Origin of the sequence: Clostridium sp. ZBS15 (assembly GCF_023845705.1) — a bacterium.
GTDB classification, from domain to species: Bacteria; Bacillota; Clostridia; order Clostridiales; family Clostridiaceae; genus Clostridium; species Clostridium aquiflavi.
Map to the genome: position 1 here is coordinate 49,547 of NZ_JAMQHY010000010.1, position 57,671 is coordinate 107,217.

Here is a 57,671-nt window from a genome sequence, read left to right on the forward strand (position 1 = left end):
TTTTAGTATTCCTAAGTTCAATTGCTCTGTCCAGTTTGCTTATCCATATATCAATACCCCCTTAAAACACATTTTATTATTAAAAACCATTTTCTCTTAAAAACTCCATGGTTACATTGCTTTCATTTTTTATTTCTTCATCTTTGTTATTTACTAATTTTTCAATATATTTTCCAACCACATCACATTCTAAATTTACAACTGACTGAACTTTTTTCTCATATAAAATTGTATTTTCTAAAGTATGCGGTATAACAGATACTTTAAACTTTTCATCATCAACATATGCAACTGTTAGACTTATGCCATCAATGGCTATTGAACCTTTGTATATAATATATTTCAAAATCTCTTTTGATGCAGATATAGTAAACCATGTACCATCGACCTTTTTTTCTATATCGGTTATTTTACCCACTCCATCTATATGACCACTTACTATATGTCCACCAAATCTATCTTCTAATTTCATTGCTCTTTCAAGATTAATTTTATTTCCTGATTTCAAACTTCCCAGTGAACTTTTTTCTAAGGTTTCTCCCATTACATTAGCTTTAAATGAAGATTTAGTCATTTCCAAAACTGTTAAACATACACCATTTGATGCAATACTATCTCCTATTTTAGTATTTTCCAATACCTTATTGGCTCTTATTTCTATTACTCCAAAGCCTCCCCCTAATGTAAGTTTCTCTAAACTACCTACTTCTTCAACAATTCCAGTAAACAATTAATCACATCCTTTTACTTCAATTTATTTATATATCCTTCTATAACTATCTCCTCTGATAATTTTTCATAAGTTAAATTTCTAAGTTTTACAGCATCACTTAATTTAGAAAATCCCTGTCCACCTATACTACTTTTACTTGTTTCACCACCTAATATTTTAGGTGCTATATAAAATCTTACCTTATCAACTATATTTTCTTCTAATGCAGAAAAATTTAATGTTCCTCCACCTTCAATTAATATAGAATCTATTTTTAAATTACCTAAATATCTCATCAATTCTTTTAAATCAACTTTTTTATTTTTATCAATTATTTCTATTACTCTTACACCTTTATTAACTAATTTTTGTTTTTTTAATTTGTCAGCATATTTAGTTGTTGCTACTATGGTTAATCTATCAGAGTTATTTACTATCTTTGAATCTAATGGAATTCTTAAGGTGCTATCAACAATAATTCTTATTGGATTTCTCCCATTTTCTATTCTGCATGTAAGTTCTGGATTATCCTTAATAACAGTATTTACCCCTACCATAATAGCTGACAATTTATTTCTTAATAAATGCCCATCTCTCCTTGCTTCTTTTGATGTAATCCACTTTGACTCTCCTATAGCTGTAGCTATTTTCCCATCTAATGATATTGCACTTTTTAAAATAACAAATGGTAAATTTGATGTTATATATTTAATAAATGATTCATTTAATTTTTTACATTTCTCTTCTTCTATACCAACTATAACTTCTATATCATTCTCTTTTAGTTTTTTTACACTTTTTCCTGATACCATTGGATTTGGATCCAACATTCCTATTACTACTTTTTTTATTTTTTTCTCTATTATTAAATTTACACATGGAGGAGTTTTTCCATAATGTGCACATGGCTCTAATGTTATGTATATCGTACTTCCTTCTAATAACTTAGTAGCGTTGTTAATGGCATTTACTTCTGCATGTGGTCCTCCATACTGCTCATGATATCCTATTCCAATTATCTCATCGTCCTTTACAATTACTGCACCCACTAAAGGGTTTGGATTAACCTTTCCTATTCCTTTTTTAGCCAATTCTAATGCTAACCCCATATACTTCTCATTCACTAAATTCACCTTCTTCTTAATATAAAAATCATAGCAACCACTTATAGGCATGAGTTATTTATTTTCATTTGCCTAAATTAATTATGATTTGAATTTTTATGAAATTTTCCTTTTTTACAATGTTCTAAAGAAAAAAATCCCTGAAGTGTAATACTTCAGGGATTAATAATAATCTTATTTATAATGAATTATGATTTTAACGTATCAAAATAAAGATATATGATTTTAATATTATTTAGATATAATTAAAAATCATATTTTATCTTATAAATTAAAAAACCCTGAACTAAAATATAAGTTCAGGGTAAAAATCAATTTAAATAATACGAATTAAAACCTAATAATCATTAGATCAAATAAGTAATTTCTTCTTTCATCCAGACTTTACTGTCGGCTTCGGAATTTAACCGAATCTGCTATTTCTAGCTCGCGGGCTTTACCGCCGGTAGGGAATTTCACCCTGCCCTGAAGATTAATATTTAATTTATATTTTTATATTATCATATTCTTCTAATTATGTAAAGGTCAACACGTAATCTTTTTTCATATTTTACAATAATCTATTAATTTGATTTTTGAATTTTAAAATTTACATTCATTTCCTTTATCCAGTTAATAGTTTCTTTAGATTCATTCCATGCTTCTAAACTATATTTTATATAATGCATAGCTTCTGCATCACTTCCGAATCTAGATATTCTAGGTAATACTTTAGGAATTTTCTTTTGTTTCAATATATATGGTATTACAAATGAATTTTTCTTGTATGCTTTTCTTATAGCATCTTCTGCTTCTTTTATTTTTCCTGTTTTATAACGTAATAAAGCCTTATTATATGATACTGCTGCTAAATAATCATTATCATATTTTTTAAATAACTTTTCTGCATCATCATATCTTTTTTCAATTAATAACCAACTAGACAATATTCCTCTTACCATTAAGTTGTCTTTTTCATTAAATTCTAATATTTCAAATGCATTATCTATAGCATCATTTTTTTTACCCATTTTCCATAATTGAATAGCCAAAGTATATTTAGCTCCAAAAAATGGTTGAGCTTCTTTTTTATTAAAACATTCTTTAGATGCAGTTTTTAAACTGTCAATACCCAATATGTATTTACCTGAATCAACTGCTTTTTCTAATAACTCTTTCTTATCATTATGAGTTAAACTTACATCTTTAGATAAAATTATATATGCATCTGAGCAATACTCACAAACACTTAAAGCCTCTTTTGCAAGTTTTACCTTCTTATTAAAATTCTTTTCAGACCATGCTTTTCTCATTATTTTTTGAGCTTTTATAAATTCTTCAGTAATTCTAATATTTTCTTCTTTCTCAGCTTCTACTTCTTTTTTATCATTTAAAGAATCGCTCTTATCATTAGAATTTACTATCCATATTTCATCATCTTTTGATATATTTAATAAGTTTCTTATTTCTTTTGATTTCATAGAGCCCGTACTATTACTTACTCCAAATTCTTTATATAAATCAAGAGCTTTAATATATGGCTCCTCTTTAACATCAAATAAATTATTTACTGTTCCAATTGCATGAACAACTCCTGCTGCCCATGAAGAGCTTTTCCCTTTTTTCAATGAATCTTCATGGCTCATTCCTAAGTCATGTAACGCTTTTATACAAACTTTTTCATATTGTTCATTAAGATATTGATTTGAAAAGACTTTTATCTTTCCAAGAATTTCTTCATATTTTTCAACTATTGAGTTAGGTAAATTTTGCATTATTTTTATAACTCCTTTTTTTAAATCTCTCATAAGGTTTCATTATTCACTAATATAATTAAAATATCTTATAATTAAAATATTATTCTTTATTTTTTAATACCTTTATATTATATATTTTAATTATATTATCAGCAAGTGTTATACGTAATAGAACCACTTAATTATATCACATTATATGAGAATATATATTTTAATACTTTTTAGCAATATATATAAACTTTGTTCATATATATCTGTAAACGTATTTTTATAAATTAATTATAATTTATAAAAAACTACTTTCTTTAGGCGGTGATATATTGTTATCAATAGATTTATATTATTTTCATAAAATTTTATCTACTACATATGATAAATTCAATTTAATTCAAAAAGAAAAATGTAATGTAAGCGACAATATTTTTGAAGATTTATATTTAAAAAAATGCTTTAATTCTTTATGGCTAAAAAAATTGAACTTACAAATAAACAATATAAAAACTAAATATAAATTTAACATACTTGAAAAAAATCACAATTTACTCAAAATAAAATTTAACTACCTACAATCCTTCACTTTAAATAATTCACCCAAAGGTATAATATCATATTCATTAGATGAATATATACTTATATCAAATAAAAGTAATCACAAATTAAAAATAATGTTTTTAGTTAATAAAGAGGAAGATCCTAATTTATATGAAGATATACTAAAAAAAGATTTACTACAAATAATGAATATTATTTCATCTAATAAAATAGGTATTTGGAGTTCTAAAATAAAGGTTTTAGATCGTCTATATAAAAAATATCTTGAAAGTAATAATTGTTACAGAACACCTTATACTTCTGATAGAAGTTTTTCTTATGATCCATTAAAAGCTTGTGAATACGCCGAAAAATTTGCTTTGACTCCTAATAAAGATTATACATCCTTTGATGGTATAGGTGGAGATTGTACAAATTTTATTTCTCAATCAATTCATTTTGGTGGGTTAAAGACTTCAAATTCATGGAAACCCTATAGTAATGCTTGGGTTAGAGTTGAAGAGCTACATTCATATATTATAAAAAATAAACTTGGATTTGAAATTAATAAAAATTCTCCTTTAAAGAAGGGTACTATAATACAATTTTATACACCTAAAATAGGTCGATTCTTCCACTCAGGTTTAATAACTCATATTCTTCCAGATGGAGATTACTTATACTGCTGTCATAGCTATAACAAATTAAACTATCCTTTAAGTTTAACCTACCCTATATTATATCCTAGAATAAGAAACTTAGAAATATATTAAAATTTGTTCTTAATTTTGCACTTTGTTTTAAGTATAACTTTATGTATGTACTAGGTTAAATAGACTTCTCAATAATATAGGATACCTTAGAATGATTCAAACTAAGATATCCTATATATTTAAATTATTTAAACTGTTATTTCACTCTTAATTTTTAAAGCTTTTTCATTACTTTCTATAATAGGATTTACATATTCATCAATAAATTCTACTACTTGACTTGGTGCTCTACCAACAAATTTTTTAGCATCTATTATTGATAATATTTCATCCTTAGTAAGTCCAAAAGAATTATCATTTATTATTCTTTCTATTAAATCATTATCTAATCCTTCACCTTTAACTCTTTGAGCTGCTGCCATAGAATGAACTCGTATTTTTTCATGTAATTCTTGTCTATCTTTTCCTCTTTTTACTGCTTCCATCATTATATTTTCAGTAGCCATAAATGGCAGTTCACTAGCTACATGTGATGCTATGACTTTATCATATACTACCATGTTTTCAGCTATGTTCATATAAAGATTTAATACTCCATCTAAAGCCAAGAATCCTTCTGCAACTGATAATCTCTTATTAGCTGAATCATCTAACGTTCTTTCAAACCATTGAGTTCCTGCTGTTATTGCTGGATTTAAAGCATCTACTATTACGTATCTAGCTAGTGCACTAATTCTTTCACTTCTCATAGGATTTCTCTTATAAGCCATTGCTGATGATCCTATTTGATTTTTTTCAAAAGGTTCTTCCATCTCTTTCATACTTTGAAGTAATCTTAAGTCATTACTAAATTTATAAGCACTTTGTGCAATTTCTGATAATGTATTTAAAACTATTGAATCAAGTTTTCTTGGATAAGTTTGACCTGTAACGCCAAAACTCTTATCAAATCCCATTTTTTCTGCTATCATTTTATCTAATTTTTTAACTTTTTCTTCATCACCATCAAATAATTCCATAAAACTAGCTTGAGTTCCAGTTGTTCCTTTTACTCCTCTTAGTTTTAAACTATGTATTACAAAATCTATATTTTCAATGTCCATAACTAAATCTTGCATCCATAAAGTCGCTCTTTTTCCTACTGTAGTTAATTGAGCTGGTTGATAATGTGTAAATCCTAATGTAGGTAAATCTTTATATTCAATGGCAAAATTCTTTAAGTGATTTAATACTGTTACTATCTTATCTTTTATTAATAAAAGTGCATCTCTCATTATTATTACATCTGTGTTATCGCCTACGTAACAAGAAGTAGCTCCAAGATGAATTATACCCTTAGCAGCTGGACATTGTAACCCATATGCGTACACATGACTCATTACATCGTGTCTTACTTCTTTTTCTTTTTTTATAGCTTCTTCATAATTTATATTATTAATATTTGATTTTAATTCATTTACTTGTTCCTCTGTTATATTTAAGCCTAGTTCTCTTTCACCTTCAGCAAGAGCTACCCATAGCTTTCTCCAAGTTGTAAATTTCATATCATCTGAAAAAATAAAACTCATTTCTTTAGATGCATATCTTGAATTTAATGGTGTGCTATATAAATTTCTCATACAAAAACCTCCACACGAATATATTTTATTTTTTTTATTTCAACATTCGTATTATAACATATTTTTTATATTTTCATAGTATTTTATTGAAAAATTTACTTAATGTTATTATTTTTTATTTTAAATCATATATATAAACATAATGTATTCTAAAGTTAGGAGTGAATAAAATGTATAAATTAAATATATTCGATAAAATTTCTTTTATTTTAGTTATTCTAGGTGCCTTTAATTGGGGATTAATAGGTTTACTAAATATTAATTTAGTAACTATATTTTCTTTTGGAATACCTATAATTCAAAGAATAATATATATAATAATTTTTTTATCATCATTAAATTTACTGTCATTGCTATTTAAATGCAATAATAATTTAAATAAAAAAATTAATTAAAATACCTATTATAATATTTTCCCAATAAGTAAATAATATTATTCTTCTATTTGCTTATGGGGAAAATTATATTTTAATTAGAATATTATACATAACAAAAGAGATGTCTCCTAAATTTATATACTTTTTAGGGACATCTCTTTTTAATAAATATTAATCGTCTAAAGATTGAACTAAACTTACTAATTCTTCAACTGCTAGAGCTTCATCATCTCCAGATGCTGAAATTTTTATTGCAGCATCTTTAGTTACAGCTAAAGATAAAACTCCTATTAAGCTCTTAACGTTTGCTTTCTTACCATTATATTCTATGCTAACGTCTGACTTAAATCCTGAAGCTTTCTTAACTAATAATGTTGCTGGTCTAGCATGAAGACCTGATGAACTTTTTACTATAACTTCTTTTGATACCATTATATCCACCTCTTTACAAAAAATTAATTAATAAATATAGCATCCAACCATTTTAGTATATACTGTTTTGTAATTAATTTCAACTTAAAAATAATTAAGATGCCCATTACCAAGCTCTTCTTTATCTTATCTAGGTTGTACTATAAGTTTTATTGCTGTTCTCTCTTCTCCATCTATTTGTATATCCGTAAAAGCTGGTACACAAATAATATCCTTTCCACTTGGTGCCACAAATCCTCTAGCTATTGCTATAGCTTTAACTGCTTGATTTATTGCTCCAGCTCCCACTGCTTGTATTTCCGCTATGTTCTTTTCTTTTATTATTGCCGCTAATGCGCCTGCTACCGAATTAGGATTTGATTTACTTGATACCTTTAATACTTCCATTTTTATTATTCCTCCTAGAATCATTATACAAAAATCGTTTACATTAATATATATTCTATACAATCTATTAAATTCCTTTTATTTAGTATAATATTTTATAAAGAAAAAAGATAAAATGTATAATAATTATACATTTTATCTTTTAATTTTATTTAGCAAAGTCTACTGTTCTAGTTTCTCTTATTACATTAATCTTAATTTGTCCTGGATATTCAAGTTGTTCTTCTACGCTCTTCACTAAATTTCTAGCTAATTCAGCAGTACCAGCATCGTCAACTTTATCTGGTTTAACAATAATTCTTATTTCTCTTCCAGCTTGAATGGCATATGACTTTTCTACACCCTCATAAGAATTTGCGATTTCTTCTAATTTTTCCAATCTCTTAATATATGCTTCTAATGTTTCTCTTCTTGCCCCCGGTCTAGCTGCTGATATAGCATCTGCCGCTTGAACCAATACTGCTTCTAAAGATTGCATTTCCACATCTCCATGATGGGCTGCTACAGCATTTATCACCAATGGTTGCTCATGATATTTCTTAGCAAGGTCTCCTCCAATTAGTGCATGAGGACCTTCTTGCTCCTGATCTACAGCTTTACCGATATCATGTAGTAATCCTGCTCTTTTAGCTAGAGTAACATCTAAACCTAATTCTGAAGCCATTAAACCAGCTAAATATGAAACTTCTATGGAATGTTTTAATACATTTTGACCATAACTAGTTCTATACTTTAATCTGCCAAGTAGTCTTATAAGTTCTGGATGTAATCCATTTATTCCAGTTTCTAGGGTCGCTTGTTCCCCTTCTTCTTTTATATCATTTTCTACATCTTTAACTGCTCTTTCGACCATCTCTTCGATTCTTGCTGGATGTATTCTACCATCCACTATCAACTTTTCAAGTGCTATTCTTGCAACTTCTCTCCTTATTGGATCAAAGCTTGAAAGAATAACTGCTTCTGGAGTATCATCTATTATTAAATCTACTCCTGTTAATGTTTCTAGAGTTCTAATGTTTCTTCCTTCTCTACCTATTATTCTACCCTTCATTTCATCATTTGGTAGCGCAACAACATGCACAGTAGTTTCAGACACATGATCCGCAGCACATCTTTGAATAGCAGTCGTGATTATTTCTCTTGATCTTTTGTCTGCTTCTTCTTTTGCTTTGCTTTCGATTTCTTTTATCATCAATGCAGCATCATGTGAAATTTCTCTTTTAATTTCGTCTAAAAGAATTTTACGAGCTTCTTCACTAGAAAGAGATGAAATTCTTTCCAATTCTTCTCTTCTTTGAGTATATATTTCTTTTACATTGGCTTCTACTTGATCTATATCAAGCATTCTTTGATTAATTTTTTCTTCTCTTTTTTCTAGCGTATCACTCTTTTTATCAAGTGATTCTTCTTTTTGAATAACTCTTCTTTCAAGTCTTTGAATCTCATTTCTTCTTTCACGAGATTCTTTTTCAAAATCATTTCTTAACTTATGAACCTCTTCCTTAGCTTCAAGTATTGTTTCTTTTTGAAGAGCTTCTGCTTCTCTTTTAGCTCTTTCTAAAACATCTTGTGCCTCATTTTCAAGAGATTCAATTTTATCCTTCGATACTTTTTGTATCATTTTATAAAGTAGTATTCCTAATACTAATAATATAATTAAATTTACTATTATTATTAAAATCCAAAATTTCATATAAACACCTCCTAGCTTGTTAAGCTATCTATTTTTGTAAACAAGAAATCATAGTAGGTGTCATATTATTCTCACTGTATTGGGAATATGATAAACCAGTATTCCTTTTTATTCTATATTAAAAATAAAATTATGTCAAGCTTGCTATGATATTGTTATCATGCTCATATTTACTGAGTTACAAGAGTTTTTTTTATTTGTATTTGCTATAAAATTTTAGTAATAACAACATATATAATCATAAAAATATTTTCATATAACAATATTTATATATATCATCCTTTTTATTGTAAAAAAAGCAAAAGAAATAATCCTTTTGCTTTTTATAATTATCTATTTATTTATCTGATTGTTCCTTATTTTCTTTGTTTTTAACTTCAGATGATGTTTCATTTATAACAGCATCCATCAATGGAAGATTATGTTTTTCTCTTATTTGATTTTCTACATCTAATGCAACTTCTGGATTTTCTTTTAAGTATTGTTTAGCATTTTCTCTACCTTGACCTAATCTTGTATCACCATACGAGAACCATGCCCCACTCTTTTGTACTATTTCTTCCTTAACTCCAACATCTAATATGTTTCCTTCTCTTGAAATACCTTCGTTATACATTATGTCAAATTCTGCTTGTTTAAAAGGTGGTGCTACTTTATTCTTTGTTACTTTTATTCTTGTTCTATTACCAACAATACCATCACCTTGTTTTATAGAGTCTATTCTTCTTACATCAAGTCTTACTGATGCATAGAACTTTAATGCTCTTCCTCCTGTTGTTGTTTCAGGTGAACCAAACATTACTCCAACTTTTTCTCTCAATTGGTTAATGAAAATTGCTATGCAATTTGTTTTACTAATTGTACCTGCTAGTTTTCTTAGTGCTTGTGACATTAGTCTTGCTTGAAGTCCAATATGAGAATCTCCCATTTCTCCTTCAATTTCAGCTTTAGGAACCAATGCTGCAACAGAGTCAACTATAATTACATCAATTGCACCTGAACGAACTAATGCTTCTGCTATTTCAAGACCTTGTTCTCCTGTATCTGGCTGAGAAACTATAAGATTTTCTGTATCTACCCCTAAGTTTCTTGCATAAGATGGATCTAATGCATGTTCTGCATCTATAAATCCTACTGCTCCACCTTTTTTCTGTGCTTCTGCAGCTATATGAAGAGCTATTGTTGTTTTACCTGAACTTTCAGGACCATAAATTTCAATAATTCTTCCCTTTGGAACTCCACCAATTCCAAGTGCTATATCTAAATCTAAACATCCAGTAGAAATTGAATCAATATTTAAAACACTGTCTTCACCTAATTTCATAACTGAACCCTTACCAAATTGCTTTTCTATTTGTCCCATTGCATTTTCAATTGCTTTTAATTTATTTACATCTATATTAGCCATAATGTTACCTTCCTCTCATCGAACTTATGTTCTGTATATAATTATAATTTAACTATTATTATTAGTCAACAGTATTGATAAAAATTCCCCCTTTAAAATACATCTTAAAGAAGGAATTTATTATAATTATATCCATATTATATTATTTTAAACTTATTTATTAGTAGATATTGAATCTTTGTTTTTCTTAAAATATTCATATCCTGAAATTATAGTTATTATAACAGCTGCTATTAGCATTATATTTGGAACTGTACTAAAGAATCCTTTCCAAAATTCACTATTAACAACTAAATTAGTTAAATACTTTGAGTCACCTATACTAACTTGTAATAGCAATAATACTATAGCTATTATTTGTATTACTGTTTTTATCTTTCCCCACCAACTTGCTGCTATAACTCTTCCCTCAGAAGCAGCCAATGTTCTTAAGCCTGATACTGCAAATTCACGTGCTATTATTATAACAGCAGCCCAGCTTGGAACTATATGCATTTCAACTAATGTAATTAGTGCAGTTGTCACTAATAGTTTATCAGCTAAAGGATCCATAAATTTTCCAAAGTTAGTAACTTGGTTTCTACTTCTTGCAATATATCCATCAAGCTTATCTGTTAAAGCAGCTAAAACAAATATTATAGTAGCTATAAAACTACCATATGGTATTCCTTTAACAACTATAAATATCAGAAAAATAGGTACCAAAAATATTCTAATTAAAGTCAACTTATTTGCAAGATTCATCTTCAACAACTCCTATTAAATCGTAATCCATATTTTTGATTATTTTTACTTTAACGAATTCACCTATCTCCAATGGCTTAGGAGATTCAAAAAATACATTTCCATCTATATCAGGTGCCATCTCAAAATTTCTACCTTTATAGCATTCACCATCATATTCTTCAATTAGAATATCATATTTTTTGCCAACTTTCAATTTATTTATATTATTAGAAATCTTTTCTTGAGATAACATTAACTTTTCTTCTCTTTCGCTCTTTATCTCTTCATCTATTTGTCCATCCATTCTTGAAGCCGGTGTATCTTCTTCTCTTGAATATTTAAAAACTCCTACTTTATCTAATTTATATTCTTGTAAGAATTCTAAAATTTCTTGAAAGTCTTCTTGTGTTTCTTGTGGAAATCCTACTATGAATGTTGTTCTAATTGTAATATTTGGTATATTCTTTCTAAGTTTTTCTATTTTATCAGTTATGTCTTTCTTGCTTGTTTTTCTTCCCATAAGCTTTAATACATGATCACTTATGTGTTGTATAGGTATATCTAAATATTTTACTACTTTATCATTAGATGCGATTTCTTCTATTAATTCATCATATATGGCTTCCGGATAGCAATATAATACTCTAATCCACTTTATTCCTTCTATTTTAGATAACTCTTTTAATAATACATGAAGATTTTTCTTACCATAAATATCACTACCATATTGTGTTGTATCTTGAGCTATTAATATTAACTCTTTAACACCTTTACTTGCTAAGTCTGTAGCTTCACTAATTATATTTTCCATCCTTCTACTTCTAAATTTTCCCCTTATTTTAGGAATTATACAATATGTGCAAAAATTATTACAACCTTCTGCAATTCTTATATATGCACTTTCCTTTTGTGTTGTAAGAATTCTGTCTCCTTCATTTATGTTTTCATCAGAATAATTTAATAATTGAGAAGCTTCTTTATCTCCTTCAATAAGTTCTGTAATAACTTTATCTATTTTATTATAATCATTAACTCCTAACATTATGTCTATTTCAGGTATAAGATTTTTTAATTCATCACCATATCTTTGTATTAAACATCCTGTTGCTATAAGAAGCTTACACTTGTAATTATTTTTATATTCAGCCATTTCTAAAATAGTATCTATTGATTCTTGTTTAGCTGACTCTATAAACCCACATGTATTTACAATTATAACATCTGCTTCTTTTGCATTATTAGTTATTTCATATTCATTACTCATTTTTCCAAGGATGATTTCAGAATCCACTCTATTTTTATCGCATCCTAAACTCACCATTCCAACTTTGTACTTAGTCAAGTTTTTGTCCTCCTGTATTTTAATGTTTTTAATTATACCAAATTAATTATAATATTTATAGCTATATTATCAACTATAATTAATTATTTAAGTTTTCTTTTTTAATTCTCATCTTTATCATCATATAATTCTTCTTTGGTAATCAATATCTTTCTTGGTCTACTTCCATCTTTTTCAGATATTATACCTCTTTCTTCTAACTGATCCATTATTCTAGAAGCCCTATTAAATCCTATCCTAAGTTTCCTTTGAAGAAAAGAAGTTGATGCTTGCTCGTATTCAATTACCGCATTTATGGCATCATTAAGTAGTTCATCAACATCATCACCATTTTCTGATATTGATGATTGAGCTTCATTATTTATATGCTCTATTATTTCTTCTTCATAATTACTAGTACCTTGACTTGATTTTACAAAGGATATAACTTGTTCTACCTCTTCTTCTGATATAAAGCAACCTTGTACTCTAAGTGGTTTACTTTCACCAACTGGATAATACAACATATCTCCTTTACCAAGAAGTTTTTCTGCACCAGAACTATCAAGTATTGTTCTAGAATCTATTTGAGACGAAACTGCAAATGATATTCTAGATGGTATATTAGCTTTAATTACACCTGTTATTACATCTACTGATGGTCTTTGAGTTGCTATTACTAAATGCATACCTGCTGCTCTAGCCATTTGTGCTAATCTACCTATATAATCTTCTACATCATTAGGACAAACCATCATTAAATCTGCCAATTCATCTACTATGATTACTATATAAGGAAGTTTTTCTTCTATTACTCCTTTATTAAATAATTCATTATATGATTCCATATTTCTAACACCCATTTCAGCAAAAAGCTTATATCTTTTTGTCATTTCATTTACTGCCCAATTAAGTGCTGCTGCTGCCTTTTTAGGATCAGTAACTACTGGAATTAAAAGATGTGGTATTCCATTATAAACATTTAGTTCAACAACCTTAGGATCCACCATAAGCAATTTAACTTCATTTGGACTATATTTATATAATAGACTTATTATTAAAGAATTTATACATACACTTTTTCCTGAACCAGTTGCCCCTGCAATTAATGTATGTGGCATCTTACTTAAGTCTCCTACAACGCATTTCCCTGAAATATCTTTTCCAAGAGCAAAAGCTAATTTTTTACTTGAATTAATAAATTCTTTTGATTCTAAAACTTCTCTTAAAAATACTGCTACTTGATATGAATTAGGAACTTCTATTCCTATAGCTGCCTTTCCTGGAATAGGTGCTTCTATTCTAATTCCTGACGCTGCTAATCCAAGAGCTATATCATCTGATAAATTAACTATTTTACTAACTTTAACCCCAGGGCTTGGTTGTAATTCAAATCTTGTAACTGATGGACCCTTTGTTACTTGAGTCACTTTTGCATCCACCCCAAAATTTGACAATATTTCTTCAAGCTTGCTAGCATTTTCTATCAGTTCTTTTTTATCAGAACCCTTAAGTTTTTTGTTAATCTTTAAAAGTTCTAAACCTGGATAAGAATATGGCATATTCTCTTTATCTTGTTCTTGATAAAGATTTTCTTCTATTTCACTGCTCATATTTTGTTTTTCTTCACTATTTAATTTTATTTTTTTATGAGTGGCTTTCTTCTCTTCTACAATATTTTCAGTAATTTGATTTTCTATATCAGACGAGAATTCACCTTCTACATCATCTTTAATATTATCATTTTTCATAAAATCTAAAATCTTTATTTTTTTATCTACACTTGATAAAAAAGCATCTTTTTCTTTGCTAATTATTGGAACGTCTTCATCTTTTTCAACCACGTTTACAAATGTATTATCTAAAACTTTAACATCTTTTTTAAATTTAGATTTTACATTTCTCTCGCTTTTTATTTTTTTTCCTTTGTCTTTGGCTACAATCACTAAATCATATAAATTGATATCAAATATTAATATAAGTGCAATAGCAGATAAAGTGAAAAATAATATATAAGTCCCTATTGCCCCCATAAACCTATATAAAGGGTAACATATAAAATAAGCTATTAATCCACCATGTAAACTTCCCTTATTATCAATAATAAATCTAATGTTATCTCCAAAACTATCTGTATCATTCATCATTTGAATATTTATAACTGAGCAGGTTAATATTAATATTAATACTAACATTAATATTCCTAAAAATCTTTTCCCAAACTTTACATTACCTCTAGTTTTGATATATTGAAAACCAAAATATATTAGATATATAGGTATTGCATAAGAGCCTACACCTATTAATAAATAAGAAAAATTTTGTGCTAAAGAGGATAGTAATCCTGCTAAAGAAGTGTATATAGCTATGGCAAGTATTACGCCTATTGCCATATATATTATTCCTAATATATCATTATTTATATTGCTTTCTTTTTTAGTTTTTTTATTGCTTCTTTTAGTTCCACTTCTGCTCACATTTAATCACCTCATTGTTAATTATTTCTACATAGATAAAACTTCTCCTTTAATAAGATACCACTAAAAATAAAAAACAGCTATAATTTTTTTCTATAGCTGTTTAAATACTTAATTATTATTCAGTTAATTCTTTTAATTTTGATAAGGCTTCTTTTATTCCGCCAACTTCATCTATAAGTCCACAATCAACTGCTTGCTTACCAATAAGTATTGTTCCCACATCATTTAATAATTCATTTGTTTGTAGCATGAAATTTTCCAATTCTTCTTCTTTAATATGTGATGTCCTTGTAATAAATTCATTTATTCTTTCTTGCATCTTTTTAAAGTATTCAAAAGTTTGTGCTACTCCTATTATAAATCCATTCATTCTAACTGGATGAACTATCATTGTTGCAGATGGAGTGATAAAAGAATAATCTGAAGCTGTTGCAAGAGGTACTCCTATTGAATGACCTCCGCCTGTTACTATTGATACAGTTGGCTTAGATATACTTCTTATCATTTCTGCAATAGCAAGACCTGCCTCTACATCTCCACCAACAGTATTTAATACAATTAGAATACCTTTAACATTATCGTTTTGTTCTAGATCTATCAATTGAGGTATAATATGCTCATATCTTGTTGCTTTAGTCTGAGGTGGTAATACCATATGACCCTCTATTTGACCTATTATAGACAAAACTTGTATACTTTTATTTGGCGTTACAGGGGCTGTATTTCCAAATTCCCTTATAGATTGCATTTTGTTTTCGGCTTCACTGTTGTAATTTTTTTCATTATTATTTTCACCATTGAATATATTGTTCATAAAAACATTCCTCCCATACAATTATTTTGTACGGAAGGAATTATTATATACCTACTTATTTCATCTAAGATAAATTAAAAGTTTTATGAAGTACATTTATAGCTTTTTTAGTATTTTTCGAATGAATTAAACACCAAATTGTCATATTAGAGTCAGCTGTCTGTAATACTTCTATATTGGCTGTAACTAAAGATTTAATTATTTTAGCCATAACACCTGGTCTTCCATTCATTCTAGAGCCTATAACTGCTATAGTGCTGCACTCTTCTATTAAATGATATTTTAAATTAAAATTAGTCAATATATTTTCTACAGTTTCTTTAACTTTAGAATTTATTGTAAATACTTGTCTATCAGGAAATATATTTATTAGATCCAGACTTATTTTATTTGCAGCTAATAAGTCTAATACATCTTGATATTTCATGTTTCCTTCATTTTCAACAAGCTTAATTAAAACTTGAATTCTATCTTTTTGATGTGTTATTCCTGTTATAATTCTTTCATTTTCTTTATCACCAAAGTTATTTATTAACGTTCCTTTGCAATTACTCATTGTATTCTTAATAACTAAAGGAATATTAGCTTTCATTGCTAGTTCTATTGCCCTTGGATGAATAACACTAGCACCTTGATCAGCTAATTGAAAAACTTCATTATAGCTTATTACATCTATTAAACTAGCGTCTTCTACAAGTCTTGGATCAGCTGTCATAATACCATCTACATCAGTGTAAATCTCTATACTTTCTGCTTGAAGGGCAACTCCAAGTATTGATGCTGTTGTATCACTTCCACCTCTTCCTAGTGTTGTAAAATATCCATCTTCACACATTCCTTGGAAACCTGTAACTACAGGAATTCTACCTTGAGATATTAAGTCTAATATTTTCTTTGGATTAGTATCTATACATTTTGCATCAGTGAAATTGTTATTAGTTATAATTCCAGCTTGCCCACCTGTTAATGGAACTGCATCTATTCCTGCAGCATATAAATCATTACTCATTACAACAGAGCTAATAAACTCACCACAACACATAAGTAAATCTTGAGCTAGTTTATTGGATATTTTAAAATCTTCATTTACTAAAGATAATAATGTATCAGTTGCATAAGGCTCACCTTTTCTTCCCATTGCAGAAACAACTACAACTGGATTATATCCTTCTTTTTTTGCTTGTTTTACTTTTTCAATTACTCTTTGTCTTTTTTCTGGTGTTGAAACCGAAGTTCCTCCAAATTTTTGAACAACTATCTTCATGTGTTTAATTATTTATCAAAATAGTTAAATATAAGTCTTTATACTTAATTTATTTTAATAAATATCCTCCCTTCATGATTACAAATATTACATCCTTAATAATATAATATTTGCATACCATTTTAAAGTTTAACTTTTTTTAAAGTTTAATTTTTTTTACTATTTCATCATCTGCATCAAGTATTATTGTTTTAGACCCTATTTTTTTTACACATTCCCAAGGAATTTCTAAAAACTCTTTGCTACCAAACATGCTAAATTTGCTAGTACTTGTATTAATAATTAAAAATTTAAAGTTTCCATCATCATCTATTATTAAATCATTATTTGCCAAATAATCGTATTTTTCACCATCATTTATATTTATCAACTCATATTTCTCTATATCACTTAAATATTTTATATTATTTAATTCTCCCATAATATATATCCTCCTTATTTGCTCATAACATAATATGATTAAAGAAGTATATTTATTACAAAATAAATTTATATGTTAACTTTATCTCTATTTGAAGAATTATTATATGCTTTTGTATCTGCCAATATTATTCTACTTAACTCATTGTGATTTACCTCTTGACCTACATAGCCAGCATTTAATATTCCTGGTTTAAAACATTCATCTAAAACGTTTTGTATGTCATTTTGATTTATAGCATCTATTCTTCTTATAACTTCCTCTTCTGTAAATACCTCATTAGTAAAAAGATAACTTTTAGCATTTGCAAACATTCTTGAACTCGTACTTTCTAGTCCTAAAATATACGTAGCTTTTATTTTCTCTTTACTAATTTCTAATTGATTCTTTGTTATTCCATTATTTGAGAATTCTATTACTTCTTTATTTATAACTTCAAGTGCTTTATGTGCATAATTTTTGCTCAGACCTGTATATATATTTATAGTTCCTATACCTTGAAACGGTTGCAAATAAGAACAAATTGTGTAACATAGTCCTAATTCCTCTCTTACTTTTTGAAAAAGTATAGAAGAAGCTCCTCCACCCAAAACATTGTTTAAAAGTACTAATGGATAACTATTTTTATCTCTATATGGTAACCCCTTTAACCCTAAAGAAATATGTAATTGCTCTATCTCTTTATTCACATATCCTGATTTACAATGTATTATTGGTGTATTATACTCAGGTATGTATTTTTCTTTACTTTTCCAACTACCAAAACAATCTTCTATTAATTTTTTCAATTCATTCTCATCAAATTTTCCACAAACTGATATTACTGAATTGTAAGGAGTATATTTTTCTGATATGAAATTTAAAATTTTTTCTCTAGTAAAAGATTTTATTTTAGGTATAGTTCCAAGTATAGGATATGATAATGGATTCTCTCTAAAAACAGCCCTTGAATGTTCATCATCTAACACATCTTCTGGCGAATCCTGACTCATATTAATTTCTTCTATTACTACACCTTTTTCCTTTTCTATTTCTTCTTCATCAAAATTTGAATTTAATATCATATCTGAAAGTACATCTAAACTTAAATCTAAATGAGTATTTAACGCTTTTATATAATAGCAAGTTGCTTCTTTACTAGTAAATGCATTTATTTGTCCACCTACATTTTCTATTTCTTCTACTATTTGTTTTGCACTTCTTTTTTTAGTTCCTTTAAAAAACATGTGTTCAATAAAATGAGATATTCCATTTACTTCCTCAACCTCATTTCTAGAACCATTTTGTATCATTATTCCAACACTTACTGAATTTAAGTGATCTATCTTTTCTGTTATAACTCTAAGTCCATTATCTAAAGTATACGTATTATACATAATTATTGCTCTCCTTCCATCTATGAATTACTTAAAATCATGCAGGTATAAAAATATTTTTCCCATAATAAATTTTAATATGAAATTTTTTTATTATTATATTTATATACTAACAATTACAATCCATGCTATATGTTAAGGGGAAATTTTAAATGATTATAATAAAAAAATCGCCAAAGCGATTTTAAAGTCATTAATTTATATATATTTATATAAAAAACATATGAAAAAAGAATAAAAAGGCAATTTAATTGCCCTTTATTTTTCTTCTTTGTTTTCTTGATCTAAAAGAACATCTTTTCTTGAAAGATTTATTCTACCTTGTGAATCAATTTCAGTAACTTTTACTAAGATTTCATCTCCTACAGAAACAACATCTTCTACTTTATTAACTCTTTCTTTATCTAATTTAGATATATGAACTAAGCCTTCTTTATTTGGAAGAATTTCAACAAAAGCTCCAAATGTAGTTATTTTAGTTACTTTACCTAAATAAATTTCTCCAGCCTTAACATCTTTAGTTAATCCTTCGATTATCTTTATTGCTTCTTTAACACCTTCGTGATCACTTGAACTTACAAATACAGATCCATCTTCTTTTATATCAATTTTAACGCCTGTATCTTGAATTATCTTATTGATAACTTTACCACCTGCGCCTATTACAGATCTTATCTTGTCTGGATCTATTTGAATTGTTTCTGTCTTTGGAGCATATAAAGAAACATCTTCTCTATGTTCTGATATACATTCATTAATTTTATCTATTATAGTTAATCTAGCTTTTCTAGCATCTCGAATTGCATTTTCTACTACATTAAAACTAAATCCTTTAAGCTTAGTATCAACTTGGATTGATGTAATTCCTTCAGTAGTACCTGCTACCTTAAAGTCCATATCTCCGAAGAAATCTTCTATTCCTTGAATATCAGTTAATACTTGTTCTTCTGATAAGTCTTCTGAAGTAATTAATCCCATAGCAATACCTGCTGCTGGTCTTTTTATTGGAACACCTGCATCTAATAATGCTAATGTTGACCCACAAACTGATGCTTGTGAAGTAGATCCATTTGAACTTAATACTTCTGATACTAATCTAATTGTATATGGGAATTCTTCTTCAGATGGGATTAATGGTTCAAGTGCTCTTTCTGCTAAAGCTCCATGACCTATTTCTCTTCTACCTGGTCCTCTTAAAGGTTTTACTTCTCCTACACTATATCCTGGGAAGTTATAGTGATGCATATATCTCTTTGATTGAGCCTCATCTATTCCATCTAAGATTTGTATATCTCCTACAGCACCTAATGTTGCTACTGTCATTACTTGAGTTAATCCTCTTGTAAATAATCCTGTTCCATGAGTTCTTGGAAGTAATCCAACTTCACAGCCTAAAGGTCTCACCTCATCAAAAGCTCTTCCATCAGGTCTTCTCTTGTCTTTTAATAACATATGTCTTACGACTTTCTTTTGCATGTTATAAAGTACTTCTTTTATATCTCCAAATTTATCTTCATATTTTTCGCCAAATTCTTCTTTAACTTTTTGATTAACAGCATCTATAGCTGCATTTCTTTCATCTTTATCAGTTATATACATGGCTTCTTTTATCATATCTGAAGCAAATTCTTTTATATCTTTTTCTACTTCTTCATCAACAGTAAATAATGTTGGAACATCTTTTTCCTTACCAAATTTACTAACTGCTTCTTCTTGGAAGTTAATTATTTTTTGACATTCATCAAATCCAAATTTAATAGCAGCAATCATAGTATCTTCAGGAATTTCATTTCCACCTGCTTCTATCATCATTACTCTTTCTTTAGTTGCACAAACTGTTAAATGAAGAGTACTTTCTTCACGTTCAGTTGCATTTGGATTAACAATAAAATTATCATCTATAAGTCCGACTTGAACAGCTGCAACTGGGATTGTAAAAGGTATGCTTGATAAGCATAATGCCATTGATGCTGCATTAATAGCTAATATTTCTGGTAAATTATCCTTTTCTACAGAAACAACAGTACAAACTACTTGAACATCATTTCTATATCCTTTTGGGAATAAAGGTCTTAGAGTTCTATCTACAGCTCTACCATTTAATATAGCTTTTTCTGACGGTCTTCCTTCTCTCTTTATAAAACCACCTGGTATTTTACCTACCGCATATAATCTTTCTTCATATTCAACACTTAGAGGGAAAAAATCAATTCCTACTCTTGGCTCACTTGATGCATTAACATTAGTTAAAATAACAGTATCTCCGTAGCTCATGAATGTAGCTGCATTTGATAGCATACCTATTTTCCCGAATTCAACTTTCATTTCTTTTCCAGCAATGTTAGTTGATAAAACGTTATTCATCTTTGAAACCCTCCTTTCAAACTCTCTTTATATTTTTTATAATTTTTTTAAAATAATAGAGCGGAAGATCCGCTCTAAAAATTATCTTCTTAAACCTAATTGTTTTACTATTGTTCTGTATCTTTCGATATCTTGATCAGCTAAATAGTTTAGAAGACCTCTTCTATGTCCAACCATCATTAAAAGACCTCTTCTTGAATGATGATCTTTTTTGTGAACTTTTAAATGTCCTGTTAATGAGTTAATTCTTTCTGTTAATAAAGCGATTTGAACTTCTGGTGAACCAGTGTCTCCTTCACTTCTTCCGTATTGTTTAATAATTTCTAATTTTCTTGCCTTATCCATAAGTGCACCTCCGTGTATTTTATCCCCTTATTTCCAAGTAAAAAGATGGCACCTTCAAACTTAGAAGTAGGTTCAATGTGTATTATATCAAAACTAATGATTATTGTAAATAAATATTATTTAACAACTATTTCTTCTTTCTCTGCAAATAATTTATTGTTTTTAAGTTCATTTACTAAATCATCTACAGAATCAAATTTCTTTTGATCTCTTATTTTTTTTATAAAATTAACTTCCATAATCTTTCCATAAATGTCATCATCAAAATTTAAAATATTAGTTTCTAAAGTAATCTCTTTGCCATTAACTGTTGGATTATTTCCTATGTTAGTGATTCCTCTATATATTTTATTATTGACTCTAACATTAGTATAATATACACCTATTTTAGGTAAAATAATGTCTTTATTATACTTTAAATTAGCCGTCGGAAATCCCATCATTCTTCCAATTTCTCGACCATGTACAATTTCGCCTTTTATAATATATGGTCTATTTAACATGATACTAGCTTCTGAAACATTACCAGCTTCTAATTCTTTTCTAATTCGAGTACTACTTATAACTTCATCTTTATATGTACATGAATCCATAACATGTAATTCGTATTCATATTTTTTTTCAAGTTCTTTTAAAAGTTTAGTATCACCTGAATTTTTATATCCAAATTTATAATTAAAGCCTACTACTATTCCTTTTATATTTAAATTAATACATAGAAATTTTATAAATTCTTCTGGTGTTATTTTCATAAATTCTTCATTAAAATTTGCAAAATATGCTATATCAATACCCTTATCTTCTAACATCTTTATCTTGTCATCATTTTCCATCAAAAGTTTAAGAGTATTACTTGGATTTATAAATTTTCTTGGATGATTTTTGAATGTAAAGACCATACTTTTACCATTATTTTTTTTTGCTATCCTGGTAACTTCATCTATTAATGATAAATGTCCTATATGTAATCCATCAAAACTTCCAAGAGCAACATAATTATCATAAGTTTGTACATCTTCAAAGTTGTTTTCTATAATAATCATCTTTATTACTCCCACTTTAAAATAATAACTTTTGTATCTTAAATCCTTTGCTATCTTTCATGCCAAGTCCTATAAAAGTATTTTCTTTATTATATACTCTATACAAAATATTATTTTCTATAACTTCATCGCTTAATCTTTTATCATATACCTTTACTCCATTGACTAATAATTTTGTAAATGAAGTATTCACTGTCAATTTAGGATAAGATGAAAGTGCCTCTTCCATACTTATTATATAGCTTTCAATATTTTCTGGTGTTAAATCTTCAATATTAATACTATCTTCTTCTTTAAATACAGAAGTTTCAGTTCTTATTAAATTAACCATGGTTGCTCCTACATTTAATTTTTCACCAATGTCATAACATAAGCTTCTTATATATGTACCTTTTGAACATGTAACTTTAAAAGACACATACGGTAAATCATAATCAATCTCACAAATATCATAAATAGTAATACGTCTTGCTTCTCTTTCAACTTCAATTCCTTGTCTTGCAAGTTGATAAAGTCTTACTCCATTTTGTTTCAATGCACAATACATTGGTGGGACTTGATCATATTCCCCCATAAAAGAAAGTATACTTTCTTTTACATCATTTTCTTTTATATGAGAAGTGTCTCTTTCTTTTACAACTTCACCTTCTAAATCATAGGTAGTTGTATTTTTACCTAGCAACAATTTTACCTTATATACTTTTCTAGAATTCATTATATAATCTATAATCTTAGTTGCTTTTCCTAGACAAACTGGTAAAACACCTTCAGCTTCTGGATCAAGAGTTCCTGTATGTCCAACTTTTTTTTCTTTTGCTGTAAATTTTATTTTTCTAACTACATCAAAAGAAGACATTCCTTTATTTTTAAATACATTTAGTACACCATTCATAACTTCATCTCTTCTTTTATTGTTTTTAGTAAATTATTTTTAGCTTCTTCTAAATTTACACCTTTTTGAAGGGCACCTGCTGCTTTAATGTGTCCACCACCACCGTATATTTCTGCTACTTTTCTTACATCAACATTGTTTTTTGATCTTAAACTAGTTTTAATTCCTTTTTCTGATTCTTTTAATAATATAGCAACTTCTATGCCCTTTATTCCAAGACCAAAAGAAATTATATCTGAAGTATCTGTTGTTAATAAATTAAATTTTTCTAGTATATGATATGGTATTTCCATTACTGCTACTTTATTATTTAATGCTAATTCTAAATTTGATAACACATAACCCATTAATTTTATTTTATTAAATTCCCTATTATCAAAAAGACTGCTGTGTACTTTACTATTGTCTAATCCTAACCCTATAAGTTCTGAAGCTATTGTGTGTGTTCTCTTTGTAACATTAGAATGTCTAAAAGACCCCGTATCTGTAACTAAAGATGTATAAATTGCTTTTGCCATCTCTAAATTATTCTCGTCTTTTTTACTAAGATCAATACCTAATTCTTTTATAAGTAAATATGATATTTCTGCTGTGGCTGCTGCTTTAGGATCTACATAATTTATATATCCATATTGTTCATTTGATAAATGATGATCAATATTTATAATTTTTCCATTATAATTATCTAAATTTGCAGAAATTCTCTCTACATTACCACAATCCATTACTATAACTAAATCAGTGTATTGGTCTGGTTCTAGTGTATTTCCATCAACTTCTTCAGATAAAGAAAGGAAAGAGAGGTTATCTTGGATAACATCTCTTGAAATAATATAAGCATCTTTTCCTATAGTTCTAAGTGCTTTAAGAAGTGATAAAGTACTTCCTATAGCATCTCCATCAGGAGATGTATGAAAAGATAATCCAATCTTTTTAGCTTTTAATATCTCTTCCTTTATACTTTGTAAAGACATTATTTATCTTTTACCTTTTGAATTAACTCATCAATATGCATTGCATAATTTATTGAGTCATCTAATTCAAATAATATTTCTGGGTTGTGTCTTACATTTATTCTTTGACCTAGGATTTTTCTTATAAATCCACTAGCACTCTTTAAAGCCGTAAAGTTATCCTTTTTTTCTTCCTCTTTTGTTGAGAATATACTTACATATACCTTAGCATATCTTAAGTCTTTAGTAACCTTAACGTCTGTAACAGAAATCATAGCAGTAAGTCTAGGGTCTTTAATTTCATTTTGAATAATGTTACTTATTTCTCTTTTAAATTCTTCGTTAATTCTGCCGCCTCTATAGTTTGGCATTTACATCACCTCTTTATAGCTCTTTTCTCTTGATTGCCTCCATCATAAAGCATTCAAGGATATCGCCTTCTTTAACGTCATTGAATTTTTCTACTGTCAATCCACATTCATATCCAGTATTAACTTCTTTAACGTCATCTTTAAATCTCTTTAATGATGATAAGCTTGATTCAAAAATAACTATACCATCTCTTATAACTCTTGTTTCAGCATTTCTTTGAAGCTTACCATTTAGTACATAACAACCAGCAATTGTTCCAACATTTGAAATCTTATAAGTTTCTCTTACTTCTGCTGATCCTAAAATAACTTCTTTATATTCTGGTTCAAGCATTCCTATCATAGCTGATTTAACATCTTCTATAGCATCATAAATTATTCTATAAGTTTTTATCTCTACATTTTCTTTATCAGCTTGTGCTACTGCATTATTATCAGGTCTTACATTAAATCCAATAACTATTGCATTTGAAGCAGTTGCTAAAGTTATGTCAGTTTCTGTTATTGCACCAACACCACCATGAATTACTCTTACTTTAACATCATCTGTTGAAAGTTTTTCTAGTGATTGATTAATAGCTTGAACTGATCCTTGAACATCGGCTTTTACTATTATACCAAGTTCTTTAACTTTTCCTTCTTTAATTTGACTATATAAATCTTCTAAAGAAACTCTATTACCACTCATTAATGAGTCAGATTTTTCTTTATCTTTTCTCTTATCTGCCATTATTCTAGCTGTTTTTTCATCTTTCACTTGATTAAATCTATCTCCAGCTTCTGGAACTTCTGAAAGACCTAAAACTTCAACTGGAATTGATGGACCAGCAGATTTGATTTTTTTACCTGTATCATCAAACATTGCTCTTATTCTACCATATGTAGATCCTACAATAATTGCGTCACCAACATGTAAAGTACCATTTTGAACTAATAATGTAGCAACTGGACCTCTACCCTTATCAAGCTTAGCTTCGATTACTGTTCCTTTTGCTTTTCTTTCTTTGTTAGCTTTAAGTTCAAGCATTTCAGCTGTAAGTAATACCATTTCAAGTAGTTTGTCAATATTTAAATTACTCTTTGCAGATACTTCTTCACATATAACGTCTCCGCCCCACTCTTCTACTACTAATCCATGTTCTGTTAATTCTTGTTTAACTCTATCTGGATTTGCACCTGGTTTATCAATTTTATTTATAGCAACAACCATTGGTACGCCAGCTGCTTTACAGTGATTAATTGCTTCTTTAGTTTGAGGCATGATTCCATCATCAGCTGCAACAACTAATATAACTACATCTGTTACTTGTGCTCCACGTGCTCTCATTGCTGTAAAAGCTTCATGGCCTGGAGTATCTAAGAATGTAATTTCTTCACCATTTATATTTATAGTATAAGCTCCTATATGTTGAGTTATACCACCTGCTTCTGTATCAGTAACTTTTGCTTTTCTTATAGCATCAAGTAACGATGTTTTACCGTGGTCAACATGACCCATAACAGTTACTATTGGTGGTCTTTTTGCAAGATTTTCTTCATCATCTTCTTCAACTTCTACTGCTTCAAGTTCTTCTGTAACTTCTAACTTTTCTAGTATTACACCATAGCTTTCACATACTTTTTCAGCTGTTGCGAAATCTATTTCTTGATTTATTGCTGCCATAACTCCTGAGAAAATTAATGTTCTGATAACATCATTTGAAGGTTTATTTAATTTTTCAGCTAATTCCTTAACTGTAATAGTTTCTCCAATTTCAATTACTTCAGTCTCAAGTTCTTCATTTTCATCGTCTTTATCTTCTCTTTTATTCTTTTTCTTTTTCTTTTTAGCTTTGTTAAGCTCGTTTTGTAGAATTTCTTCATATTCATCAACTAAACTTTTTGCTTCTTCTGAACTTCCTTCAGCATATTCTGGTTTAGTTGCTAATAATTCTTTTATTAATTGAGCTTCTTCATCCTCAATAGCACTCATATGATTTTTAACTTCCACACCAAACTCATCCATTAATAATGTTATTAAATCTTTTGAACTTACATTAAGTTCTTTTGCTAATTCGTATACTCTTATTTTTGACATAAAGTCACCCCCGTTATTATTATCTACTCATATATTGTTTCTCCTCCTCATATATTTCAAGCAATTTTTTTGCCATATTTTTATCTAGGATTCCTAGTATCATAATTTGATCACGACCAATAGGACTTCCTAATTCTTCTTTGGAGAAACTATTAATATATGGTATATTTCTTTGAACACAATGTTTTATAAATTTTTCTTTTGAAGACTGTGATAAATCATTAGATATTATAAACAAATAAATATCAAGTTTATTTCTTAAATCGTCACATTTACTATAACCCTCTAACAAATTTCCTGATTTTTTGGCAATACCTAAAAAATTATAGAACTTATTCATTTTCTATTTCATCCTTTAGTCTTTCATATATTTGTTCACTTATAGAGCTATCTAAGTTTCTACTTAATCTTTTAGCTTTAAATGCTTTTTCAAAACATTCTATATCTCTACAAATGTAAGCACCTCTTCCTGATTTTTTACCAGTTAGATCAACTGATATATCACCTTCTGGGCTTTTAACTATTCTTATTAGTTCTTTCTTAGGTTTCATTTCCATGCAACCAGTGCACATTCTTAGAGGAATTTTCTTAACTTTCATTAAAAACACCTCTCCTATTCTTCTATATCTTCACATTTAAGATCTAATTCAGCCACATTTCCTATAGTTTCTTCTGACATATCTACATCTTGATCTATAGCCTTTTCTTCTTCTGCTTCTAAAGCTTCTTGTTGTGACTTGCTTTTTATATCTATTTTCCAATTAGTAAGTTTTGCTGCAAGTCTTACATTTTGGCCTTCTTTACCAATAGCCAATGAAAGTTGATCATCAGCAACTACTATTTTAGCTGATTTGCTATCTTCATTTATTTCTGAACTTATTACTTTTGCTGGACTTAATGCATTAGAAATAAATTCTGCTGGATCTTTACTCCATTTTATTATATCTATTTTTTCATTTTTAAGTTCATTTACTATATTTTGAACTCTAACACCTTTAGGACCTACACAAGCTCCCATTGCATCTACTTCTTCATCGTTAGAATACACTGCTATCTTGCTTCTTGATCCTGCTTCTCTTGAAATACTCTTAATTTCAACTACACCATTAAATATTTCTGGAACTTCTAATTCAAATAATCTCTTAACTAAACCTGGATGTGTTCTTGAGACATGAACTTGAGCTCCTTTTGAAGTATTTTTAACTTCAACTATATATAGTTTTAATTTTTCATTAAATCTATAGTCTTCATTTGACATTTGTTCATTAGGACCTATTATACCTTCAATCTTGCCCAAACTAACAAAAACCATACCTTTATCTTTTCTTAATATAGTACCTGTTATTATATCAAATTCTTTTTCTTTATATTCACTATAAATTATATTTCTTTCAGCTTCTTTAATTCTTTGTGTAACTACTTGTTTAGCAAGTTGAGCTGCTACTCTTCCAAAGTTTTTAGGAGTTACTTCTAAATCCACAATATCATCAACTTCATACTTAGGGTTAATTGCTTTGGCTTCTTCTAATGAAATTTCTGTTACTTCATCATAAACCTCATCAACAACCATTTTTTGAGCATATACGTGAATTTCCCCATTTTCTCTATTTATACTTATCTTAACATTTTGTGCTGATGTATTTAAATTTGCATAATTCTTTTTATACGCAGCAACCATTGCATCTTCAATAGTAGTAAAAAGTAAATCTTCTGATATTCCTTTTTCCTTTACTATCTCTTTAAGAGCCCCTACAAACTCTTCATTCATTTTAATCTCCTCCTTATTTATATTTCTCCCTCTAAGTTTGCACCTTTTATTTTTTCAGTTGGAATTTTTAATTCTTTTTCTCCCTGAACTGTTATAAACTCATTGTCAGCTTCTTTTAATATACCTTGTATTTTCTTCATACCTTCTAAAGATCCATTAAATCTTACTAAAACTTCTCTTCCAATAAACTTTTTAAAATGTTCTTCTTTATAAAGTCCTCTATTTAATCCTGGTGAAGAAACTTCTAAATAGTATGAATCTTCAATTGGATCTTCAACGTCTAGTATTTCACTAACTCTTCTTGAAACTTTTTCGCAATCGTTTAGTGATATACTATCTTCTTCTTTATCAATATAAATTCTTAAATAATATTCGCCATTTTCTTTTACATATTCCAAATAGTATAACTCATATGATAATTCTTCTACTATTGGTTTAACTAATTCTTCTACTTTTTCAAGTAACATATCTTTTCTCAAATTTATGAAACCTCCTCTGCTATATTCAGTTTTAAAATTAATGCATTCGTTTTTAATTATAAAATCATAATCAAAAACGCAACTATATTAAAGTAGTTGCGTTACAAATAGAAAGAGCGGGTAATTTCCCACTCCACTTTTATAGCCTATTGACATTAAAAACTAAGTACATAATATCATAAATAATAGATAAATACAAGAGTTATAAATAAAAGCTTGAATTTAGATATTAATTCATTCTTTTGTTTTACATTAAAGGTATATTTTTAAGTCTTAGTATTTCTAGAATAAAGATAATTGATTCGTTTCTGATAAACCATCCAAGCATCCATGATTGCTTAAACTTTCTATAACAGTTTTTGAAACTCCTGCTCTTATTCTTAAATCTTCTTTAGATATAAATTCACCTTTTACTCTTGCTTCTACTATATTTTTGGCTGCATTATCCGCAACTCCAGGCAAAGAATTTAATGGTAAGCGAAGTGCTCCATCTTCAATTTTAAATTTTATTCCTTCTGATTTATATAAATCTACTCGTAAGAATTTCACGCCTCTTTTATAAGCCTCAAAGCATAATTCTAATACAGTTATTAATCCTTTGTCTTTTACACTTGCATTATTTCCAAGCTCATATAATTCTTGAAGTTTTGTATGCACAGCACCGTCTCCAAGACACACTAAGTTCGCATCAAAATCATCAGCTCTAACTGTAAAATAAGTTGCATAATATGCTTCTGGATAATATACCTTGTAATATGCTATTCTAACAGCCATCATTACATATGCAACAGCATGACCTTTAGGGAACATATATTTTATCTTTTTACATGATCCAATATACCATTCTGGTACTTCATGTTCTTTCATAAGTTTTTCATCATCTTCTGAAAGACCTTTTCCTTTTCTTACTTTTTCCATTATTGTAAATGCATTCTTTGGTGGTAGTCCTTTATACATTAAGTAAACCATAATATCATCTCTTGTTGCTATACAATCTCTTAATGTAGTAAAGCCTTCTTTTATATAATATTGAGCATTATTAAGCCAAACATCCGTACCATGGGAAAGTCCTGATATTCTTACTAAATCTGCAAAAGTCTTAGGCTGTGTATCAACAAGCATCCCTCTTACAAATTTGGTACCAAATTCAGGTAGTCCATAACTTCCAACTTCACATTCTAGTTCCTCTTTTGTAACGCCTAATGCTTCTGGTGATGTAAAAAGACTAAGAACTTTTTCATCATTTAAAGGTATTGTTTTCGGATCAAGTCCTGTTAAATCTTGTAACATTCTAAGAACAGTAGGATCATCATGTCCAAGTATATCTAATTTTAATAATCTACCACTTATTGAATGATAATCAAAATGTGTTGTTACAACATCTGTATCATTATCATCAGCTGGATGTTGTATAGGACAAAAATTATAAATTTCATTATCAGCTGGTACAACCATTATTCCACCTGGATGTTGTCCTGTAGTTCTTTTTATTCCTGTACAACCAAGTGTAAGTCTTTCTATTTCAGCTGAAGAGGTTATAATTTCTCTTTCATCTAAATATTTTTTTACATATCCATAAGCTGTTTTTTCTGCTATTGTTCCAATTGTTCCTGCTTTAAATGTATGACCCTTACCAAATAGTACTTCTGTATACCTATGTACTACCCCTTGATACTCTCCTGAAAAGTTAAGGTCAATATCAGGTTCTTTATCTCCTTCAAACCCTAAGAAGGTTTCAAACGGTATATCATGACCATCTTTTATATATGGTACATCACAATCAGGACAATTTTTATCTGGTAAATCTGCCCCTGAACTTATTGAACCATCTAAAAAGAATTCTGATTTCTTACACTTAGGACATACATAATGCGGTGGCAATCCATTAACTTCAGTGATATCAGACATAGTTGCTACAAATGAAGACCCAACGGATCCTCTTGAACCAACCAAATAACCATCTTCCGTAGATTTAGCAACGAGTTTTTGAGCTATTAGATATAATACGGCATATCCATTATTTATTATAGAGTTAAGTTCTTTATCTAGTCTTTTTTGAACTACCTCTGGAAGAACTTCTCCATAAATAGCATGAGCTTTATTCAATGTCATATTCTTTATATCTTCTTCTGCACCTTCAATTTTAGGTGGATATGTTTCATCTGGTATTGGCTTTAACACATCTATACTATCAGATATTTTTTTAGGATTATCAATAACAACTTCTTTTGCGATATCTTTTCCTAAATAAGAAAATTCTTTTAACATTTCTTCTGTTGTTTTTAAATAAAGTGGTGGCTGATTATCTGCATCAGAAAAGCCTTGCCCTGCCATAATTATTCTTCTAAAAGCTTCATCATTAGGATTTAAGAAATGTACATCTCCTGTAGCAACAGTAGGTTTATTGCATTCCTTACCCAATCTATATATTTTTCTATTAATCTCTCTTAATTCTTCTTCATCTTTAACTGACCCTTTTGCAATAAGGAAATTATTATTAGCTATAGGTTGAATTTCAACGTAATCATAAAATTCTATAATTTCTTTTATTTCATCATCACTTCGTCCTTCTAATACAGCTTTATATACTTCTCCTGCTTCACATGCAGACCCTATAATTAAGCCTTCTCTAAATTCAGAAAGTAGAGTCTTTGGTGTTCTTGGTCTTCTAAAGAAATTATCTATATGAGATTTAGATACTAATTTATATAAATTTTTTAATCCTGCTTGCGTCTTAGCTAAAATAATAATATGATAAGTTGGTTGCTTTCTTATATCCACTTTTGATAAAAACAAATCATTTAAAGATTTCAAATCATTTATTTCAAAATCCTCTTCTATTTTCTCAAAAGATTTTAAAAGTATATCTGCTGTTGCTTTTGCATCATCTACTGCTCTATGATGATTTTCAAGAGAAATTCCCAAGAATTTAGCAACTATATTTAGTTTAACCTTTTTTAATTCAGGATATAAAAATCTACATAATGTAACTGTATCCAATATTGGAAGATCAAACCTTATATTTAAATCTCTGCAATTCTTTTTTATAAAACCCGTGTCAAATGCTGCATTATGTGCAACTACTACAGTATCTTCACAAAACTCCATAAATTTCGGAAGTATATTTTCTATTATGTCTGCATCTTTAACCATATTATTGTCAATGCTTGTAAGTTGTGTGATTTTATATGGAATATCTCTTTTTGGATTAACAAAACAGCTAAATTTATCTATAATTTCACCATTTTTAATCTTAACTGCTCCAATTTCTATTATTTTATCATTAACAGGAGAAAATCCGGTTGTTTCTAAATCAAAAACAACAAATGTATCATCCAATGTATAACCTTTTTCATTTATTACAAGAGGAACCCCATTATTAACTAAATAACCTTCAACTCCATATAATATCTTTATTTTATTTTTTTTAGAAGCAAGTTGTGCTTCTGGATATGCCTGAACTACACCATGATCCGTTATTGCAATTGCTTCATGCCCCCATTTTGCAGCAGTCTCTATTATTTTAGATGCAGATGTAATACCGTCCATACTACTCATATTAGTATGAAGATGAAGTTCTATTCTCTTTTCCTGAGCTCCATCCATTCTATCAATTTTTTTCATTCTAGCTATATCTCTACCCATTATTACTACTTCTCTTGCATAAGTATCAAATACAGCTTCACCTCTAACTTTACAATAAAGTCCTTTTTTGACTTCATCCAATACCGCTTCTTTTTCTTGAGGTTTTAAGAAACACTTTACAGTGATAGAACTTGTATAGTCTGTAATATAAAAAGTTAATATTGTTTTTCCTGTTTTAGTTTCTATAATATCTGTTTTGAAAATTTCACCTATAATAGCTACATATCCAGTTGTTTCATCTATATCTTTTATAGGTGTAGATTCCATCCTTATACCTCTTCCAAGAATAGTATTTTCATCCTTTGGTTCTTTCTTGTAAGAAGCATAATTGGGCTTATTATCATTTTTTCTATAATTATTTTCACCGGATTTTTGTGATTTAGATACTTTTGAACTAGAACCATCTGAACTTATAGTTCTATTATTCATAACTTCTTTTATTATTTTAATATTTTCTTCTTTTTTACTTGCTTCATATTCTTCACCAATCATTAAATTTGAATCAAAACTAAAATTAACTTTTGTTGAAATACTAAAAATATCTTTTATATTATTCTGAAGCAATTTATCTATTTTCTTATTTAAAGCATGATTTATTAAAGTTTCATTTCCTGAATATATATTTATAACTTTTTCATCAACTTTTCTGTTCTTGGAATATAATATAGAACGACACAGAGGGTATTTTTTTGCTATTTCTTCTGCAATATTAATCCAATATTTTGAATTAATTTCTTCTAATGATGTATTACTAACATCTAGATAACACAAAAATTCTATATCTATATTAAATCCTAAATTATCTATAATTAACTTTTTCAAATATTCTTCTTCTTGACTTGTAAGTGATTCTAATGATTTCAGCACTATTTTTAATATTTGACTTTTTTTATAAAACTGAAATCTTAATAGTCTTATTTCTTTATTTTCTAAAATTTCATTCTTATTAATTTCTTTTGTTAATTGTTTTATAAAGTCTTGACTAATAAGAACCACTCTCCTCTCTAAAGAATAAATAGAGGGATTTTCATCCCCCTATACTTATTCTTATATTATAATGCTTAATTTATAAATCACAAAATATCCTTTTTATCTTCTAAACTAAATATTATTTATTTCTTCCATCAAAGCATTTATTAACTCTTCTTCTTTAACTTTTTTAATTATTTCGCCTTTTTTAAAGATGATTCCTTCACCTTTACCTCCAGCAATTCCAATATCTGCTTCTCTTGCTTCTCCAGGACCATTTACAACGCATCCCATAACAGCAACTTTAATATCTTTATTGCAATTTTCTAATCTTTTTTCAACTTCATTTGCTATCTTAATAAGATTAATTTGAGTTCTTCCACATGTAGGACAAGATACAAAGTTTACTCCACCTTTTTTTAATCCTAATGACTTAAGTATTTCTATTGCAACTTTAATTTCATCAACAGGATCACTAGTTAAAGACACTCTTATCGTATCACCTATTCCCTCAGCTAAAAGAGTTCCTATACCTATGCTTGATTTAATTGTACCTTTAGTTACAGTTCCTGATTCTGTAACCCCTAAATGAAGAGGATAATCACATTTATCTCCTATTAATCTATAACAATCTATCATCATCCTTACATCTGATGATTTTATTGAAATAACTATATCGTTAAAATCTAATTTTTCTAAAATCTTAACATGTCTTAGAGCACTTTCAACTAAACCTTGTGCTGTAGGTTTTCCATCTCTTTCTAATATATCTTTTTCTAAAGACCCAGAGTTAACACCTATTCTTATAGGTATGTTTTTTTCTTTACATTTTTCTGCAACTATCTTTACTTTTTCTTCACTTCCAATATTGCCAGGATTAATTCTTAATGCAGATACACCACTTTCTATTGATTCAACTGCTAATCTATAATCAAAATGTATATCTGCAACTACTGGTATCGGTGATTTAGTTGTTATTTCCTTTAGTGCTTTTGCTGCATCCATATCTAATACTGCACATCTCACTATATCACAGCCAACTTTGTACAGTTCATTTATTTGATTTAATGTATCTTCTACATTTCTTGTATCAGTAGTAGTCATTGATTGAATAGTTATTGGTGCATCTCCACCAACATAAGTATTTCCGACTTTAACTTTCTTTGAAATTCTTCTTTCCATATTTTCATCTCCTAAAACTTAACAGGGAATATGATATCTTTAATAGTTACTAAAATCATAAGACCTATAAGTAACATAAATCCTACATAATTTAAATTTTCAACTATCTTATTTGGAACTTTTCTTCTTGTTATTAATTCAATTAATAGTATTACTGTCCAACCTCCATCTAAAGCTGGGAATGGTAACATATTAAATACTGCTAAACTAACACTTATATATCCAACGAATCTCATTAAAGTCCATATACCATTTTCAGCTGTTTTAGCTGACATTTTAATTATTGTAAGTGGGCCTCCCACATCTGTTTTTAAATTTGCATTTCCTGTAAATATCATTTTAAGACCTTTAAATGTTTGAGATACTACAGAAGCTGTTTGATTAACACTATGTTTCAAGCTAGCTCCTATACTTGGATTAGTTTCTACTCCAAAGCCTATACCTACCATATATTCGTTTTCTTTATTTAATTTTGGTGTTACAGTAAAGTTTTTAATTTCATTTCCTCTTTTTACTGTAAGATCAACAGGAGCACCCTTTGCCATAAGTATTCCTGTTGTAATATCATCTGCTGTAAAAACTCTTGAACCATCTATTTTTATAAACTTATCGCCTTCTTGTAATCCTGATTCTATGGCTGGATAGTCTGGAAGAACATTTACTACTTCTGGAATTTTATATCCAAATTTTCCTGCAATACACGCAAATATTACTATTGCCAATATATAATTCATTGCAGCTCCAGCTATTATAATACTTATCCTTCTAAGAGGCGATTTTTCTGAAAAACTCCTCTCGTCTTGAACTGCCTCTTCTTCACCCATCATATTTACAAAACCACCAATAGGAAATAGACGTAATGAATATGTTGTTTCTTTTCCTTTTTTAGAAATCACCTTAGGGCCCATTCCTATAGCAAATTCCTCTACTCTTACTCCATTTAATTTTGCTAATGTAAAATGGCCAAGTTCATGTACAATTATTAAAACACTAAACGCTAAAATAGCCCCTAGTATAGCTACTAGATTCATATTTTTTCATCCTTTCCTATTTCATATCTACTACATATTTTTTAACTTTTCTATCTATTTTAATTATATTCTCTAAAGTTAAAGGCTTTTTACTTTCTTCTTCAAATGCATTCATACATTCTTCTATAATACTAAAAATATCTAAAAACTCAATTTTTTCGTCTAAAAATAATGCTACTGCCGCTTCATTAGCACCATTTAATATAGTTGGCATAAGTCCACCTTGTTTACCTGCTTTAAACGCTAATTTTAATGGCTTAAAAGTTTCTAAATCCGGTTTTTCAAAAGTTAACTGTGATACTTCATAAAAATCTAATGTTTTTGCTATTAAATTTTTTCTTTCTGTATAATTAAGAGCATATTGTATTGGCAGTCTCATATCTGCTGCTCCAAGTTGTGCTATTATACTTCCATCACAATATTCAACCATAGAATGTACTATGCTTTGAGGATGAATAACAACTTGTATATTATCATAATCACACTCAAAAAGCCAATGTGCCTCTATTACTTCAAGACCTTTGTTCATTAAAGTAGCTGAGTCAATAGAAATCTTTCTTCCCATATTCCACTTAGGATGATTTAAAGCATCATCGACACTTATATCATTTAAATCACATAATTTCTTACCTCTGAAAGGTCCACCTGATGCTGTAAGTATTATTTTATTTAAAGTATTTAAATCATTTCCTCTTAAAGATTGATAAATAGCACTGTGCTCTGAATCAACAGGAAGTATTTTAACATTATTTTTTTTAGCTTCACTCATAACAAGTTCACCTGCAACAACTAATGTCTCTTTATTTGCAAGTGCTATATCTTTTTTTGCCTTTATCGCTTCTAATGTTGGCTCTAAGCCTATCATACCAACTAAAGATGTCAAAACTATGTCAATTTCTTCTAGAGATGCTATTTTATTAAGACCCTTCATTTGAGATAAAACTATTGTTGGCTTATTTCTTTCTTTGCAGTATTTTTCTAATTTCTCTGCAGAAGTCTTATCCATCATACCTACATATTTAGGATTAAATTCTTCAATAATTTCAATCATTTTATTTACTGAAGAATTAGCGGTTGCTCCAATTAATTTTAATTCTCCATTTGATTTTTTTATTACATCTAAGGCTTGAGTTCCTATTGAACCTGTAACCCCTAATATAGATAGCTTTTTCATTTCTTTCCTCCTAAAGTACATTATAAAATGCTACTAATTTTTATAAATTGTTTAACTAGAACTATATACTATTTCTTTTGCCAAAATACTGTACATAGGTCCAACTAGTATTCCTAAAATCCCAAATACTTCTACCCCAATATATATAGAAATTAATACAATTAAAGGATGTATATCTAGTTTATCACTTAAAAATTTTGCTTCTAAAATTTCTCTTATGACTTGAACTAATATATATAAACACATAAGTCCAAATGCAGTAAGATAATCTTTCATTACAATATTGTATATTATAATTGGAATAAATACAATTATAGTTCCTACATAAGGTAACACATCTAAAATACCACAAAGTATTCCTAATATAAAATAATTAGATACATTTAATATAAAGAATCCTCCTATAATCTCAAGTGTTGATATCAAAACTAAACTTATTTCTATCAAACACATTTGACTAAAATTTTCTTTTTGTTTTTTTATTTTTTTAATCATTTCACTTGGAAATAACATTAAAACTAAACTTTTTATTTTTTCCCCATCTACTAATATAAAGAAAGCACATATATTTCCTATAAAATAAGCTATTATTCCTTCACCTGTAGTTAGTGCCCCTCTTCTTATACTTTCTTGATTTATTATGGATATTACACTCTTACCCAAATCAAGCTTTTTTAATTGCAAATCAAGTTCTAATGAAATATCTTGTATAATTCTATTTATTGTGTTTACATTACTCAAATATATCTTTTGAAATACATTGAATATTTCATTTCCTAAATATAATATAATCAATATTAAAAGTATATTAACTAAAACAATACTTAGAGCTCCTGAAATCTTATATGGAATATTTAATTTTATCATAAGCTTATATAGTGGAGCAGCTATTATGGATATAAATATCATTGCTAAAAAAGGTTTAAAATAATATTTTATAATATATGTAATTATAACTATTATAAAAAGTAATACTGTTAAAGATATTATTTTTTTATATTTCTCAAAAATACTATACACCACCCTAAAATCACTTTTTATAATATATGCCCTAAGTAACAATTTAATTATTATTTATCTTTAACAAAATCTATATTTTTAAATTTTACAACAAAAAAAATCTGCAGACTTAAATTTAAATCTACAGATTTTTTAATAAATATTAAATTCCAACTATAAAATTTAAGTAATAAAATACAACTGTTGATGAAAAAATTATACTATCAAATCTGTCTAATATTCCACCATGACCAGGTATTAAATTGCTGTAATCTTTTATTCCTACATATCTTTTTATTGAAGAGGCTACTAAGTCTCCAAACTGGCTAAACACACCACACAAAGCTCCTATAATAAAATAATGATATAAAGGCATGACATATACATATTTATTAACTATAATTCCAAATATACCACAACATAAAATTGCGCCTAAAAGACCTCCGATAGATCCTTCAATTGTTTTCTTTGGAGAAACCTTTGGACAAAGTTTATGTTTACCTAAAAATTTTCCTGAGTAATATGCACTTGTATCTGTCATCCATGATCCTATAAATATAAGCCAAACTAAAAATTCTCCATGATGTTTTGCATTAACTAAATATACAAAGCTAAATAAAATACCAGCATATATAAAACCTAAAAATGTTAAAGAAACATCTATAAATGTATAATCTAAATTTATTACTGGAATAATCAACAATATAAACATGGCAAGAACTACTACATACATCATTATATTAAAATCATTATTTAAAAAATAATACATAATTAATAATGCATATCCAAAAACTGATATTGGATTAAAGTCCTTCTTTTTTAAAGCATTGTAGAATTCCCAAAGTCCCATTGCTGATAATAAAATAACAAATGATTTAAGATAAATTCCTCCAAGAAAAATAAATATTATAAATGGAGCAATCATAAGTGCACCTAAGTATCTATTATTAGATTTCAAAAACAGTCACCCCTTTACTTTACTCCACCAAATCTTCTATCTCTATTTTGATAGTCCAATATGGCTTTTTGTAAATCTTCTTCTTTAAAATCTGGCCAAGCTATATCTGAATACCAAAATTCTGAATAAGCACATTGCCATAATAAAAAGTTACTAATTCTTTGTTCACCAGAAGGTCTAATAATCAAATCTGGGTCAGGCATTCCTTTAGTATATATGTAATTTGATATCAAATCTTCACTAATATCTTCTTTTTTTATTTTATCGTCTTCTAAATCATCTATAATTAATTTCATAGCTCTAACTAATTCATCTCTACCACCATAATTTAGTGCCAGATTTAAATTTATTTCAGTATTATTATTTGTTATTTCTATAGCTTTATTTAATTCTTCCTTACATTCTGCTGGGAATTTTAACATATCACCCAATACATTGATTTTAACACCATTTTTGTTAAGTTCTGCAACTTCTCGCTTAAGATAAACTACTAATAGCTGCATTAATGCACCTACTTCTTCTTTAGGTCTTTTCCAATTTTCAGTTGAGAAAGCATATAAAGTTAAATATTTTATTCCTAATCTTTTAGACTCTTTTACAATTTTTCTTATTGTTTCAACGCCTGCTTTATGTCCCATACTTCTTGGTAATTTTCTTTTTTTAGCCCAACGACCGTTTCCATCCATTATTATTGCAATGTGCTGCGGTATTTTATTCATATCTAGTACAACTTCATTTGTCGAATCTTTTTTTGACTTAAATATACTTAACAAATTTCCCATCCCCTCTCTCTGTTTATAATATAAATCAGCTTAAATATCAATTAAATGAACAAATTAAGGAAAAAAACCTGCTAAATAGCAGGTTTTGAGATTAAATAGCTAGAATCTCTTTTTCTTTATCAACTATTATCTTGTCTATATCTTTTATAATAGCATCTGTCTTCTTTTGAACATCATCTTCGCCTTTTTTAATTTGGTCTTCAGATACGTCTCCATCTTTCTTTAATGCTTTAATTTTATCATTAGCATCTCTTCTAATTGATCTAATTGCTACTTTAGATTCTTCTCCAGTTTTTTTAACTTTTTTAACAAGATCTTTTCTTGTTTCTTCTGTTAATTCTGGAATAACTAATCTTATTATTGAACCATCATTTGAAGGATTTAAACCTAAGTCCGATTTTAAAATCGCTTTTTCAATTTCTTTTAATAATTGCTTTTCCCAAGGTGTTATCATTAATACTCTTGGTTCAGGTGAAGAAATATTTGCTGCTTGTGATAATGGGCACATGCTTCCATAATAATCGATTTGAATTTTATCAAGCATACTTGGATTAGCTCTTCCTGCTTTCATAGTTCCTAACTCTGATTTTAATACAGTTACAGTTTTTTGCATTTTTTCTTCTGCATTCTTAATGATGTCCTTAATCATGATTATCCTCCTATTTTTTAGTTACTAATGTTCCGATATTTTCGCCAGTTATTGCTCTTTTAATATTACCTGGCTCATCTAAACCAAATACAAGTATTGGAATATTATTATCCATGCATAATGAAGTTGCTGTAGAATCCATAACTTGTAATCCTTGATCTAAAACATCTATATATGATAGTGTATCATATTTTTTTGCTTCTGGAAACTTCATAGGATCTTTATCATAAACTCCATCAACTTTTTTTGCTAGAAGTATTACTTCTGCTTCTATTTCTGCTGCTCTTAAAGCTGCAGTAGTATCAGTTGAGAAATATGGATTTCCTGTTCCTGCTGCAAAAATAACAACTCTGCCTTTTTCTAAGTGTCTCATTGCTCTTCTTCTAATAAAAGGTTCTGCAACTTCTTTCATTTCTATAGCAGTTTGAACTCTAGTTTTTACGCCTACTTGTTCTAAAGAATCTTGTAGTGCTAATGCATTTATACAAGTAGCCATCATTCCCATGTAATCAGCTGTTGTTCTATCCATACCTTCGCCGCTTCTTCCACGCCAGATATTTCCTCCACCTACAACTGTTCCAACTTCTACTCCCATATCAACTAGTTCTTTAATTTCTAGAGCTATTCTTTTAGCTACATTAAAGTCAAGTCCAAAACCACTTACTCCAGCTAAAGCTTCACCTGAAAGTTTTAAAATTACTCTTTTATATTTACAATTTGTCATTTAAAACTACCTCCTAAATGTGGCATTAGAAGAAAACAATGCCTTATATTCTATTATTTTCTTTAAAAAAAGAGAACACAGAGTGTCCTCTTTAGTTTTTTATATTTTACTATTTTCCTAATTGTTTAGCAACTTCTTCTGCAAAGTTTTCTTCAACTTTTTCGATTCCTTCGCCTCTTTCGAATCTTACGAATCTATTTACTTTGATTGCAGAACCAGCTTCTTTAGCTTTTTCATCTATAAACTTAGTTATAGTCTTATCGCCATCTTTAACCCAAAGTTGTTCAAGAAGACAAACTTCTTTGTAGTACTTTTGGATTCTTCCCATAACCATCTTTTCAACTATCTTTTCTGGCTTTCCTTCATTTAAAGCTTGAACTCTATAGATTTCTTTTTCTTTTTCTATAGAATCTTGATCAACTTCTTCTTTAGATAAGAATAATGGGTTTGCAGCAGCTATTTGCATACAAAGTTCTTTTGCAACTTCTTCAACAGCTGGTGACTCTACATCACAAGCTACTTCTACTAAAACACCAATTCTTCCACCACCATGGATATAGCTTTTAACTACTCCATTATCTACTGCAAATTTAACAAATCTTCTAACAGTCATGTTTTCACCAAGTCTAGCGATTAATCCTGTTAAAGCTTCTTGTATTGTAGCTTCTCCGTCAAATTTTTCATTAACAAATTCTTCTACTGTTGTAACATTTGTTGATGTTGCTATTTTAGCTAAAGCTTCAGCAAAAGCAATGAAATCTTCATTTGCTGCAACGAAATCTGTTTCACAGTTAAGTTCAACGATAGCTCCGCTCTTTTTATCTTCTGAAATATATGTTTTAACTAAACCTTCAGCAGCAACTCTTCCTGATTTCTTAGCTGCAGCCGCAAGTCCTTTTTCTCTTAATACTTCAACAGCTTTTTCGATGTCACCATCTGTTTCTGTTAATGCTTTTTTGCAGTCCATCATTCCTGCGCCAGTTCTTTCTCTTAATTCTTTAACTGATTTTGCAGATATCATTATTAAATTCCTCCTCGATTATATATTGCATTTTATTAATCTATTATATTCATAATAAATTAACTATTTAGAAGAATTATTAAAAACTTAATATAAAGTATTGAATTTTTAATAATTATGGCTTCTAAGTTAGAAGACAAAACAAAATTGTTTTGTCTTCTATTAAAATAGTATATATAAACTATTCAGCTAATTCTTCGCCTTGTCTTCCTTCCATGATAGCATCAGCCATTTTAGCAGTTATTAATTTAACAGCTCTTATAGCATCATCATTACCAGGAATTACGTAATCAACTTCTTCTGGATCACAGTTAGTATCTACTATAGCAACTACAGGGATTCCAAGAATCTTAGCTTCTGATATAGCATTCTTTTCTTTTCTTGGATCAACTACGAACATAGCACCTATGTTGTCACAATCTAAGTTTTTGATACCACCAAGATTTTTTTCTAATTTTTCTAATTCACCCTTTAATTTGATAACTTCCTTCTTTGGAAGAACATCAAATGTTCCATCTTCTTGCATTGTTTCTATTTCAGAAAGTCTTCTTATTCTTTTCTTGATAGTAGAGAAGTTTGTTAACATTCCACCTAACCATCTATTGTTTACAAAGTGCATGCTGCTTCTTATTGCTTCATCTTTGATAGCTTCTTGAGCTTGTTTCTTTGTTCCAACGAATAATATATCTTTTCCTTCTGTAGCTACTTCTTTAATGAAGTTATAAGCTTCTTCAGCTTTTCTAACTGTTTTTTGAAGGTCTATGATATATATACCATTTCTTTCTGTGAAAATGTAAGGAGCCATCTTAGGGTTCCATCTTCTTGTTTGGTGTCCAAAGTGTACACCTGCTTCTAATAATTGTTTCATTGATATTACTGACATTTTGTTACCTCCTTGGTTTTTACCTCCATCATCTTCTTCTTGCAAATAATCCCTTAATAGGGCACCTAATTTACAAATTGGATGATGTGTGTATTTTGTTACCTTAAACAGTATAACATAAGGTATTTAACCTATCAACAAAAAAATTACTTTTTCTCTAAAAATAAATAGAAGAAACCAAATTTCTTGGTTTCTTCTATTTATAGCTCGTCTAATTTTGAAATAAAACTACTATTTTATTTTTTTCAATTCATCTAACAATTTTTCGTTTAATACCCTAATATAAGTACCTTTCATGCCTAACGATCTAGATTCAATAACACCAGCACTTTCAAATTTTCTTAAAGCATTTACTATAACACTTCTAGTTATTCCTACTTTATCAGCAATTTTAGAAGCAACTAATAAGCCTTCATTTCCATTTAATTCTTCAAAAATATGTTCTACTGCTTCTAATTCAGAATAAGAAAGAGTTCCTATAGCTAATTGAACAACAGCTTTTTTCCTAGTTTGTTCTGCTAAATCTTCTTGCATCGCTCTAAGCATTTCCATTCCAACTATTGTTGCACTATACTCAACTAAAACTAAATCATCATCAGTAAATTCTTTTCCAAATCTAGCTAATATTAATGTACCTAATCTTTCTCTACTACCTATTATTGGTATTATAGTTGAAATTTTATCTTTTGCCTTACAATCACCAATTTCTGCAAATACACATCTACCTTGATTATATAAGTTTGCTAATGTTTCATTACTTTCTAAAAGGGTAAGATTATAATCTTCCGGAAATTTTTTATCTTCTATAACTTTCTTTTTCATAGCTTCACATTCAAAGCCTGGAGAAAAAGTATATCCTAAAACTTTACCTCTTTTGCTTACTATATAAGCATTACATTCAAGAACTTCGCTTAAAAGTGTACATATATCTTGAAAAGCAACTGGCTCAGTCCCTGTCTTTTGCAAGATTTTATTTAGTCTTCTTGTTTTATTTAATAGAGATGACATTTCTTATCCTCCTTGTTAACCTCACAATAATCTCTGATTATACAAACAGAATATAATCTTTTTTTAGAAAATTCTTAATTTAATGAATTTTCTCTCATGTCTTGTTGATTTTAGTCTAACATATAAACTAGTGCTTTACAACAGTATTTTTTTTATTTCGACACAATAGAACTGTTAAAATTCATAATTAAAATTATTCACTTTTATCTTCTTTAAGTTCTTTAGTATAATCACACTCTCCATTAGAACACTTGATATATTTTCCTTTAGTTTTTGAATATTTAAGTACCATATAAGAATCACATTTGGGACATTTTTCCTTTACTGGTTCATACCAACTAACAAAAGTACATTCTGGATATCCTGAACATCCAAAGAATTTCTTTCCTCTTTTGCTTTTCTTAACAACTATAGTTTTTCCGCATTCAGGACATGGTACATCTAATTCTTCTACTATAGGTTTAGCATTCTTACATTCTGGGTATCCAGGGCATGCTAAGAACTCACCATATCGTCCTCTTTTTATTACCATCATGCGACCACATTTATCACACTTAACATCACTAACTTTATCTTCTATTACAACCTTTGATATTTCTTTTTCGGCTTTTTCTATTGCTACCTTTAGAGGTGTGAAGAATTCTTCTACTATTTTAGTCCAACTTTCACTTCCTTCTTCAACATTATCAAGCTTTTTCTCCATATCAGCTGTAAAATCTGCATCCACTATTTGAGTAAAGTATTCACTAACTATATTGTTTACTATAAATCCTAGTTCTGTTGGAATTAAGTTTTTCTTTTCACGAATAACATATGACCTGCCAACTAATGTAGATATTGTTGGTACATACGTACTAGGTCTTCCTATTCCTTTTTCTTCTAGCAATTTAACAAAAGATGCTTCTGTATATCTTGGTTGAGGCTGTGTAAAATGTTGTTTTTCATCTATAGATACAGCTTTTAATTCTTCCCCTTCTTCTAAAACAGGTAATGTAACAGACTTTTCATCATCTTCATTTAAATACTCGTATATTTTCATGAATCCATCAAAATTTATTGTTGATCCTGATGCTTTAAATTTATATTCTCCATTTAGTATATCTATAGAATTTGTATTAAGTACACATGATGACATTTGACTTGCTACAAATCTATTCCAAATTAATGAATATAGTTTATATTGTTCTGAAGTTAAATTTTCTTTTGCTACTTCTGGTGTAATTTCTACGTATGTAGGTCTAATAGCTTCATGCGCATCTTGAATATTTTTCTTTCCTTTATATATTCTAGGAGCACTTGGCAAATACTCTTTACCATAAGTATTTTCAATAAATGTTTTTGCATTTTCTTGAGCTTCTTGAGATATTCTCATAGAATCTGTTCTCATATAAGTAATTAAACCAACAGTTCCATATCCCTTAATTTCTATACCTTCATAAAGAGCCTGTGCAATTGACATAGTTCTCTTAGTCATAAAATTCAACTTTTTGCTAGCATCTTGTTGAAGTGTACTTGTTGTAAATGGTGGTAATGGATTTTTAACCTTATTACCTTTTTTTATAGCCTTTATAATAAACTTATCATTTTCAAGTTCTTGTTTTATTTTATTAGCTTCTTCTTCTGTGTTAACTTCAATTTTTTTACTCTTATAAGTTGAAAGTCTTATTGGGAATTTCTTTCTATCTTTTCTTAATACACAATCAACAGACCAATATTCTTTAGGTATGAATGCTTTTATTTCTTCTTCTCTATCACAAATTAATTTTAATGCTGCTGATTGAACTCTACCTGCACTAAGACCCCATTTTACATTTTTCCATAAAATTGGGCTTATCTCATATCCAACAAGTCTATCTAATATTCTTCTAGCCTGCTGAGCATCAACTAAATCTAAATCTATACTTCTAGCTTGTTTTATAGCACCCTTTACTGCAGTTTTAGTAATTTCATTAAAAACTATTCTGCATTTTTCATTTTCAGGTATCTTTAAAATATTAGCTAAATGCCATGATATAGCTTCTCCCTCACGGTCGGGGTCAGTTGCCAAATATATTTTATCAGATTTTTTAGCTGCTTTTTTTAACTTATCTAATAATTCACCCTTACCTCTGATTGTTATATACTTGGGTGTATAATTATTCTCTATATCAACACCTAATTTGCTTTTAGGTAAATCTCTTACATGACCCATAGAAGCTTCTACAATGTAATTTTTCCCTAAATATTTACCAATTGTTTTTGCTTTTGCTGGCGACTCAACGATTACAAGTTTTTGACCCATATTTATAACTTCATAAAAAATTTTATGAAGTACTCACCCCCTAAATTTGTTTTAAATTATTTTTATATAGTAATTACCAGGAAGGCAAATTATCTCATTCTTTATTTGCATTTCAAATAATAACGCATATAAAGCCCCTCTGTCAACACAACTATTCTTAAATATGTCATCTATATGAATTGGTGCATCTGTAATCATATCTAATATTTCTCTTTTTTCTGGTCTAATTTTCATCGTTTCAATATTTATGTGATTTGTATTAAAGAATTTGTTTAAATCCTCTTTACTACTTAAAACATCACATCCATCTTTGATCAACATATTAGAACCTTTTGCTCCTTCATATAAAATAGAACCAGGCACAACCAATACATCTTTGTTTTGTTCTTGAGCTATTCTAGCAGTTATTAATGATCCACTTTTTTCACTTGCTTCTGCAACTATAACAACATCACTTAAACCACTTATTATTCTATTTCTTAATGGGAAATTATGCTTTAGAGGTTTAGTTCCTAATGGAAATTCTGAAATAATCAACCCATCTTCAATGGCTTTTGAAAATAGACCTTTATTTTCTGATGGATATACAACATCTATACCACATCCTAAAACTATAATAGTTTTTCCTCCATTTTCTAAAGCACATTTATGAGCTATGGAATCCACACCTCTTGCACCACCACTTATAAGCGTTATATTATTAGTAATAATCTCCTTTGTCAAGAGCTTTGTTACTGCTAATGCATAATTTGAACATTTTCTTGCTCCTACAATAGCTATAGATTTACCATTTATCAAATCAATATTTCCTTTATAAAATAAATAACATGGTGCTGGTGAAAGTTGCTTCAATCTCTCTTTGTATAAAGGATTAGAGTATGTTATATATCCTATACCTTCTTTATTTAATTTATTGTTTACAGATATAATTTCATAAACCAAATCATTCTTTTCAAAATTTCCAAGTTTTTTTTGTAATTTTTTATTTCTTTTTAATATATTTTCAAAATTGTTATATATATTTTCTTCTGTTTCATACTCATCTATCAAATTCATTTTTTCCTTATTGCTTATATCTAATAATATAAACCATAATTCATAGTTTAACATTTAGATTCTCCTTATATTTACTATATAATCTCTCCATCTATATTTCTTCTATAATTAAACGCTTCAATTATATGTTGCTCTAAAATTTCCTTACTGCAATCTATATCTGCTATTGTTTGTGCTAATTTAATAACTTTACTATATCCTCTCATTGATACACTAGATGTATTATAATAATGCTTTAAAATATCACTACATCCTTTACTCATCTTGCATATATCAAATATATCTTTTCCTTTTATATCTGAATTATATTTATATCTTGTATTTTTAAATCTTTCTTCTTGAATCTCTCTAGCTTTAAGAACTTTTTCTTTCATAACTTTAGAATTGTATGAATCCTTTCTCTTTTCAATATCATCATATTTAAGTCTTGGCACAAAATTTAAGATATCCATTCTATCTAATAAAGCAGTAGAAAATTTTCTAAAATATTTTTTTGCATTATACCTAGAATATAAACCACCTTCTAATATACTTTCATCTTTTTCTTCCATAGGATTAAATGCTCCAATAAGTAAAAAGTTGGCTGGCATTGTATAGTTCCCACTGATTCTGTCTATATTTATTTCTTTTTCTTCTAATGGCTCTCTTAATGATTCTAAAGCATCCTTTTTGAACTCTAATACCTCATCAAGAAAAAGCACTCCATTATGCGCTAAAGTTACTTCTCCAGCCTTTACTTCTTTTCCTCCTCCAATCAAAGCACTTTTAGTTGTAGTATGATGTGGAGATCTAAAAGGACGATTTATCAAAGTATTTTTTTCCATAAGACCAGATGCACTATATATTTTAGCTATTTCTAATAATTCTTTTTTAGATAGTGGCGGTAATATTGATGTTATAGCTTTAGCAAGCATTGTTTTACCACATCCTGGTTCTCCATATAATAAAATATTATGTTTTCCTGCCGCTGAAATCTCCAGGGCTCTCTTTGATGAGTATTGTCCTATTATTTCACCAAAATCCAAACTCTCTAAAATATCTTTTCTTTCAATATCACTTTTAGAAATTCTGCACGGTAATAAGTCTTTGTATGTGACATATGATATTACTTCTTTCAAACTTCTAAATGGATAATATTCGCCTTCATCGAAATAATAACTCTCTTCTAAATTTTCATAAGGAAATATAAACTTATTTTTTCTTTCTTTTATTCCTTCAATTATTATAGGTATACTTCCTTTTACTGCTTTTAATTCTCCTGATAACGATAATTCTCCAAAAATAATATAATCGTTTACTTTATTGCATTCTATTTGATTAGATGCCATAAGTATTCCTAATGCTATAGGCAAATCTAAAAGAGATCCTATCTTTCTTGTATCTGCTGGTGCTAGATTAATAGTTATTCTTCCTAGCGGAAAATCATATCCGCTATTTAAAATTGCTGATCTCACACGCTCTTTAGATTCTTTAACAGAAGTATCTGCAAGACCAACAATAGAAAATGATGGTAAGCCTTTTGATATATCAACTTCTACTTCTATTAATAATCCTTCTAAGCCATTTTGTGTGGCACTTATTATTTTTATAGACATATTAAATCACCCATTAACATTATAGACATATAAACTTTTATTAATCCTTTTAATAAAAATGATTTATTTTTTTAATTCATGTCAATAATCTTTACTATATTTTGTATATTATTATTCTTAACATAATTTTTATATTACATTTAATAAAAATTTATATATTTAAGGAGCTTATATTAATGAAAAAATTTAATAAAGACATCGGAACTTATTGTGAAAAATTATCATGTAATTACCTAATAAATAATAATTTTAAAATACTTGAATGTAACTTTAAAAATTTTCTAGGAGAAATAGATATTATATGCATAAAAAATTCTATATTAATAATAATAGAAGTTAAAGGTAGATATAATTATGAATTTGGAGTTCCAAGAGAATCCGTATCTATAAACAAACAAAAAAACATTATAAAAGTTACAAAATCCTATATAAATTATAAAAAACTTTACAATTTTAATGTACGTTTTGATGTTATAGAAGTATATCTTAATAAACTTGATTCATCTTATAAGATTAATCATATAAAAGATGCTTTTAGAACTTAAAAATACCTTGTAAAATAATTGCCCCATTATTTTACAAGGTATTTGTCATAATATATTATTTAAAAAACTATTTCTATGTATTTCACATTTTCCATATTTTTTTAATCCATTTATATGTTTTTGAGTTCCATAACCCATATTATTTTCAAAATCATAATGTGGATATTTAATTGAATATTCCTTCATCATATTATCTCTGTATACTTTTGCCAATATAGATGCAGCTGCAATACTTGCACTTTTAGTATCGCCCTTTATTACAAATTTATTAGCTATATCTATATTCTTTACTAAGTATCCATCTGATAATACTAATTCTGGTCTTACGCTTAAATTATTGCACGAATCTAAAAAAACATTATTATTAGCAAATGCTATTCCTCTTTCATCTATTTCTTTGTTTGATGAAAGAGATATATGATATGCCAATGCTTTTTCTTTAATTATTTCTGATAATTCTTCTCTTTTTGTATAATTTAATTTTTTAGAATCATTTAAATATAATATTAAATCTTCATCAATAACATTTAGATCTAAAATCACTGCACATGCTACAATAGGTCCTGCTAATGGTCCTCTTCCAACTTCATCAACACCTGCTATATATTTGAACTTTCCAAAAGATTTATCAAAGTCATACATAGATTTTACTCTATACATTTCTTTTATATATGAATCCAAGTGTTTTTGCATGCTCTTTCCTAAAGATGATACATTTTTTCTTTTATCATCTAATAATTTATTAATTATCATCTTTAATTCTTCAGACTTATAGCTATCTGAAATTGATATTTCTGAAGTTTTTTCTTTTATAATTTTATATGATAATTTATCTATATCTAAATCAAGTAAACTATTCATTTATTTTACCTGGACGTTCTAATGAAATTTTTCCTATTCTTCCAGCTCTAAATTCATCTAATAGTATAACAGCTATTCTATTGTAATTAATTTCTCCGCCTGAAACTAATGTACCTCTTTTTTTAGCTATTGCATTTAAAGTTTCTAATGGATCTTCAGAAACTTCATCTATTTTATATCTTTCCTTTAAATTATCTTTATAAAAGCTTTGTAATCTTTCAACAAGCTTATATGAAAGTTCTTCTATATCCATTATTTCATCTTTTATAGCACCTGTAAAAGCTAAATTTAATGCTGTTTCTTCATCTTCAAATCTAGGCCATAATACACCTGGTGTATCTAAAAGTTCTATGCCTATTGATGTTTTTATCCATTGCTTGCTTTTAGTAACTCCTGGTTTATCTCCTGTTTTAGCAATACTATTTCTAGCCATTTTATTTATAAATGTAGACTTACCAACATTAGGAATTCCAACAACCATAACTCTAGTTGTTATATTTACCATTCCCTTTGCTCTTAATCTATCATGTTTTTCTTTAAGTAAAGATAATAGCATTGGTTTTATTGCTTTTAATCCGTCTCCTTTTAAACAATTCACCTCTAATACTTTAACATCATCTTTAGTTAAATGTTTAATCCATTCTTTTGTTACTTTGCCTTCTGTTAAATCACTTTTATTTAAAAGTATTATTCTTGGCTTACCTTGTAATAAACTATCTATATCCGGATTAGCAGAACTTCTTGGTATTCTAGCATCTCTTATTTCAATAACCGCATCTACTAATTTTAAATTTTCTTTTATTTCTCTTTGAGTTTTTTTCATATGTCCTGGAAACCAGTTAATTGCCATTTCATTTCCTCCTTACGCTTCTTTTTTTCTATATTAAAAGAAAAGAAGCTTAAGCTTCTAATTAATTTATTATAGAAAAAAAGAGGACTGAATCAGTCCACCTTTTAATCTAATTATCTAGTTAATAATTCTTTAACCTTTGCAGCCTTACCAACTCTATCTCTTAAGTAGTAAAGTTTAGCTCTTCTTACTTTACCTCTTCTTGAGATTTCAATCTTTTCGATTATTGGTGCATGCATTGGGAATGTTCTTTCAACACCGCATCCATAAGCAACTCTTCTTACAGTGAAAGTTTCTCTTAATCCACCGTTTTGTTTCTTAATTACAGTACCTTCAAACATTTGTACTCTTTCTCTTGTACCTTCTGTAACCTTAACATAAACTTTTACATTGTCACCAATTTTAAAGTTTGGTAGGTCAGTTCTTAATTGTTCAGCTTCAATAGCTCTTATTATTTCGTTCATTGTGCATTCCCTCCTTAAAGATAATTTGACGTTCTTAACAAAATATATATGCATGACAGAGGAACGCCCGTACTAGCACGTTTTTAATCATAACATATTTTTTTATTTGTTTCAATAAATTTTATTTGTTTTTTCTTCCCAAAAGTTTTTTATCTTCTTTTGTTAAAATAACATTTTTATATAAATCAGGTCTTCTCTCTTTAGTTAGGTCCAAAGATTGTAATCTTCTCCATTTTCTTATGTTCTCATGATGGCCTGATAAAAGTATTTCTGGAACATACTCCCCCTCAAACTCATATGGCCTAGTATATTGAGGATATTCTAATAAATCATCAGAAAAAGATTCATCCATAAAACTTTCTTCTTTTCCCAGTACCCCTGGTATCAATCGTAAAATAGCATCTATCACTGGAATTGCCGCCATTTCTCCTCCTGTAAGAATAAAATCACCTAATGATACTTCCATATCAATATGCTTATATACACGTTCATCTATTCCTTCATAATGCCCGCATAAAAATATCAAATTTTCTTCTTTTGAAAGATTCATTGCCATTTTTTGATTAAATGTTTTCCCTCTAGGTCCTAAGAAAACTACTTTACCGTTATTACTTTCCTTAGCTTTTCTTATAGTATCTATAATTGGTTGAGGTGCCATGACCATTCCAGCGCCTCCACCATAAGGATAATCATCTACCTTTTTATGTTTATCTAACGTATAATCACGTATATTAAATAATTCTAATTCTACTATATTATTTTCCTGAGCTCTACCAATTATACTATGATTAAAAATTGAAAACATTTCCGGAAAAAGAGTAAGTATACTAATCTTCATCTTGCCACTGCCTAACTGGTTTTATTACTATTTTTTTATTATCTATATCAATATTTAAAACAATATCTTTTAAAACAGGAATTAATAATTCTTTAGGTTCCTTTATCCAATATACATCATTGCTTGGCGTACTAATAACATCAAATATTTTTCCAAGTTCCATATTATCAGTGTCATATACCATACAACCTACTAAATCAACAACATAATGAGTGTCTGCCTCTAATGCAGGAGCACTGCTTCTAAATATCTCAATATATTTTTGTTTATAAGTTTCAGCATCATTCATAGTGTCTATTCCTTCTATTTTTAAAATAACTCTATCTTTTTGGAATTTAACACTTTGTATATTTCTTTCTTTTCCATCAATTAAAACGTTTTTTAATTTTTTAAACTTATTAACATCCTCAGTTAATGGATATACTTTTACTTCACCTTTAATTCCATGAGTATTTATGATCTGCCCTACTTTAAATATCTCTTCCAAAAAATTCACATCCTTTACATAATATTTTATTTTAAATATTTAAAAAGAGTTAGGTGTAACCCTAACTCTTTTTTTTTAAATGATTTCTACTATAACTCGTTTATTTTGTTTAATGGCTACGGCTTTTACAACAGTTCTAATTGCTTTGGCTATTCTCCCTTGTTTGCCGATAACTCTACCCATATCTTCAGGAGCTACTTTTAGCTCTAAGATTATTGATTGTTCACCAATAATTTCATTGATACTAACGGCTTCTGGATTATCAACTAGAGATTTAGCTATAAACTCAACTAATTCTTTCATAAACCTCTATAATTAATATGTACTAATTATAGAACTCACCTCCACAAAATTACTTGCTAAGACCTGCTTGAGTGAAAAGCTTCTTAACTACATCTGTTGGTTGTGCACCATCTTGTAACCATTTATTAGCTTTTTCTTCATTGATTTTAACTTCAGCTGGTTCAGTTATTGGATTGTAGTAACCAATTTCTTCGATGAATCTACCATCTCTTGGGCTTCTTGAATCAGCAACAACTATTCTATAGAAAGGTGCTTTTTTAGCTCCCATTCTTCTTAATCTAATTTTAACTGCCATTTTAATTTCACCTCCTTCAAAAGATATTATTTATTTAAAAAGGTAGTTTTCCAAACAAACCTTTTTTAGACTGCTTTTGAAGCGACTTCATTTGCTTCATATTTTTCTTCATCATATCATAACTTTTTACAAGTTTATTAACTTCTTGTATTGTTGTACCTGCTCCTCTTGCAATTCTTTTTTTTCTTGAGCTTGCAGTATTACCTGATGTAAGTAAATGAGGATTATTTCTTTCTTTTTCTGTCATAGAATGAATAACAGATTTTGTTTTGTTAATTGCATCTTCACCTTTAGATAAATCTACATTTTGAAATTCTTTAGAATTCATTCCTGGAATCATTTCTAAAATTTTATTTAGAGGTCCAAGTTTTTTCATTTGCTCTATAGCTGTTAAATAATCATTAAAATTAAATTCTTGATTTAACATTCTTTTACCTAAATCAGCTGCTTCTTTTTCATCAATAGCTGATTGAGCTTTTTCTATAAGAGACAATACATCTCCCATACCAAGAATTCTTGATGACATTCTATCAGGATGGAATACTTCAAAATCACTTAGTTTTTCGCCAGTACCTATATACTTTATTGGCTTTTCAGTGATGCTTCTTATTGAAAGAGCTGCTCCACCTCTTGTATCACCATCTAGTTTGGTAAGTATTACACCTGTTACATCTAAGTCCTTATTAAAACTTTCTGCAACATTTACTGCATCTTGACCTGTCATTGAGTCAACAACTAAAAGTATTTCAGATGGATTAACATTTTCTTTTATATCTTGAAGTTCTTGCATTAAAGCTTCATCAATATGAAGTCTTCCTGCTGTATCTATTATTATAATATTATTCCCATTATCTTTTCCATGAGCTATTCCAGCCTTTGCAATATCAACAGGATTAACTTTATCCCCCATTGAAAATACCGGAATTTCAATTTGCTTTCCAACAATCTCTAATTGTTTTATAGCTGCTGGTCTGTAAACATCACATGCAACTAATAATGGTTTCTTATTGTTTTTCCTAAGTTCAAGTGCAAGTTTACCACACATTGTAGTTTTACCGGCTCCTTGCAGACCTACTAACATAATTACTGTTGTTCCTGAGCTAGAGTAATTTATTTTACTCTCACTTCCACCCATAAGATTAGTAAGTTCTTCGTTAACTATTTTTATAACTTGTTGTCCTGGCGTTAAGCTTTCAAGAACTTCATTCCCAACACATTTTGAACTAACAGTTGAGATAAATCCTTTAACAACTTTATAGTTAACATCTGCTTCTAATAAGGCAAGCTTTACTTCTCTCATGGCTTCCTTTATATCTTTTTCAGTTAACTTTCCTTTACCTTTTAACTTTCTGAAAGTCTCCTGTAATTTTTCGCCTAAACCTTCAAAAGCCATGTTTAATTACCTCCCTATAAATTTTCTAGTTTTTCTTTAAACATTAAGTAATCTTTATCACTAACAGAATACTTCTCTTTTAGTTCTTCTAAAAAATTCATAATATATTTTTCTCTTCTCATACTCTTTTGAAGTAAGTTAAGCTTACTTTCATATGATAGAAGCTGTTTATCGCATCTTTTTATTAAATCATGAATTGCTTGACGACTTGTTTTGTTTAATTCTGCTATTTCAGCTAATGACAAATCATCATCATAATATAATGCCATAACGCTACGTTGTTTCTCTGTTAATAATGAACTGTATAAATCCATTAACATTGAAATTTCAACTCGGTCTTCCATAAGATCACCTTACCCACAAAAGAGATTTTAACAGGATTTTATATAGCTGTCAAGTATTTTTACTTAACAGTCATATTTTTTTTATTTTATTATTAAATTATTGCCTCTGCAAAACTTTCAGCATCAAATTCTTGAAGATCATCAATACCTTCTCCAACACCTATATATCTAACAGGTATATTTAAACTTTGTTTTATTGAAATTACAACGCCCCCCTTTGCAGTACCATCTAATTTAGTTAGGATTATTCCATCAATAGGACATACCTCCATAAATTGCTTTGCTTGTATTACTGCATTTTGACCTGTTGTAGCATCTAATACTAATAAAGTTTCTTTTTTAACTCCATCTAACTCTCTGTCAATAATTCTATTAATTTTTTCTAATTCATTCATTAAATTTTTCTTATTATGAAGTCTTCCTGCTGTATCACATATTAATAAGTCAGTATTTCTTGCCTTAGATGCTTCTATAGCATCAAATACAACCGCTGCGGGATCTGATCCTTCTTGATGTTTTATCAAATCAACCTCTGCTCTTCTACTCCACACTTCTAATTGATCTATTGCTGCTGCTCTAAATGTATCTGCAGCAATAAGTAATACTTTTTTGCCATCTCTCTTATTTTTTGCCGCAAGCTTACCAATAGATGTAGTTTTTCCAACTCCATTAACTCCAATTACAAGCATTACTTTCTTTTCATCATCATTATCTTCATAATTGCCTTCTAATAATATTTCCTTTATGACTTCTTTTAATGCAGGTTTCACTTCTTGAGGATCATTAATCTTTTCTTTACGAATTTTTTTTCTTAATCTCTCAATAATATCCATTGTAGTATCCATACCTATATCAGATGTTATTAATATTTCTTCTAATTCCTCATATAAATCTTCATCTATTGTTATAGCTATTTTTAAAGCTTCATTTATTTTATCAGTTAGTCCATCTCTTGTCTTAGTTAATCCATCTTTTAGTTTATTAAATAAATTTCCAAACAAATTTAATTCCTCCTAAAATTTTAAGTTTATATATTTCTATTATCTAATAACATCTGTAATATTTCCACCCTTATAATTATAAATTAATCACTTCTTAAGTATATAATAATGATTTGAATTTATAAATAATAAGTTTAAAGTTTTATATAAAAACATTCTTTTAAGCAAAAACACTATCTTTTATTAAGCAACCTTAGCTGGCAGTTAAATCTACTGATACAACTTTAGATACACCTTTTTCCTCCATAGTAACACCATAAATTACATCACTTACTTCCATGGTACCCTTTCTATGAGTTATAACTATGAATTGAGTATTTTTAGAAAATTTAGTTAAGAATTCTGCATATCTATATACATTTGCATCATCTAATGCAGCTTCTATTTCATCTAATATACAAAATGGTGTTGGCTTCATCTTTAATATTGAGAATAGTAATGCTATAGCAGATAAAACTTTTTCTCCTCCTGATAGCAAGTTTATGTTTTGAAGCTTTTTACCTGGTGGTTCAACATTTATATCAATGTTCGCAGTTAATTCATCACCATCACACAAAATTAATTCAGCACTACCACCCTTAAATAACTCTCTAAAAGTTTCATTAAAAGTTATATTTAACATTTTAAAATTTTCTTTAAATAAATCTTTTATTTTAATAGTCATTTCGTGAATTACAGAATTTAATTCTTCTTTAGCACATTCTAAATCTTTTTCTTGCGAAGACATAAAATCAAATTTTTCTTTAACTTCTTCATATTCTTGAATAGATGCTAAATTTACTGTCCCAAGAGCTGTTATTTGCATCTTTAATTTCTTAGTTAATTCTTTAATTTCTTCTTCATTTTCAATTTCTTCTGCTATATCTAAAGCTTCTACATATGTCAATTCTAATTCTTCATTTAATTT

At 28.4% G+C, this 57,671-nt stretch carries 55 protein-coding genes and 1 riboswitch (1 of these 56 cut by a window edge); of the genes, 3 read left to right on the forward strand and 52 right to left on the reverse strand.

All coding sequences use genetic code 11. From position 1 onward, the window contains the following. Window positions 1-79: 79 nt before the first annotated feature. The 3 genes from NG904_RS05125 to NG904_RS05135 all read right to left on the reverse strand — a co-directional run bounded on the left by NG904_RS05125 (window position 80) and on the right by NG904_RS05135 (window position 3,590). On the reverse strand, window positions 80-730 hold the full coding sequence (locus NG904_RS05125) for a riboflavin synthase (RefSeq protein ID WP_252230293.1): 651 nt from the start codon (window positions 728-730) through the stop codon (window positions 80-82). A gap of 14 nt (window positions 731-744) precedes the next feature. Next, the gene (ribD, locus tag NG904_RS05130) at window positions 745-1,836 is read right to left on the reverse strand and encodes a bifunctional diaminohydroxyphosphoribosylaminopyrimidine deaminase/5-amino-6-(5-phosphoribosylamino)uracil reductase RibD (RefSeq protein WP_252230295.1); all 1,092 of its coding nucleotides are present in this window, start codon (window positions 1,834-1,836) and stop codon (window positions 745-747) included. A gap of 361 nt (window positions 1,837-2,197) precedes the next feature. After that, a riboswitch (FMN riboswitch) is annotated at window positions 2,198-2,313 on the reverse strand. Between the two features lie 86 nt (window positions 2,314-2,399). After that, window positions 2,400-3,590: a DUF6398 domain-containing protein gene (locus NG904_RS05135; RefSeq protein WP_252230421.1), complete on the reverse strand. Its 1,191-nt coding sequence runs from the start codon at window positions 3,588-3,590 to the stop codon at window positions 2,400-2,402. A gap of 302 nt (window positions 3,591-3,892) precedes the next feature. Here NG904_RS05135 and NG904_RS05140 point away from each other — a divergent pair, with 302 nt between their 5' ends. Next, a complete protein-coding gene (locus NG904_RS05140; protein ID WP_252230297.1) occupies window positions 3,893-4,876 on the forward strand; it encodes an amidase domain-containing protein in 984 nt (327 codons plus the stop codon). A gap of 128 nt (window positions 4,877-5,004) precedes the next feature. On the opposite strand, the gene purB is transcribed toward NG904_RS05140, so the two are convergent. Continuing rightward, window positions 5,005-6,435: an adenylosuccinate lyase gene (gene purB, locus NG904_RS05145; protein WP_252212836.1), complete on the reverse strand. Its 1,431-nt coding sequence runs from the start codon at window positions 6,433-6,435 to the stop codon at window positions 5,005-5,007. A 170-nt stretch (window positions 6,436-6,605) separates the two neighbouring features. Between purB and NG904_RS05150 the strand changes: the two genes are divergently transcribed. Then, entirely contained in the window at window positions 6,606-6,830 is a 225-nt protein-coding gene (locus tag NG904_RS05150) for a DUF378 domain-containing protein (protein WP_252212837.1), read from the forward strand. 153 nt (window positions 6,831-6,983) lie between these two features. Here NG904_RS05150 and NG904_RS05155 read toward each other — a convergent pair whose 3' ends face one another. From NG904_RS05155 to NG904_RS05335, 37 genes are all read right to left on the reverse strand, one after another. Further along, the gene (locus NG904_RS05155) at window positions 6,984-7,244 is read right to left on the reverse strand and encodes an HPr family phosphocarrier protein (RefSeq protein WP_003373177.1); all 261 of its coding nucleotides are present in this window, start codon (window positions 7,242-7,244) and stop codon (window positions 6,984-6,986) included. A 126-nt stretch (window positions 7,245-7,370) separates the two neighbouring features. Continuing rightward, entirely contained in the window at window positions 7,371-7,631 is a 261-nt protein-coding gene (locus NG904_RS05160) for a stage V sporulation protein S (RefSeq protein ID WP_252212838.1), read from the reverse strand. Window positions 7,632-7,779: 148 nt separating this feature from the next. Continuing rightward, window positions 7,780-9,324 carry a ribonuclease Y gene (rny, locus tag NG904_RS05165; protein ID WP_252212839.1) on the reverse strand — a complete coding sequence of 515 codons (1,545 nt, stop codon included), beginning with the start codon at window positions 9,322-9,324 and terminating at the stop codon, window positions 7,780-7,782. A 337-nt stretch (window positions 9,325-9,661) separates the two neighbouring features. Further along, window positions 9,662-10,732, reverse strand: coding sequence for a recombinase RecA (gene recA, locus NG904_RS05170; protein WP_252230306.1), 1,071 nt, complete (start codon window positions 10,730-10,732; stop codon window positions 9,662-9,664). Window positions 10,733-10,885: 153 nt separating this feature from the next. After that, entirely contained in the window at window positions 10,886-11,476 is a 591-nt protein-coding gene (pgsA, locus tag NG904_RS05175) for a CDP-diacylglycerol--glycerol-3-phosphate 3-phosphatidyltransferase (RefSeq protein WP_252230308.1), read from the reverse strand. Further along, entirely contained in the window at window positions 11,460-12,800 is a 1,341-nt protein-coding gene (gene rimO / locus NG904_RS05180; protein WP_252226299.1) for a 30S ribosomal protein S12 methylthiotransferase RimO, read from the reverse strand. The genes pgsA and rimO overlap by 17 nt, the downstream gene beginning before the upstream one ends. A gap of 101 nt (window positions 12,801-12,901) precedes the next feature. Then, window positions 12,902-15,256: a DNA translocase FtsK 4TM domain-containing protein gene (locus NG904_RS05185; protein ID WP_252230310.1), complete on the reverse strand. Its 2,355-nt coding sequence runs from the start codon at window positions 15,254-15,256 to the stop codon at window positions 12,902-12,904. Between the two features lie 118 nt (window positions 15,257-15,374). Further along, window positions 15,375-16,073 carry a ClpP family protease gene (locus tag NG904_RS05190; RefSeq protein WP_252230312.1) on the reverse strand — a complete coding sequence of 233 codons (699 nt, stop codon included), beginning with the start codon at window positions 16,071-16,073 and terminating at the stop codon, window positions 15,375-15,377. A 64-nt stretch (window positions 16,074-16,137) separates the two neighbouring features. After that, window positions 16,138-17,337, reverse strand: a complete 1,200-nt coding sequence (dapG, locus tag NG904_RS05195) for an aspartate kinase (protein ID WP_252230314.1) — start codon at window positions 17,335-17,337, stop codon at window positions 16,138-16,140. 139 nt (window positions 17,338-17,476) lie between these two features. After that, a complete protein-coding gene (locus NG904_RS05200) occupies window positions 17,477-17,758 on the reverse strand; it encodes a YlmC/YmxH family sporulation protein (RefSeq protein ID WP_252212846.1) in 282 nt (93 codons plus the stop codon). Window positions 17,759-17,826: 68 nt separating this feature from the next. Further along, window positions 17,827-19,134: a M16 family metallopeptidase gene (locus NG904_RS05205; protein WP_252230316.1), complete on the reverse strand. Its 1,308-nt coding sequence runs from the start codon at window positions 19,132-19,134 to the stop codon at window positions 17,827-17,829. A 258-nt stretch (window positions 19,135-19,392) separates the two neighbouring features. Then, window positions 19,393-21,498 carry a polyribonucleotide nucleotidyltransferase gene (locus NG904_RS05210; protein WP_252212848.1) on the reverse strand — a complete coding sequence of 702 codons (2,106 nt, stop codon included), beginning with the start codon at window positions 21,496-21,498 and terminating at the stop codon, window positions 19,393-19,395. Window positions 21,499-21,579: 81 nt separating this feature from the next. Further along, complete coding sequence (rpsO, locus tag NG904_RS05215; protein WP_003373351.1) at window positions 21,580-21,843, reverse strand: 30S ribosomal protein S15; 264 nt, start codon at window positions 21,841-21,843, stop codon at window positions 21,580-21,582. Window positions 21,844-21,959: 116 nt separating this feature from the next. Further along, a complete protein-coding gene (locus NG904_RS05220; protein ID WP_252212849.1) occupies window positions 21,960-22,886 on the reverse strand; it encodes a bifunctional riboflavin kinase/FAD synthetase in 927 nt (308 codons plus the stop codon). 16 nt (window positions 22,887-22,902) lie between these two features. Next, window positions 22,903-23,778: a tRNA pseudouridine(55) synthase TruB gene (truB, locus tag NG904_RS05225; protein ID WP_252230318.1), complete on the reverse strand. Its 876-nt coding sequence runs from the start codon at window positions 23,776-23,778 to the stop codon at window positions 22,903-22,905. Beyond that, window positions 23,775-24,752: a DHH family phosphoesterase gene (locus tag NG904_RS05230; RefSeq protein ID WP_252230320.1), complete on the reverse strand. Its 978-nt coding sequence runs from the start codon at window positions 24,750-24,752 to the stop codon at window positions 23,775-23,777. Before NG904_RS05230 ends, truB begins: the two co-directional genes overlap by 4 nt. Continuing rightward, on the reverse strand, window positions 24,752-25,102 hold the full coding sequence (gene rbfA / locus NG904_RS05235) for a 30S ribosome-binding factor RbfA (RefSeq protein ID WP_003374634.1): 351 nt from the start codon (window positions 25,100-25,102) through the stop codon (window positions 24,752-24,754). The genes NG904_RS05230 and rbfA overlap by 1 nt, the downstream gene beginning before the upstream one ends. A 13-nt stretch (window positions 25,103-25,115) precedes the next feature. Further along, entirely contained in the window at window positions 25,116-27,179 is a 2,064-nt protein-coding gene (gene infB, locus NG904_RS05240; protein ID WP_252212852.1) for a translation initiation factor IF-2, read from the reverse strand. A 19-nt stretch (window positions 27,180-27,198) separates the two neighbouring features. Continuing rightward, entirely contained in the window at window positions 27,199-27,519 is a 321-nt protein-coding gene (locus NG904_RS05245; RefSeq protein WP_252212853.1) for a ribosomal L7Ae/L30e/S12e/Gadd45 family protein, read from the reverse strand. Further along, on the reverse strand, window positions 27,512-27,778 hold the full coding sequence (rnpM, locus tag NG904_RS05250) for an RNase P modulator RnpM (protein WP_252212854.1): 267 nt from the start codon (window positions 27,776-27,778) through the stop codon (window positions 27,512-27,514). The genes NG904_RS05245 and rnpM overlap by 8 nt, the downstream gene beginning before the upstream one ends. Window positions 27,779-27,792: 14 nt before the next feature. Beyond that, window positions 27,793-28,947: a transcription termination factor NusA gene (gene nusA / locus NG904_RS05255; RefSeq protein WP_252230322.1), complete on the reverse strand. Its 1,155-nt coding sequence runs from the start codon at window positions 28,945-28,947 to the stop codon at window positions 27,793-27,795. Between the two features lie 17 nt (window positions 28,948-28,964). After that, window positions 28,965-29,426: a ribosome maturation factor RimP gene (rimP, locus tag NG904_RS05260; protein ID WP_252212856.1), complete on the reverse strand. Its 462-nt coding sequence runs from the start codon at window positions 29,424-29,426 to the stop codon at window positions 28,965-28,967. 282 nt (window positions 29,427-29,708) lie between these two features. Beyond that, on the reverse strand, window positions 29,709-34,067 hold the full coding sequence (locus tag NG904_RS05265; RefSeq protein WP_502801452.1) for a PolC-type DNA polymerase III: 4,359 nt from the start codon (window positions 34,065-34,067) through the stop codon (window positions 29,709-29,711). A 105-nt stretch (window positions 34,068-34,172) separates the two neighbouring features. Then, window positions 34,173-35,222, reverse strand: coding sequence for a flavodoxin-dependent (E)-4-hydroxy-3-methylbut-2-enyl-diphosphate synthase (ispG, locus tag NG904_RS05270; protein ID WP_252212857.1), 1,050 nt, complete (start codon window positions 35,220-35,222; stop codon window positions 34,173-34,175). Between the two features lie 11 nt (window positions 35,223-35,233). Beyond that, complete coding sequence (locus NG904_RS05275; protein ID WP_252230324.1) at window positions 35,234-36,253, reverse strand: M50 family metallopeptidase; 1,020 nt, start codon at window positions 36,251-36,253, stop codon at window positions 35,234-35,236. A gap of 16 nt (window positions 36,254-36,269) precedes the next feature. Further along, the gene (dxr, locus tag NG904_RS05280) at window positions 36,270-37,427 is read right to left on the reverse strand and encodes a 1-deoxy-D-xylulose-5-phosphate reductoisomerase (protein WP_252230326.1); all 1,158 of its coding nucleotides are present in this window, start codon (window positions 37,425-37,427) and stop codon (window positions 36,270-36,272) included. A 51-nt stretch (window positions 37,428-37,478) separates the two neighbouring features. Beyond that, window positions 37,479-38,447 carry an AI-2E family transporter gene (locus NG904_RS05285; protein ID WP_252212860.1) on the reverse strand — a complete coding sequence of 323 codons (969 nt, stop codon included), beginning with the start codon at window positions 38,445-38,447 and terminating at the stop codon, window positions 37,479-37,481. Between the two features lie 142 nt (window positions 38,448-38,589). After that, window positions 38,590-39,384 carry a phosphatidate cytidylyltransferase gene (locus NG904_RS05290; protein ID WP_252212861.1) on the reverse strand — a complete coding sequence of 265 codons (795 nt, stop codon included), beginning with the start codon at window positions 39,382-39,384 and terminating at the stop codon, window positions 38,590-38,592. A gap of 14 nt (window positions 39,385-39,398) precedes the next feature. Next, window positions 39,399-40,157 carry an undecaprenyl pyrophosphate synthase gene (gene uppS, locus NG904_RS05295; RefSeq protein ID WP_286673995.1) on the reverse strand — a complete coding sequence of 253 codons (759 nt, stop codon included), beginning with the start codon at window positions 40,155-40,157 and terminating at the stop codon, window positions 39,399-39,401. A gap of 100 nt (window positions 40,158-40,257) precedes the next feature. After that, a complete protein-coding gene (gene frr, locus NG904_RS05300; RefSeq protein WP_252212863.1) occupies window positions 40,258-40,815 on the reverse strand; it encodes a ribosome recycling factor in 558 nt (185 codons plus the stop codon). Between the two features lie 10 nt (window positions 40,816-40,825). Further along, complete coding sequence (pyrH, locus tag NG904_RS05305; protein ID WP_012425060.1) at window positions 40,826-41,539, reverse strand: UMP kinase; 714 nt, start codon at window positions 41,537-41,539, stop codon at window positions 40,826-40,828. A 109-nt stretch (window positions 41,540-41,648) separates the two neighbouring features. Beyond that, window positions 41,649-42,560, reverse strand: a complete 912-nt coding sequence (gene tsf, locus NG904_RS05310) for a translation elongation factor Ts (RefSeq protein WP_252212864.1) — start codon at window positions 42,558-42,560, stop codon at window positions 41,649-41,651. Window positions 42,561-42,741: 181 nt separating this feature from the next. Then, the gene (gene rpsB, locus NG904_RS05315) at window positions 42,742-43,443 is read right to left on the reverse strand and encodes a 30S ribosomal protein S2 (RefSeq protein ID WP_252212865.1); all 702 of its coding nucleotides are present in this window, start codon (window positions 43,441-43,443) and stop codon (window positions 42,742-42,744) included. Between the two features lie 231 nt (window positions 43,444-43,674). Further along, the gene (codY, locus tag NG904_RS05320; RefSeq protein ID WP_252212866.1) at window positions 43,675-44,451 is read right to left on the reverse strand and encodes a GTP-sensing pleiotropic transcriptional regulator CodY; all 777 of its coding nucleotides are present in this window, start codon (window positions 44,449-44,451) and stop codon (window positions 43,675-43,677) included. A gap of 193 nt (window positions 44,452-44,644) precedes the next feature. Continuing rightward, window positions 44,645-46,732 carry a type I DNA topoisomerase gene (topA, locus tag NG904_RS05325; RefSeq protein WP_252230329.1) on the reverse strand — a complete coding sequence of 696 codons (2,088 nt, stop codon included), beginning with the start codon at window positions 46,730-46,732 and terminating at the stop codon, window positions 44,645-44,647. 51 nt (window positions 46,733-46,783) lie between these two features. Next, a complete protein-coding gene (dprA, locus tag NG904_RS05330; RefSeq protein WP_252212868.1) occupies window positions 46,784-47,842 on the reverse strand; it encodes a DNA-processing protein DprA in 1,059 nt (352 codons plus the stop codon). Between the two features lie 20 nt (window positions 47,843-47,862). Beyond that, a complete protein-coding gene (locus tag NG904_RS05335) occupies window positions 47,863-49,383 on the reverse strand; it encodes a YifB family Mg chelatase-like AAA ATPase (RefSeq protein WP_252230331.1) in 1,521 nt (506 codons plus the stop codon). 176 nt (window positions 49,384-49,559) lie between these two features. Between NG904_RS05335 and NG904_RS05340 the strand changes: the two genes are divergently transcribed. Next, the gene (locus tag NG904_RS05340; RefSeq protein ID WP_252230333.1) at window positions 49,560-49,928 is read left to right on the forward strand and encodes a YraN family protein; all 369 of its coding nucleotides are present in this window, start codon (window positions 49,560-49,562) and stop codon (window positions 49,926-49,928) included. A gap of 45 nt (window positions 49,929-49,973) precedes the next feature. On the opposite strand, the gene rnhB is transcribed toward NG904_RS05340, so the two are convergent. The 11 genes from rnhB to smc form a co-directional block, all read right to left on the reverse strand. Beyond that, the gene (gene rnhB / locus NG904_RS05345) at window positions 49,974-50,789 is read right to left on the reverse strand and encodes a ribonuclease HII (protein WP_252230335.1); all 816 of its coding nucleotides are present in this window, start codon (window positions 50,787-50,789) and stop codon (window positions 49,974-49,976) included. Beyond that, window positions 50,782-51,639, reverse strand: a complete 858-nt coding sequence (gene ylqF / locus NG904_RS05350) for a ribosome biogenesis GTPase YlqF (RefSeq protein ID WP_012424674.1) — start codon at window positions 51,637-51,639, stop codon at window positions 50,782-50,784. The genes rnhB and ylqF overlap by 8 nt, the downstream gene beginning before the upstream one ends. Before the next feature lie 113 nt (window positions 51,640-51,752). After that, entirely contained in the window at window positions 51,753-52,103 is a 351-nt protein-coding gene (rplS, locus tag NG904_RS05355) for a 50S ribosomal protein L19 (protein ID WP_003371296.1), read from the reverse strand. Between the two features lie 121 nt (window positions 52,104-52,224). Further along, the gene (gene trmD / locus NG904_RS05360; protein ID WP_252230337.1) at window positions 52,225-52,941 is read right to left on the reverse strand and encodes a tRNA (guanosine(37)-N1)-methyltransferase TrmD; all 717 of its coding nucleotides are present in this window, start codon (window positions 52,939-52,941) and stop codon (window positions 52,225-52,227) included. Further along, window positions 52,931-53,428 carry a ribosome maturation factor RimM gene (gene rimM / locus NG904_RS05365; RefSeq protein ID WP_252212873.1) on the reverse strand — a complete coding sequence of 166 codons (498 nt, stop codon included), beginning with the start codon at window positions 53,426-53,428 and terminating at the stop codon, window positions 52,931-52,933. Before rimM ends, trmD begins: the two co-directional genes overlap by 11 nt. 75 nt (window positions 53,429-53,503) lie before the next feature. Continuing rightward, complete coding sequence (locus tag NG904_RS05370) at window positions 53,504-53,731, reverse strand: KH domain-containing protein (protein WP_003371032.1); 228 nt, start codon at window positions 53,729-53,731, stop codon at window positions 53,504-53,506. 49 nt (window positions 53,732-53,780) lie between these two features. Beyond that, window positions 53,781-54,026 carry a 30S ribosomal protein S16 gene (gene rpsP, locus NG904_RS05375; protein ID WP_252212874.1) on the reverse strand — a complete coding sequence of 82 codons (246 nt, stop codon included), beginning with the start codon at window positions 54,024-54,026 and terminating at the stop codon, window positions 53,781-53,783. Between the two features lie 34 nt (window positions 54,027-54,060). Next, complete coding sequence (gene ffh / locus NG904_RS05380; RefSeq protein ID WP_252212875.1) at window positions 54,061-55,419, reverse strand: signal recognition particle protein; 1,359 nt, start codon at window positions 55,417-55,419, stop codon at window positions 54,061-54,063. A 14-nt stretch (window positions 55,420-55,433) separates the two neighbouring features. Further along, window positions 55,434-55,763, reverse strand: a complete 330-nt coding sequence (locus NG904_RS05385; protein WP_252226267.1) for a putative DNA-binding protein — start codon at window positions 55,761-55,763, stop codon at window positions 55,434-55,436. Window positions 55,764-55,855: 92 nt separating this feature from the next. After that, window positions 55,856-56,764, reverse strand: coding sequence for a signal recognition particle-docking protein FtsY (gene ftsY / locus NG904_RS05390; RefSeq protein ID WP_252212877.1), 909 nt, complete (start codon window positions 56,762-56,764; stop codon window positions 55,856-55,858). Window positions 56,765-56,957: 193 nt separating this feature from the next. Further along, window positions 56,958-57,671: the 3' portion of a chromosome segregation protein SMC gene (gene smc / locus NG904_RS05395; protein ID WP_252230340.1), read on the reverse strand. It continues 2,844 nt past the right edge of the window; 714 of the gene's 3,558 nt are visible here — the last part of the coding sequence; the start codon falls outside the window, past its right edge; the stop codon is at window positions 56,958-56,960.

Coding starts and splice junctions, on each gene's coding strand:
- dprA (WP_252212868.1), bottom strand. CDS start 47,842: ATGTTAAACTATGAATTATGGTTTATATTATTAGATATAAGCAATAAG.
- purB (WP_252212836.1), bottom strand. CDS start 6,435: ATGAGAAATTTATATAGCACACCATTAAATTCAAGATATGCATCTAAA.
- recA (WP_252230306.1), bottom strand. CDS start 10,732: ATGGCTAATATAGATGTAAATAAATTAAAAGCAATTGAAAATGCAATG.
- NG904_RS05230 (WP_252230320.1), bottom strand. CDS start 24,752: ATGTCTTTACAAAGTATAAAGGAAGAGATATTAAAAGCTAAAAAGATT.
- NG904_RS05200 (WP_252212846.1), bottom strand. CDS start 17,758: ATGGGAGAATTAAATAATATAAAATATTTAAGTGATATAGAGAAATAT.
- NG904_RS05205 (WP_252230316.1), bottom strand. CDS start 19,134: ATGTATAATACGTATACTTTAGATAATGGACTTAGAGTTATAACAGAA.
- tsf (WP_252212864.1), bottom strand. CDS start 42,560: ATGATATCTGCAAAATCAGTTAAAGAATTAAGAGAAAGAACTGGCGCA.
- dxr (WP_252230326.1), bottom strand. CDS start 37,427: ATGAAAAAGCTATCTATATTAGGGGTTACAGGTTCAATAGGAACTCAA.
- NG904_RS05275 (WP_252230324.1), bottom strand. CDS start 36,253: ATGAATCTAGTAGCTATACTAGGGGCTATTTTAGCGTTTAGTGTTTTA.
- topA (WP_252230329.1), bottom strand. CDS start 46,732: ATGGGTCAAAAACTTGTAATCGTTGAGTCGCCAGCAAAAGCAAAAACA.
- ffh (WP_252212875.1), bottom strand. CDS start 55,419: ATGGCTTTTGAAGGTTTAGGCGAAAAATTACAGGAGACTTTCAGAAAG.
- rnpM (WP_252212854.1), bottom strand. CDS start 27,778: ATGAAAGTTAAGAAAATTCCTCTAAGAATGTGCACTGGTTGCATGGAA.
- rpsB (WP_252212865.1), bottom strand. CDS start 43,443: ATGTCAGTAATATCAATGAAACAATTATTAGAAGCAGGTGTACACTTT.
- pyrH (WP_012425060.1), bottom strand. CDS start 41,539: ATGACAAATTGTAAATATAAAAGAGTAATTTTAAAACTTTCAGGTGAA.
- rnhB (WP_252230335.1), bottom strand. CDS start 50,789: ATGAATAGTTTACTTGATTTAGATATAGATAAATTATCATATAAAATT.
- NG904_RS05370 (WP_003371032.1), bottom strand. CDS start 53,731: ATGAAAGAATTAGTTGAGTTTATAGCTAAATCTCTAGTTGATAATCCA.
- codY (WP_252212866.1), bottom strand. CDS start 44,451: ATGTCATCTCTATTAAATAAAACAAGAAGACTAAATAAAATCTTGCAA.
- NG904_RS05135 (WP_252230421.1), bottom strand. CDS start 3,590: ATGCAAAATTTACCTAACTCAATAGTTGAAAAATATGAAGAAATTCTT.
- trmD (WP_252230337.1), bottom strand. CDS start 52,941: ATGAAGATTAGTATACTTACTCTTTTTCCGGAAATGTTTTCAATTTTT.
- truB (WP_252230318.1), bottom strand. CDS start 23,778: ATGAATGGTGTACTAAATGTATTTAAAAATAAAGGAATGTCTTCTTTT.
- NG904_RS05160 (WP_252212838.1), bottom strand. CDS start 7,631: ATGGAAGTATTAAAGGTATCAAGTAAATCAAATCCTAATTCGGTAGCA.
- rbfA (WP_003374634.1), bottom strand. CDS start 25,102: ATGCCAAACTATAGAGGCGGCAGAATTAACGAAGAATTTAAAAGAGAA.
- NG904_RS05245 (WP_252212853.1), bottom strand. CDS start 27,519: ATGAATAAGTTCTATAATTTTTTAGGTATTGCCAAAAAATCAGGAAAT.
- dapG (WP_252230314.1), bottom strand. CDS start 17,337: ATGAAGATAGTTGTTCAAAAATTTGGAGGAACTTCGGTTTCAACACCA.
- NG904_RS05385 (WP_252226267.1), bottom strand. CDS start 55,763: ATGGAAGACCGAGTTGAAATTTCAATGTTAATGGATTTATACAGTTCA.
- ylqF (WP_012424674.1), bottom strand. CDS start 51,639: ATGGCAATTAACTGGTTTCCAGGACATATGAAAAAAACTCAAAGAGAA.
- frr (WP_252212863.1), bottom strand. CDS start 40,815: ATGATTAAGGACATCATTAAGAATGCAGAAGAAAAAATGCAAAAAACT.
- NG904_RS05210 (WP_252212848.1), bottom strand. CDS start 21,498: ATGAATAACGTTTTATCAACTAACATTGCTGGAAAAGAAATGAAAGTT.
- nusA (WP_252230322.1), bottom strand. CDS start 28,947: ATGAATGAAGAGTTTGTAGGGGCTCTTAAAGAGATAGTAAAGGAAAAA.
- NG904_RS05340 (WP_252230333.1), top strand. CDS start 49,560: ATGAAAAAATTTAATAAAGACATCGGAACTTATTGTGAAAAATTATCA.
- infB (WP_252212852.1), bottom strand. CDS start 27,179: ATGTCAAAAATAAGAGTATACGAATTAGCAAAAGAACTTAATGTAAGT.
- NG904_RS05190 (WP_252230312.1), bottom strand. CDS start 16,073: ATGAACAATATATTCAATGGTGAAAATAATAATGAAAAAAATTACAAC.
- rpsO (WP_003373351.1), bottom strand. CDS start 21,843: ATGGATAAGGCAAGAAAATTAGAAATTATTAAACAATACGGAAGAAGT.
- NG904_RS05155 (WP_003373177.1), bottom strand. CDS start 7,244: ATGGTATCAAAAGAAGTTATAGTAAAAAGTTCATCAGGTCTTCATGCT.
- NG904_RS05220 (WP_252212849.1), bottom strand. CDS start 22,886: ATGATTATTATAGAAAACAACTTTGAAGATGTACAAACTTATGATAAT.
- NG904_RS05335 (WP_252230331.1), bottom strand. CDS start 49,383: ATGTCTATAAAAATAATAAGTGCCACACAAAATGGCTTAGAAGGATTA.
- rpsP (WP_252212874.1), bottom strand. CDS start 54,026: ATGGCAGTTAAAATTAGATTAAGAAGAATGGGAGCTAAAAAAGCACCT.
- rny (WP_252212839.1), bottom strand. CDS start 9,324: ATGAAATTTTGGATTTTAATAATAATAGTAAATTTAATTATATTATTA.
- pgsA (WP_252230308.1), bottom strand. CDS start 11,476: ATGAATCTTGCAAATAAGTTGACTTTAATTAGAATATTTTTGGTACCT.
- NG904_RS05150 (WP_252212837.1), top strand. CDS start 6,606: ATGTATAAATTAAATATATTCGATAAAATTTCTTTTATTTTAGTTATT.
- rplS (WP_003371296.1), bottom strand. CDS start 52,103: ATGAACGAAATAATAAGAGCTATTGAAGCTGAACAATTAAGAACTGAC.
- ispG (WP_252212857.1), bottom strand. CDS start 35,222: ATGGAAAGAAGAATTTCAAAGAAAGTTAAAGTCGGAAATACTTATGTT.